General features: G+C 45.7%; 39 protein-coding genes, 13 pseudogenes and 1 riboswitch (1 of these 53 running past the window's edge). Of the genes and pseudogenes, 28 read left to right on the top strand and 24 right to left on the bottom strand.

Translation table 11 applies throughout. From position 1 onward, the window contains the following. From UA76_RS01785 to ribB, 10 genes and pseudogenes are all read left to right on the top strand, one after another. Positions 1-59: pseudogene (locus tag UA76_RS01785) on the top strand (chemotaxis protein CheD) (it extends 585 nt beyond the left edge of the window). Then, a pseudogene (locus UA76_RS01780) lies at positions 59-1,128 on the top strand (protein-glutamate methylesterase/protein-glutamine glutaminase). Before UA76_RS01785 ends, UA76_RS01780 begins: the two co-directional pseudogenes overlap by 1 nt. 66 nt (positions 1,129-1,194) lie before the next feature. Beyond that, the gene (locus UA76_RS01775; RefSeq protein ID WP_047042455.1) at positions 1,195-2,391 is read left to right on the top strand and encodes a methyl-accepting chemotaxis protein; all 1,197 of its coding nucleotides are present in this window, start codon (positions 1,195-1,197) and stop codon (positions 2,389-2,391) included. Positions 2,392-2,401: 10 nt separating this feature from the next. Then, complete coding sequence (locus tag UA76_RS01770) at positions 2,402-2,701, top strand: STAS domain-containing protein (protein WP_047042453.1); 300 nt, start codon at positions 2,402-2,404, stop codon at positions 2,699-2,701. 32 nt (positions 2,702-2,733) lie between these two features. Further along, positions 2,734-4,428, top strand: coding sequence for an ATP-binding SpoIIE family protein phosphatase (locus UA76_RS01765; protein WP_047042451.1), 1,695 nt, complete (start codon positions 2,734-2,736; stop codon positions 4,426-4,428). Between the two features lie 181 nt (positions 4,429-4,609). Next, complete coding sequence (locus UA76_RS01760; RefSeq protein WP_047042449.1) at positions 4,610-6,286, top strand: DUF342 domain-containing protein; 1,677 nt, start codon at positions 4,610-4,612, stop codon at positions 6,284-6,286. Between the two features lie 649 nt (positions 6,287-6,935). Beyond that, entirely contained in the window at positions 6,936-7,088 is a 153-nt protein-coding gene (locus UA76_RS23955; protein WP_202906897.1) for a hypothetical protein, read from the top strand. 546 nt (positions 7,089-7,634) lie between these two features. Next, a complete protein-coding gene (locus UA76_RS01755; protein ID WP_047042447.1) occupies positions 7,635-8,405 on the top strand; it encodes a phosphatase PAP2 family protein in 771 nt (256 codons plus the stop codon). 197 nt (positions 8,406-8,602) lie between these two features. Beyond that, the gene (locus UA76_RS01750) at positions 8,603-10,042 is read left to right on the top strand and encodes a coniferyl aldehyde dehydrogenase (RefSeq protein ID WP_047042446.1); all 1,440 of its coding nucleotides are present in this window, start codon (positions 8,603-8,605) and stop codon (positions 10,040-10,042) included. Between the two features lie 92 nt (positions 10,043-10,134). Further along, a riboswitch (FMN riboswitch) is annotated at positions 10,135-10,274 on the top strand. Positions 10,275-10,370: 96 nt separating this feature from the next. After that, a complete protein-coding gene (ribB, locus tag UA76_RS01740; protein WP_047042444.1) occupies positions 10,371-11,027 on the top strand; it encodes a 3,4-dihydroxy-2-butanone-4-phosphate synthase in 657 nt (218 codons plus the stop codon). Positions 11,028-11,126: 99 nt separating this feature from the next. Here ribB and UA76_RS01735 read toward each other — a convergent pair. The 4 genes and pseudogenes from UA76_RS01735 to UA76_RS01720 form a co-directional block, all read right to left on the bottom strand. Beyond that, positions 11,127-13,240 (bottom strand): annotated as a pseudogene (locus tag UA76_RS01735) (type I secretion system permease/ATPase). 11 nt (positions 13,241-13,251) lie between these two features. Continuing rightward, the gene (locus UA76_RS01730; RefSeq protein ID WP_047042441.1) at positions 13,252-15,162 is read right to left on the bottom strand and encodes a bifunctional diguanylate cyclase/phosphodiesterase; all 1,911 of its coding nucleotides are present in this window, start codon (positions 15,160-15,162) and stop codon (positions 13,252-13,254) included. A 5-nt stretch (positions 15,163-15,167) separates the two neighbouring features. Further along, the gene (locus UA76_RS01725; protein WP_047042440.1) at positions 15,168-15,833 is read right to left on the bottom strand and encodes a transglutaminase-like cysteine peptidase; all 666 of its coding nucleotides are present in this window, start codon (positions 15,831-15,833) and stop codon (positions 15,168-15,170) included. An 89-nt stretch (positions 15,834-15,922) separates the two neighbouring features. Then, positions 15,923-17,313 (bottom strand): annotated as a pseudogene (locus UA76_RS01720) (HlyD family type I secretion periplasmic adaptor subunit). A gap of 222 nt (positions 17,314-17,535) precedes the next feature. On the opposite strand from UA76_RS01720, the pseudogene pdxH reads away from it, so the two are divergent. Then, a pseudogene (gene pdxH / locus UA76_RS01715) lies at positions 17,536-18,170 on the top strand (pyridoxamine 5'-phosphate oxidase). Between the two features lie 94 nt (positions 18,171-18,264). Here pdxH and UA76_RS01710 read toward each other — a convergent pair. Both UA76_RS01710 and UA76_RS01705 read right to left on the bottom strand, forming a co-directional pair. Beyond that, the gene (locus UA76_RS01710; protein ID WP_047042438.1) at positions 18,265-20,088 is read right to left on the bottom strand and encodes an SUMF1/EgtB/PvdO family nonheme iron enzyme; all 1,824 of its coding nucleotides are present in this window, start codon (positions 20,086-20,088) and stop codon (positions 18,265-18,267) included. 173 nt (positions 20,089-20,261) lie between these two features. After that, complete coding sequence (locus UA76_RS01705; protein ID WP_047042436.1) at positions 20,262-21,362, bottom strand: PEGA domain-containing protein; 1,101 nt, start codon at positions 21,360-21,362, stop codon at positions 20,262-20,264. 430 nt (positions 21,363-21,792) lie between these two features. Here UA76_RS01705 and UA76_RS01700 point away from each other — a divergent pair, with 430 nt between their 5' ends. The 5 genes from UA76_RS01700 (at position 21,793) to UA76_RS01680 (ending at position 29,385) form a co-directional block, all read left to right on the top strand. After that, positions 21,793-22,620, top strand: a complete 828-nt coding sequence (locus UA76_RS01700) for an AraC family transcriptional regulator (protein WP_047042434.1) — start codon at positions 21,793-21,795, stop codon at positions 22,618-22,620. A gap of 183 nt (positions 22,621-22,803) precedes the next feature. After that, entirely contained in the window at positions 22,804-25,962 is a 3,159-nt protein-coding gene (putA, locus tag UA76_RS01695) for a bifunctional proline dehydrogenase/L-glutamate gamma-semialdehyde dehydrogenase PutA (protein WP_047042432.1), read from the top strand. Between the two features lie 21 nt (positions 25,963-25,983). Then, entirely contained in the window at positions 25,984-26,679 is a 696-nt protein-coding gene (locus tag UA76_RS01690) for a 1-pyrroline-5-carboxylate dehydrogenase (RefSeq protein WP_047042430.1), read from the top strand. Positions 26,680-26,752: 73 nt separating this feature from the next. Continuing rightward, entirely contained in the window at positions 26,753-28,243 is a 1,491-nt protein-coding gene (gene putP, locus UA76_RS01685) for a sodium/proline symporter PutP (protein ID WP_047042428.1), read from the top strand. Positions 28,244-28,917: 674 nt separating this feature from the next. Continuing rightward, complete coding sequence (locus UA76_RS01680) at positions 28,918-29,385, top strand: Lrp/AsnC family transcriptional regulator (RefSeq protein WP_047042426.1); 468 nt, start codon at positions 28,918-28,920, stop codon at positions 29,383-29,385. Positions 29,386-29,458: 73 nt separating this feature from the next. Here UA76_RS01680 and UA76_RS01675 read toward each other — a convergent pair. Continuing rightward, positions 29,459-30,162: pseudogene (locus UA76_RS01675) on the bottom strand (DUF445 domain-containing protein). Between the two features lie 192 nt (positions 30,163-30,354). Here UA76_RS01675 and UA76_RS01670 point away from each other — a divergent pair. Both UA76_RS01670 and UA76_RS01665 read left to right on the top strand, forming a co-directional pair. Continuing rightward, a pseudogene (locus tag UA76_RS01670) lies at positions 30,355-31,079 on the top strand (sulfite exporter TauE/SafE family protein). 99 nt (positions 31,080-31,178) lie between these two features. Further along, positions 31,179-31,606: pseudogene (locus UA76_RS01665) on the top strand (YccF domain-containing protein). Between the two features lie 12 nt (positions 31,607-31,618). On the opposite strand, the pseudogene UA76_RS01660 reads toward UA76_RS01665, so the two are convergent. The 3 genes and pseudogenes from UA76_RS01660 to UA76_RS01650 form a co-directional block, all read right to left on the bottom strand. Continuing rightward, a pseudogene (locus UA76_RS01660) lies at positions 31,619-32,538 on the bottom strand (LysR family transcriptional regulator). Positions 32,539-32,634: 96 nt separating this feature from the next. Beyond that, positions 32,635-33,504, bottom strand: a complete 870-nt coding sequence (locus UA76_RS01655) for a glycerol kinase (RefSeq protein ID WP_047042424.1) — start codon at positions 33,502-33,504, stop codon at positions 32,635-32,637. Between the two features lie 173 nt (positions 33,505-33,677). Then, positions 33,678-35,536 (bottom strand): annotated as a pseudogene (locus tag UA76_RS01650) (ABC transporter ATP-binding protein). 306 nt (positions 35,537-35,842) lie between these two features. On the opposite strand from UA76_RS01650, the gene UA76_RS01645 reads away from it, so the two are divergent. Then, positions 35,843-36,835 (top strand): arginine deiminase-related protein, encoded by a 993-nt coding sequence (locus tag UA76_RS01645; RefSeq protein ID WP_047042507.1) that lies wholly within the window; start codon positions 35,843-35,845, stop codon positions 36,833-36,835. A gap of 64 nt (positions 36,836-36,899) precedes the next feature. On the opposite strand, the gene UA76_RS01640 is transcribed toward UA76_RS01645, so the two are convergent. Together UA76_RS01640 and UA76_RS22185 are read right to left on the bottom strand one after the other, a co-directional pair. Next, on the bottom strand, positions 36,900-37,325 hold the full coding sequence (locus UA76_RS01640; protein ID WP_047042421.1) for a universal stress protein: 426 nt from the start codon (positions 37,323-37,325) through the stop codon (positions 36,900-36,902). Positions 37,326-37,530: 205 nt separating this feature from the next. After that, positions 37,531-38,655, bottom strand: a complete 1,125-nt coding sequence (locus UA76_RS22185) for a DUF4382 domain-containing protein (RefSeq protein ID WP_052771902.1) — start codon at positions 38,653-38,655, stop codon at positions 37,531-37,533. A gap of 172 nt (positions 38,656-38,827) precedes the next feature. Here UA76_RS22185 and UA76_RS01630 point away from each other — a divergent pair, with 172 nt between their 5' ends. Together UA76_RS01630 and UA76_RS01625 are read left to right on the top strand one after the other, a co-directional pair. After that, complete coding sequence (locus tag UA76_RS01630) at positions 38,828-39,433, top strand: hypothetical protein (RefSeq protein WP_052771901.1); 606 nt, start codon at positions 38,828-38,830, stop codon at positions 39,431-39,433. Between the two features lie 100 nt (positions 39,434-39,533). After that, positions 39,534-40,691 carry a DUF481 domain-containing protein gene (locus UA76_RS01625; protein WP_238322131.1) on the top strand — a complete coding sequence of 386 codons (1,158 nt, stop codon included), beginning with the start codon at positions 39,534-39,536 and terminating at the stop codon, positions 40,689-40,691. On the opposite strand, the gene UA76_RS01620 is transcribed toward UA76_RS01625, so the two are convergent. After that, complete coding sequence (locus tag UA76_RS01620) at positions 40,688-41,608, bottom strand: Gfo/Idh/MocA family protein (RefSeq protein ID WP_047042418.1); 921 nt, start codon at positions 41,606-41,608, stop codon at positions 40,688-40,690. The genes UA76_RS01625 and UA76_RS01620 overlap by 4 nt on opposite strands. A 289-nt stretch (positions 41,609-41,897) precedes the next feature. Between UA76_RS01620 and UA76_RS01615 the strand changes: the two are divergent. The 3 genes and pseudogenes from UA76_RS01615 (at position 41,898) to UA76_RS01605 (ending at position 44,565) form a co-directional block, all read left to right on the top strand. Beyond that, a pseudogene (locus UA76_RS01615) lies at positions 41,898-42,844 on the top strand (M23 family metallopeptidase). Beyond that, complete coding sequence (locus UA76_RS01610; RefSeq protein WP_084705446.1) at positions 42,748-43,149, top strand: bactofilin family protein; 402 nt, start codon at positions 42,748-42,750, stop codon at positions 43,147-43,149. The pseudogene UA76_RS01615 and the gene UA76_RS01610 overlap by 97 nt, the downstream one beginning before the upstream one ends. Before the next feature lie 261 nt (positions 43,150-43,410). Continuing rightward, positions 43,411-44,565, top strand: coding sequence for a tetratricopeptide repeat protein (locus tag UA76_RS01605; protein ID WP_047042417.1), 1,155 nt, complete (start codon positions 43,411-43,413; stop codon positions 44,563-44,565). A 79-nt stretch (positions 44,566-44,644) separates the two neighbouring features. On the opposite strand, the gene UA76_RS01600 is transcribed toward UA76_RS01605, so the two are convergent. The 4 genes from UA76_RS01600 to UA76_RS01585 form a co-directional block, all read right to left on the bottom strand. Continuing rightward, entirely contained in the window at positions 44,645-45,094 is a 450-nt protein-coding gene (locus tag UA76_RS01600) for a copper chaperone PCu(A)C (RefSeq protein WP_047042415.1), read from the bottom strand. A gap of 4 nt (positions 45,095-45,098) precedes the next feature. Further along, complete coding sequence (locus UA76_RS01595) at positions 45,099-45,692, bottom strand: SCO family protein (RefSeq protein ID WP_047042413.1); 594 nt, start codon at positions 45,690-45,692, stop codon at positions 45,099-45,101. Further along, positions 45,685-46,125 (bottom strand): hypothetical protein, encoded by a 441-nt coding sequence (locus UA76_RS01590; protein WP_047042411.1) that lies wholly within the window; start codon positions 46,123-46,125, stop codon positions 45,685-45,687. The genes UA76_RS01595 and UA76_RS01590 overlap by 8 nt, the downstream gene beginning before the upstream one ends. A gap of 193 nt (positions 46,126-46,318) precedes the next feature. Continuing rightward, complete coding sequence (locus tag UA76_RS01585) at positions 46,319-47,239, bottom strand: polyprenyl-phosphate transporter (RefSeq protein WP_047042410.1); 921 nt, start codon at positions 47,237-47,239, stop codon at positions 46,319-46,321. A 900-nt stretch (positions 47,240-48,139) separates the two neighbouring features. Here UA76_RS01585 and gltS point away from each other — a divergent pair. Then, positions 48,140-49,297: pseudogene (gltS, locus tag UA76_RS01580) on the top strand (sodium/glutamate symporter). Between the two features lie 180 nt (positions 49,298-49,477). Here the strand turns inward: gltS and UA76_RS01575 are convergent. After that, on the bottom strand, positions 49,478-50,215 hold the full coding sequence (locus tag UA76_RS01575; RefSeq protein ID WP_047042408.1) for a flagellar brake protein: 738 nt from the start codon (positions 50,213-50,215) through the stop codon (positions 49,478-49,480). Positions 50,216-50,390: 175 nt separating this feature from the next. Here UA76_RS01575 and UA76_RS01570 point away from each other — a divergent pair, with 175 nt between their 5' ends. After that, positions 50,391-51,374, top strand: coding sequence for a phosphotransferase (locus tag UA76_RS01570; RefSeq protein ID WP_047042407.1), 984 nt, complete (start codon positions 50,391-50,393; stop codon positions 51,372-51,374). Positions 51,375-51,415: 41 nt separating this feature from the next. Here the strand turns inward: UA76_RS01570 and UA76_RS01565 are convergent, their stop codons facing one another. From UA76_RS01565 to UA76_RS01555, 3 genes are all read right to left on the bottom strand, one after another. Next, positions 51,416-51,907, bottom strand: a complete 492-nt coding sequence (locus UA76_RS01565) for a GNAT family N-acetyltransferase (RefSeq protein WP_047042405.1) — start codon at positions 51,905-51,907, stop codon at positions 51,416-51,418. A gap of 109 nt (positions 51,908-52,016) precedes the next feature. Then, positions 52,017-52,466, bottom strand: coding sequence for an ABA4-like family protein (locus UA76_RS01560; protein ID WP_052771900.1), 450 nt, complete (start codon positions 52,464-52,466; stop codon positions 52,017-52,019). Between the two features lie 286 nt (positions 52,467-52,752). After that, a complete protein-coding gene (locus tag UA76_RS01555; RefSeq protein WP_084705445.1) occupies positions 52,753-53,739 on the bottom strand; it encodes an endonuclease/exonuclease/phosphatase family protein in 987 nt (328 codons plus the stop codon). A 303-nt stretch (positions 53,740-54,042) separates the two neighbouring features. Here UA76_RS01555 and UA76_RS01550 point away from each other — a divergent pair, with 303 nt between their 5' ends. Further along, on the top strand, positions 54,043-54,843 hold the full coding sequence (locus UA76_RS01550) for a hypothetical protein (RefSeq protein WP_202906896.1): 801 nt from the start codon (positions 54,043-54,045) through the stop codon (positions 54,841-54,843). A gap of 127 nt (positions 54,844-54,970) precedes the next feature. Here UA76_RS01550 and UA76_RS01545 read toward each other — a convergent pair whose 3' ends face one another. From UA76_RS01545 to UA76_RS23820, 3 genes are all read right to left on the bottom strand, one after another. Further along, the gene (locus tag UA76_RS01545; protein ID WP_238322130.1) at positions 54,971-55,729 is read right to left on the bottom strand and encodes a LysR substrate-binding domain-containing protein; all 759 of its coding nucleotides are present in this window, start codon (positions 55,727-55,729) and stop codon (positions 54,971-54,973) included. Continuing rightward, complete coding sequence (locus UA76_RS23950) at positions 55,695-55,874, bottom strand: LysR family transcriptional regulator (protein WP_202906894.1); 180 nt, start codon at positions 55,872-55,874, stop codon at positions 55,695-55,697. The genes UA76_RS01545 and UA76_RS23950 overlap by 35 nt, the downstream gene beginning before the upstream one ends. Positions 55,875-56,256: 382 nt before the next feature. Then, the gene (locus UA76_RS23820) at positions 56,257-56,442 is read right to left on the bottom strand and encodes a hypothetical protein (RefSeq protein ID WP_047042399.1); all 186 of its coding nucleotides are present in this window, start codon (positions 56,440-56,442) and stop codon (positions 56,257-56,259) included. Between the two features lie 6 nt (positions 56,443-56,448). Here UA76_RS23820 and UA76_RS01535 point away from each other — a divergent pair. Further along, positions 56,449-57,659, top strand: a pseudogene (locus UA76_RS01535) (MFS transporter). Positions 57,660-57,671 lie beyond the last annotated feature (12 nt).

The raw sequence follows: 57,671 nt of genomic DNA, 5'->3' as shown, positions 1-57,671 counted from the left end.
CCTCTCAGATTGGCCGTGAAAGCCACCAAAAACATGACGATGATGTGGAGTTATTCTAATGAGCAGAAAAATAAAGGTTCTCGTCGTCGACGACTCGCCTGTTTTTAGAGCGTTGTTATCGCAAATTATCAACTCTGACGACCAACTCGAAGTCGTTGCCACGGCGGAAGACCCTTACGAAGCGAGAGATCTGATAAAGAAACATAATCCTGATGTTCTCACTCTCGACATTGAGATGCCGAAAATGAATGGGGTGCAGTTTTTGAAAAATCTCATGCGCTTGAGGCCTATGCCAGTTGTGATGATTTCGACCCTAACTCAACATGGGGCTGAACCTACTTTGGCTGCCTTGGAGTTGGGAGCGATAGATTACTTCCCCAAACCAGCCGTTGAAGATACTGGCGAGCTTACTGATTATCGCCAAGAGGTAAACAGTAAAATCAAAATGGCGGCCCAGGCCAATGTGACAGGAAACGAAGGACGTAATGTTCAATCTGCGGCATCGAACTTAGTACGTTCAAAGTCTCTATCTTCAAAAAATGATGTTGAGCTCATTGCTATAGGGGCCTCTACTGGAGGAACTGAAGCGGTGAAGAAGGTTCTTTCTGGCTTACCTAATCGCTTACCACCTATCGTGATAACTCAACATATCAGCGCCATGTTTACCGCCTCATTTGCCAAGCGTTTGAACTCTGAAAGTGCTATTGAAGTGAAAGAGCTCACGGTAAGTTGCGCCCCCTGATTCATGGTTGTGCCTACCTTGCACCTGGCGACAAGCATCTCGTGATTGTGAGAAAAGGCAAACACCTCTATTGCCAGATCGATGATAGGCCGCCGGTGAATCGGCATAAGCCGTCGGTGGATGTGATGTTTGATGCCGTAGCAGAAGTGGTCGGGGCAAAAGCGGTGGGTGTCCTTCTTACTGGAATGGGACAAGATGGCGCTAAAGGTTTGCTCAATATGAAGAACCAAGGTGCGGAGACAATCGCTCAGGACCAAAAGTCTAGCGTAGTGTGGGGTATGCCGAAAGCGGCGATCGATATTGGGGGCGCTACACATGTTGCTAGCTTGTCGCATGTTCCCCAAGCATTATGTGATTTAACCAAGAGTGGCCATACTGGCGACTAAAAATTGGGTTAGCCAAATGAGTCACTCAAAACTACAGCCGTTAGTTGCAGCAAACAAGGACGTCAAATGAAGGCCAAATTGTCGACAAAGAAAGTGTTAGTCATCATTACTCAGTGTCTCTGCTTAGCTGCAGTCTTTTATTTGATGGATCAGTACTCAGCTATTGTGCTAGCGGTTTTCGCAGCAATGGTTCCATGGTTGTTGCTATCAAAACAGTCACAAACGCCTAACCAATCTAAGCCGACTGAGCATCAGTCGAATGAAAACAAATTGGCTGAAGGTAAGGGCTTCAAGAAAATACAAGACTTCGAAGATGTTTACTCAGAGGCGGACGCTCGCATCCTAACGGCAAAAGCGATGTCCAGTGTTATCCCTCAGCTGCAGGACCCTTTAGATAGGCAACATACCATTATTGATGAATCAGTCGAAACGTTGAACAACAGCTTCTTTAGTTTACAGAAGGTCGCGGAAGAGCAGAATGCGATTTCAAATGCACTGGTGGATGAACTTTTTGGCAGTACAACTAATGAAAATGACCTTGCCCAAGTTCTTCCTAAAACTGAAGCCATTATTCGTGAATTTGTACAAACCCTCGTAGATGTGTCTGAAAAGAGTATTGCCGCTGTCCACAGTATTCATGATATGTCCGATAAGCTGAAATCTGTGTTTCGATTGCTCGATCAAGTGAAGGGGTTGTCAGAGCAAACCAATTTGTTGGCACTTAATGCAGCCATTGAAGCTGCGAGAGCGGGAGAGGCCGGGAGAGGTTTTGCGGTCGTCGCCCAAGAGGTACGCAACCTTTCGGTAAAGGCTGAAGAGCTAAATGAACAGATCGCCAATGAAATCAATGTGGCTCAATCCACCGTTGAAGAAGCCAATACTATTGTCGGGGAGATGGCGTCCATTGACATGACCAACGCCATTGAGTCGAAAGAAAAGGTAGACACTATGCTGCGCGGGGTTCATGAGACAAATGTCCATATTGAGCAAGAGGTGAATAAGATCCATGAACTCGGCGCAGAGCTTCATGTACAGGTGGATAACGGCATTCGGGCGCTGCAATTTGCAGATATTGTCTCTCAACAAGGCGATTACGCAAAAGACACGCTAAAGTATATTCAAGAGATTGCGCAATCTTTGGAAGGGAAAGATTGCCAAGAAATTCAGGCTCAACTTAATGAGATTATGAATAAGGTGAAAAATCGCGGTGTGCTCGCCGCAAGGCAATCAAGCATAGAAGAAGGCGAAGTCGAACTGTTTTAAGGGATAGCTTATGAGTATTGATGTAAATATCGATTCAACGCGCAAGCACGTAACGATAGCGATTGAAGGGGCATTTGGGTTTAATTTGGTCCAAGAATTTCGTCGCAGCTACAGTGAACATAAAGGATACCAGTTCACGGTGGATTTAAGAAAAGTCGATTATATCGATAGTGCGGGTTTAGGTATGTTGCTAAACATGCAAAATTATCTCAATTTGTCTGACGGTAGCATCGTGTTGGCTAATCCACTCCCTCAAGTGAAGAAGATTCTGATTATCTCTCGGTTTGACAAAAAGTTTCAAATTGAATAGTTCTTCATGGAATAGGTGCAAAGGAGTTGGCTATGAAAGTGATGGTTGTTGACGACAATGATACCAACAGGAAAGTCTGCCGAATAATACTTTCAGAAATTACACACGATATTATTATGCTGGAGGATGGCTCCAAAGTCATACCTGCGCTTCAAGCGTGTGATGAAATGCCAGATGTCATTCTTCTTGATGTTTTAATGCCGATCAAAGATGGCTTCACCGCCGCTCAAGAGATCAGAACCACTTTTCCCGAAAACCACATTCCTATCATTTTTCTTACTGCCCTCAATGACAGAGACTCCTTTGAGCGTTGCTTAAATCTTGGCGATGACTTCATTTTAAAACCTGTAGATCGCAGCGTTTTGCTGAGTAAAGTACGAGCCCATAGTCGTATTGCTAAAATGCATGGCGAGATAACGACGCAGCGTGATGAGCTCAGACATTTCCATGAGCAAGTGAAGTATGACTACGCAATTGCCGAGTCCATCTTTGGTAACTTGATGGATGAGATGAGCGCTCAGATAGAGAGAGTCCATGGCTTAGATTATCTTTCCACTCCGATGACGGTGTTTAATGGGGATCTCATTGTGGTGGCTAGCCGGCCACATGGTGGCATATATGTGATGATTGCTGATGCAACAGGTCATGGCCTACCTGCCGCTATTTCTGCGATACCTGCGACACGAGCGTTTTTCTCAATGGCAGCTAAAGGGTTGGCTCTTGGGGAAATCGTTTCAGAGATAAACTCGGTTCTCGTTCGCTTTTTGCCTGTTGGTATGATGCTCGCCGCTAGCATATTTGAAGTGCGGGCCAATGGTTTTGAAGTATCTTGGTGGGGAGGTGGGCTTCCCACAGGGTATATTCTAGGATCCGATGGCCAAATTGTGCGGGAGTTGGTTTCTACTCATATGCCGCTTGGCGTTCTGAAAGAGAACGAATTTGAAGCATCTGTGACCCATTTTAAGTTGGCTCCAAGTGAACAGCTTATCTGTTACACAGATGGTGTAACAGAAGCAACAAATGCGAATGGTGAACAGTTTGGCTCGAATAGAATTGAACAGGCCATTGTTGGGCAAAGTAACTTGATTAACTCGCTCCACAGCGCTGTAAAGGCCTTCTCTCAAGATCAAAGCAGTGATGACCTCTCTATCCTTTCTATGCGCTTTCCTATCACCAATGGCAATCCGAGTTCAATCGTCAAAGAAGAAGGTTTTTTAAGCACGGTTCCAATCCAATCAAGCTTGAGCTTAGATGCGGATTTGATTAAGTCGAGCCATGTGATGAACCAAGTTCGTGGTTTTCTTACAGGCATGGTCAGTGGCGGGGTACATTTGGATCTTGTCTGCTCGGTTATTTCTGAGCTAGTGACCAATGCAATTGATCACGGGTTATTGGATCTAGATTCGAGGATTAAAGACGACCCTGACGGCTTTTTTACTTTCTATCAGGTTCGTGAAGACAAACTGAAAGAGTTAAAGCTCGACGCCAAAGTGACGTTAGATTTTGACTACTGTCCAAAACGCAAGTTACTGAAATTGGTAATTGAGCACAACGGCGTGGGTTTTGATTATCAAAAGATGAATGAAAGTAAGAGCTCAGACACCCACGGGCGAGGCATCATTTTAACTCGAGAGCTTTGTGAATCCTTGGAGTATTCCAACGAAGGATGCAAAGTGACTGCTACCTACTTATTAGATGGAAAACATCACTTTCCATCAAGCGCTTAACATATACTCAAGTAATGCGAGGTTACTTGGGCGTAAAATTTACTGAATGTGATTAGAGCTAATTCACACTGTAAATTATCCTAGAGTGATGTACGCCTTAGTTTCTCATAACAGAGATTCAGGTTAGAGACACTTTTTTATAAAGTGGGGAACGTGTGCGTATGCATGATACGAGTTTGGTATGTGGAAGAAGTTAGTAGGATTATCTGAAGACAAAAGCCAGGTGCTCGCGAAGTTGCCCGCTGATCTCAATGTCAGTAACGACTTTAGCAGCAAAGGGTTGGAAGAGGCGTTAAGTGAGATAAACGCCAGTCACTTCTTTGTCATGGAAGAAGAAGTTACTCGGTTTGTTAACTATGCCAAAGATAGCAAAGGCGAAGCCTATAGCGGTTTGGCCATTTGTGAAGTGCGCGATGCCAATGTAGAAGTTATACTTGCCGACCATGATATGCTAGCCAGTATGAAGGTGACAGGCGCCTATGGTGGCAATGCGCTAAAGGGCAGTGAAGTTGTTCATGCACTGGCAACAGCCCATGTGACCAAAGGCATCAATAAATTGGCGCTGAAAAAAGTGCTGCTCATGAGTACCAAACTCAAGCCCGGAGAAACATTTACTCAACCTGTCGCGAAAGGCAAGAATCCCGTTCAAGGCCAAGACGCAAAATTCATCCCACTTGTTAAAGACCCGACTAAGCAGATCCTTGCGCCTAAATCTAAGGGGGAAGATAAGGTAGACATGCTCAACCTAGGAGAAACGATTACCGTAGACGTTGATCAGCCTTTAATGAAGCGAATTCCTGCCACCAAAGGCGTCGCAGGGATTACGGTACAAGGTAAAGTGATTCCGCCTAAGCCGGGTAATGATCAAGCGCTTTCTGCTGCGAAAGGGTCGCACATTAGTCCAACCAACCCGAATTTATTGTTGGCTACCGACTCAGGAATGCCATTAATCAAAGCAAAAACCGTGGAAGTCGAGAACGCACTTTGCGTTCCCCAAATTGGTGTTGCGACTGGGCACGTAAAATTTAAAGGCAATGTGGTGGTGTTGGGGGATATTGAATCCGACATGGTAGTGCGCGCGACAGGAACCATTACTGTTGGCGGGTTCATTGAATCAGCCGATGTACAGGCCCAAGGCGATATAGAGGTCGCTAAGGGTATCATTGGGCATACATCTACTGATGGCAATAAGAAAAGCTGCTGTGTTAAGTCTGGTGGCAATATCAAAGCGAACTATGCCCAATACTCTGAGATTCAAGCAGCAGAGAACATAGAGCTTGCTGTGCACTGTATGAGCAATGACATACGCTGCGGTAACGATTTAATCGTGTGTGACCGCAGTGAACGTCAAGGCACTCTTAGTGGGGGCACAACTCGTGCGGGTGGCAAAGTGACGTGTGTCAATCTTGGGGTTGAAGGTGATACTGCAACTCATGTAGAAGGATTCGCTAGATTTGGCAAGTACAAAGAGCGCATCAATAAGCACAAAGAGCATTATAAAAAAGCGCAAGAAGCGACGATGGACATCATTCGTCAGGAGCTTGAGTTTAAAAAGAAACCAAAATCTGAACGTACCGATGAAGAAGAAGCCCAAATTGACGCCAAGAAAGTTAAAGCCAATGATTACATGGAGAAAGCGAAAAACGCTCTAGAAATGCTTGAAAGCGAGTTTGAAGCGCTACTGGAAACGAACATTGTCGATGTAAAGGGTAAGGTTTACACGCACGTGACGGTTCAATTTGGTGAAGAGAAGGTAGTGACTAAGCGAACTCATGGCCCGAGTACTTTTAGTTTCAATCAGTATGAAATTCAATACTCTTCGAAATTAGATGAAGAAGATGTGGGTGTCGATATATAGGTTGCGGGAAAAGCTATTTTTCTTTGCTCCAAAAATTACAAAAGCTGGCTTTCGAGCCAGCTTTTGTTTTTTTGACGTAATCTATATTAAGATGATTTTTCGTTCACGTTCTTGTTTGAGTCTTTCCAGTATTGGATACGAACGCGATGGAGCTGAGCTCTTCTCATTTTCTTCATATATTCCCTCACGGTTACTGTGTGCTCTTACCAGAGCTTCTGTTAAAACAGTTCCTTAAGACACTTTCAATGTAGCGGCCAACTGGCGTTTTCGCCACGATCTCGATCACAATTAAATAAGCCATTATGTCGTTTTGTCAGCCAAACTATGATCTCAGTTAGACTATTCAAAGAGTAACCAAGTGCATATGTAGCCAATCTAGCCCTCAATGATGACAGATTTATGTCGAAATTTGAGCGATTTGATGACGATTTAGACTTTGATAATTCCTTTTAAATACAAGGCTTATTGTGTTGTTGAATACGATGATGCGAGTGCTGTTAGGGATAGTTAGACGAAAGTTTATATTTTTAGGCTTTAGCTATCACATGTGAGGTTAAGCCGAATTTTTTACACTTTTACTTGCTATTTATCGTGATGTGAGCCATGTTTAATACATGGTCTTAGTTCTGATTCAAGGAAGGGGTAGAATATGGTACCGTTCGTCGTGATTGCCATTTGTGCAGTAGTATTCTTTTTTTCATGGGTTGCACAGCATGGGATTCCCTTGCTTGGTATGCAGTTAGATGCCGATGATCAACTTCTTCTGACAGAGCTCAGTGGTGAAGAAGTTTTGGAAGCTTAAAGTATAAATATAGTGCTTTAACCCAGTGGCTAAATACAGCCCGCCATTTTTAAAGATTTACTTTTAATAGCAGCCCAAGTAGCGATACTACATGGGCTGTTTTACGTTCTAAAGGGTGTCTGAGCGACTTAATTTGTGTTGAAGCACATGACAAATATCTTAGTGGCCTTTAATAACAACGCCTTACATTGCTGCTTGGTAGAATTTGTTTCATTTTGAGACAAATCAATGGCTAGGAATGGCTGAGGTACGTTGGTATCATTTTCACTGTAATTCACATCCGTTAAACACAAACTTCAGTCAATTTCGTAGTGTTCTTTTGGCGTTGGTTGAGTCAAGCTCCACAAGGCTGAAGCGCTATTTTTGTTGGCCAAGCCTTTGATAAGGCTTCAAGTGCGCCACGGCTTAAATTTAACAAAGTGGGTATGGCGATGTCATCAGGCTGCTCAGTCTAGTATTGCGTAAATTTACATGAATTTGATGATGTGGAAGATTGTTGGCAATTACACTCACTGCCATCGTTCATAGTTTCAAGAGAGCCTAAAGATGTATACAACAAAAAGGCAGAGTAAAAAGAGCGGTCTTATTATGCTTGCTGCGATGATGACCTTGTTGGTTCCTATTAGCATGATGTCATTTTCAATCGACCTTGCTGCAGGTGTGCCAGATCGCGTTGGCATGATACTGACTTGGCTGACAGACTCTGCAGGTAGCAAAGGATTTTTGATAACGCTAACGGTACTTGGTTTATTGATGTTGCGCCTAGGTATGTCCCGAGAGCAGTGCCTAGCTAAGTTGATTCAATTAGCGCTGATCTTACTTATTTGTTTTGCAAGTAAAACGGGCTTAAAGGTGATGACTGAAAGTCCTCGCCCTTATACTGAATTCATGGCCGAGCAGTTGGTTATCCCAAACGCAGACCATTTTTATAAGCTGACTCAAGAGCGACAAAATGAGCTTATTGAGGCTGTGTCAGCGAGCACCAGCGAATGGCGCACTCGTCATTGGTTAGGTGAAACGGATTATTCCTTTCCTTCTGGGCATACGATTTTTGCAGCGACATGTGTGGCTTTCTTTGCAGGGCTGTTTCTTCAATGGGGAAGGCCTAGCTGGGCTTTAGGTATTTTAGTTTGGGCACTTGTGGTGTCTTATAGCCGCTTGTGGCTTGGAATGCATCGTCCGATTGACTTGTTTGGCTCGACCGCCTTTGTTGCTGCAGTGTACGTCATCCTCCCGAGTTTTAGCCACTCAGCGAGTCGCCTGTCTCGGCTTCTGCCTGAAAACGGAGTGTTTAGATTACTCGGGCATAAAAGTTAATGAAAAGCAGCGTAAGCTGCTTTTTCTATTTTCGCGGCACGGTTGGATTGAGAGTTTGTCCACTAGTTGGAATATTTAATATTCCGTGCGCCAAAACCAACTTTAGAGCCTAAGCTCTATGTAAGGACGAATGAGTCCTTTAGTATTTGATGTTCGTATTACCGTCATAAAGTACTCAATCAGAAGTGAGGTCGTGTATGGAACCTGTAGTCGATATTCAGAATTGGAACAGTGAAAAATCACATCATGAACGTGATTTGGATGCCTTGTTTGACGCCAGCAAAGCTCGATATCGCGCAGAGCCTTACCCAGACTATGATCACCGTATTGCGATGCTCACTCAGTTAAAGCGCTCGCTCATCGAACATCAACAAGCTCTGATTTCCGCTTTGAACAGTGACTATGGTTACCGAAGTGAATTTGATAGTACGATCTGTGACTTAATGCCCTCGGTTAGCCACATCAATTATACGAAGAAGAAACTCGCTAAATGGATGAAACCTTCCAAAAGGCATGCAGGTTTAATGTTATCGCCATCTAAACTTCGTGTGGAGTATCAACCTCTCGGTGTTGTTGGCGTTATTGTGCCTTGGAACTTCCCAATCGTATTGAGCATTGCTCCTGTTGTCACGGCACTAGCGGCAGGTAACCAAGTCATGGTTAAGCTGAGTGAGTTCACCCCGCAAACCAATCGCGTGCTGACCCACGTCTTTGAAAGCTGTAATGGCGCTGTACAAGTCGTTGAAGGTGGGGCAGAGATTGCCGCACGATTTTCTAGTCTTCCATTTGATCATTTGCTCTTCACGGGCTCAACAGCAGTCGGTAAGCTGGTGGCCAAATCTGCGGCTGAGAACCTGACTCCCGTCACCCTTGAGTTAGGGGGAAAATCTCCAGTAGTCATTGATCATCAGATCCCAATGAAAAAAGCCGTCGATGCGATTTTGCTGGGCAAATCCATCAATGCAGGCCAAATTTGCGTCGCGCCAGATTACGTCTTTGTGCCCCACGATAGGGTAGATGAGTTTGTAGAGGTTTATCAGAACCGCTTCCAAAGCCTTTACAAGGTCGATAAACAAGGCCAGCGACAAATGACTCATATCATCAATGATAAACAGCATGAGCGCTTGCAGAGCTTAATTACGGATGCTCAAAGTAAAGGGGCAGAGGTCATTGCAATCATTGAAGAGCAAGGCGCGGGTAAGCAGATGTTCCCGCATCTAATCAAAAATCCAACCGATGACATGCAAGTGATGCAAGAGGAGGTATTTGGGCCTGTGCTTCCGATCAAGCCCTACGAGACGTTAAACGAGGCTATGGATTACATCACCGCACGCCCGCGACCACTCGCGCTGTACATCATGAGTGATGATGGTGACTTTCAGAAGCAAGTGCTCAAGCAAACCCATAGTGGGGGTGTTTGTATTAATGACTCGTTGCTGCATGTGGCAGCGGAAGATGCACCGTTTGGCGGCATTGGTCAATCAGGTATGGGGGCATATCACGGTGTGGAAGGCTTTATCACTTTCTCGCACAGCAAGACGGTTTTGGCGACACCAAGCTGGCTCCCGCGGAGCCGAATCATGCTATCGATGCGCAATGTAACGCGAAAAGTATTATCCAAATGGATGATTCGCTAACACACATTCCTTATTGAGCCCTTTAATTTCAATGGCTAAAACGCTAATATTGCCGCGCTCTTTCAACTAGCTGAAAGAGCGCATTTTTTAAATTTAATTCTCAGGCGGGGCGAAATTCCCCACCGGCGGTATACCTGATAAGGTGAGCCCGCGAGCGCTCGATTCGTCGAGGTCAGCAGATCTGGTGAGATGCCAGAGCCGACGGTTATAGTCCGGATGAAAGAGAATGGAGATACGCAAGTGAGCTTGTACGGCTTTCTGGCGCGTCTCGTTTTGGATTTTTATCCCTCTTAGTGCCCTGATTCTGGTGATATTTAGGAGTTTAACCATGAATCAGTCCTCTCTACTTGCCGAGTTTGGCAACCCAATTACCCGCGTTGAAAACGCATTAGCTGCGCTTAAAGAAGGACGCGGTGTTTTACTGCTTGATGATGAAGATCGTGAAAATGAAGGCGACATCATTTATTCAGTTGAACATCTTACGACCGAACAAATGGCGTTGATGATCCGCGAATGCAGCGGAATCGTGTGTCTTTGCTTAACCGATGAACAAGCAAACAAACTTGAGCTTCCACCTATGGTTCAAGACAACAACAGCGCGAACCAAACCGCATTTACAGTGTCAATTGAAGCTAAAGTGGGCGTGACAACAGGCGTATCTGCTCAAGATCGCGTGACCACGATTAAAACTGCGGCAAACCCAGCGAGTCGCCCAGAAGACCTTGCGCGACCAGGCCACGTCTTCCCACTGCGAGCACGTGCTGGTGGTGTCATGACTCGTCGTGGACACACTGAAGGAACGGTCGATCTTATGCAGATGGCTGGTCTATCGCCAGCTGGCGTGCTTTGTGAAGTGACTAACCCAGATGGTTCAATGGCAAAAGCGCCAGAGATCGTCGCATTTGGCAAACTGCACAATATGCCAGTGTTAACGATTGAAGATATGGTTCAATATCGCCAAGAGTTCGACTTGAAATTGGCTTAATTAAGCTTTGATTCGCGATCCCCGCAAACTTGATTTAATCGAACTAAAAAGCCCCAATCTTGTGATTGGGGCTTTGTGGATTCTGGTTAAGTGAGTCAATTAGTTGACCGCGCGAACTTTACCTTGTTTTAGGTCATTCAGAACTTGGCCTTTCGGACCATCGGCAATCACGCTGCCTTTTTCCATCACAATCACGCGATCAACCACATCGAGCATGGATGTTTTGTGCGTGATAAGAATCAGAGTTTCACTTGGAGCAAGCTGGCCCAGCTGATGCTTTATGTGCATCTCTGATCGGTTATCCATGGCACTGGTTGGCTCGTCCATCAACAAGACGGGAGGTCGTCCTAGAAGCGCTCGTGCAATCGCAACTGCTTGACGTTGACCGCCAGATAATAACATGCCGCCTTCACCGACTTGACGCTCCAACCCTGCTGGGTCTTGCTGGGTAAACACGGTAACACCCGAGCGGTTCGCCGCATCCATGACATCGCGGTCGTCGGCAAGTGGTCGGCCTAGGGTAATGTTATCGCGTATGGTGCCGTAGAAGAGGTTACTGTCTTGCGGTACACAGCCGATGTTGCGTCTGATATCGATGTGGTGAAGCTGAGAGATGTCAGTGTCATCAATGCGCACATGTCCTTCAGTTGGCTGGAAAAGGCCCATAATCAGACGCTCTAACGTCGTTTTACCTGAGCCGATACGACCAATGATGGCAACCTTTTCCCCAGGGTTGATGGTCAGAGACAAATCACGAATAGAAGCGATAGGCGATTCTGGGTAATGGAACGTAACTTTCTCCAGTTCAATCTTACCTTGGACAATAGGTCGGTGGATGTAGCGTTTACCTTCCTCTTGTTCGTCCGGCATTTCCATCACTTGCTCAATGATCGAAAGCGATGACTTGGCTTGGTTGTATCGTGTCGAGAGCAGAGATAACTGAACCATAGGCCAATTGCACGGCCACTCAGCATGGTCGCTGCAATCAAGCCACCCATTGTCAGTTCACCTTCCGCAATCAAGTAAACACCCAGAATGATCATACCGACGTTGGAGGCTTGCTGAACAAAACCAGCCGTGTTTTGAATGCCATCAGTAATTCGGCGGCTCTTAATGTTCCAATTCGCCATATGAGCCACGGCTTCTTCCCAGCGGAACTGGAATTGGCTCTGTGCACCAAACAGCTTAACGGTTTCTAAACCCGAAATACTTTCAATTAGGTTTGCGTACTTCTGAGAGGCCAAACGAGAGCCTTCTTCAATCGCTTTTCTTAAAGGCCCTTGAATGAGCAGTGAGTAAATAATCAGAATACACACGCCAACGATAGGAACCAGCACAAGGTTGCCAGCCATGAGCCAAATCAGCACTAAGAACAAGATGGCAAACGGAAGGTCGATAAGTGAACCAATAGTAGCTGACGTAAAGAATTCACGAATGGATTCGAACTCTTGTAAGTGGCGTGCGAATGCACCCGTCGATGGAGGTCGCGACTCCATACGAATTCCCATGACCTTACTAAATAGCTTAGATGAGATCAGGATATCTGACTTCTTGCCCGCGACATCAATGAAGTAACTTCGCAGTAGCTTCAGGGTTAAGTCGAACAGGAAGATGACAAAGATACCACTTGCGAGCACCCATAAGGTTTCAAACGCGAGATTCGGCACCACCTTGTCATACACCAAGCGGGTAAACATGGGGGCGGCGATGGCAAACAGGTTAATCAGAATCGAAGCAATCAAAACATCGCGATAGATTTTCTTCGATTGCCAAATGGTGCCCCAAAACCAGTGCCCTTCGCGTGTTTTGAGCACTTCAGGTGAGCGCTCATCATAACGAAACTGTTTTTTTACTAAGAAGTAACGACCAATGAAACGCTCTTCGAGGTCGGAGAGTGGCATAGATACAGGTACGAGACCTGATTCACCCGTTACAATCTCGGCTTCTTGCTTTTCATGATTGACGCTGTTGAGCACACAGGCTTCACCACTTTTTAGCAGCAGTACCACGGGAAGGATTAGGTCGGGGATTTCATTGAGCTTTGATCGGTTCTCTTTCGCAACCAACCCAGCACGCTCTGCCGCGCGTGGGAATAGGAAGGGTGTCAGCTTGCCATCAGAAAGTGGCAAACCATTAATCAATGCTTCCGGAGAGTTCGCTAAGCCGTAATAGCGGCTTACGTAAATCAGCGAGTTTAATAAGGGATCTTGCATCAATCTAAGCCCTATTTATCAACGATAAAGCCTTGGAAGGCTTCAATAAAGTGTTCAGAAAGGAAATCAAGCTGAGTTTGTGTCTCAACACGTGAAGCAATGGTTTTGATTCCCAAATTATGCGCCGTTCTAGAGATCGAGGTAAGCGTGAACTTCTGTTTTTCATCATCAAGATGGTGAGTGAACAAGTAGTCCAGTTTCACGTAGGCTGGACGGTATTCGTTGATGTAGTCCAACGATTGGAAATTACGGCCGTAGTTGTCGACACCAAACTCAGCGCCTGCTGCGCGCACCGCGTTACAAAATAGTGCGGTATGGTGAGGCGAATTAACGAAACAAGTCTCCGGAATCTCGAAGTGCATGAGGCTTGCCGCAGATTCATTCTTGGTGAGTGTTTGCGTGACCCAGCGAATGAAAGACGGTTGCGAAATACTGCTTTGCGAAATGTTGATCGCGACAGGCGAGTTCACCTCTCCAAGGTCAATCTTTTTCATGATTGTGGAGATAACGTATTCATCGAGAATGTGGCTCGCATTAAGCTGTTCAAGAGCAAATAGGTATTGGTTTGCTGTAAAGCGTTCACCATCTTTCTCAATCGCAGAGAACACCTCTTTGTGATAAACCTCACCATTAGAGCTGCTTGCAGACTGGAAACGGAAGGTGAACCAATCATTGTGAATCGCTTCTTCTACCAAGGCTTTCCACTGCTGCTTACCACGTAGATTTTGGCTAGACTGGCTAGAGACAAAACCGTAGTTGATATCAGGGTTCGCTTTAGCGTTTGCCAGTGCGTTATCGAGTAAGGTGAGGATGTCGCTTGATGATTTACGTTCCTCATTATGTACCACACCCAGTGAGACGTTTGCAGCGGCAGTACCCGTTGGATCTGAGTCCACATCTTGCACAAAGTGGATGATGCTGTCAGAGATGATCTTGAGTTCGCTCTCATCCATGTTCGGTAAAATAAAGCCAAACTCTTCGGTCGAGATACGTGCAATGGTGACGTTTGGTGCTGTGATAGATATTTTTAGATGGTCAGCGAGCTCGCGAACTTTACTATCACCAAACTCATAACCCTTTTCATCGTAGAGCTCTTTGATGAATTTTGCTTCTAACAGAGCGACCCCGCCAAAGCTACTTTCTGATAGCCAAGCGTTCAATTGGTTCATGTAAAATGCGCGGTTGCCTAACTGTGAAACCGGGTCGATGTAAGCACGTTCACGAAGCTGTTGCGCCTCTTTCGCTTGCGCTTTAAAAGCTTGTTCTACCTGCTTAGACATACTGTTGATGCCATCCACCACGTAGATAAGGTCTTTAGTGGCAGGGCGCGGCAGTGGGTCGCCAAAGTGGTTTCTAGCCACTTGCTCCATCTTAGTTACAATCAGTTGCAACGGACGTAAAGCACGCTTGAGGATGAAGGCAATCGCTAGTAGGCCGATGGAGAAAATAATCGAGAAAGCGATGAGAAGACGAACAAAGGCTTGCCATAACTGGGCGTAGGCATCCCCAGGGTGACTGACAATTTCCACTTCCGCCAGTTGCATCCATCCACTGGTGACAACTCGGCGATCATGAATTTGCTCAAACAGGTGTAAATCGGTAAACCACTCCGGCACGTTGTTTGGCTTGATTGGGTAAGAGCGAAGGATTTCTTCGCCGTTATCGAGGAAGATGAGTCGAACCACGGAATAGCTACTGCCATCAAACAGGGCATTGATGACCGATTCCACCGCAATGTGGTCGCTGTCTTCAAGGTACGGAGCGAGGGCGAGGCCTACCGTATTGATGGTGTTATTGACTTCAGAGCGTTGCTGCTGCTCTAAGTTATTACGCGTGGTATTAAATTCGATAATAAATACCGAGATCATCAGTAATAAAAATACTGCGATCATCCCCGCGACTAGCTGCTTATATAACGTCATATTGCCTACTCGTCATAATTTATAATTGGTTTGTTTAGGTTTAAGTTTCGTTCTCTGGCTCTCAAGTCATTCCATAGACTTAGGCGAGAGGACTTACCTGCCAACTGACCTTTTTTCGACTTCATTAGCCAAAGGTTTTTACCATTGAAACTGTATACCGGAAGTAAATCGCGCCGCTTAGAGGCGGTCAGGATTTCTGGATTGATATTGTCTAAAATTACCGGTTCTGCACTCGGAGTCGAATAGTATGCTAACACCATATGAAACTGGTTTAGCGTGATGGCTTTAACATACACGAGACGGAGCTTCTTATCAGACACACCGAGCTCTAACAGCGAGAAGTACTTCGCAATGGTGAAATCTTCACAGTCCCCCGCATTACTTCCGAGAAACTCAAGTGGAGTCGCCCAGTAATCTTTCTTTCCCCACAGATTGATGTCGTTGACAAAGTTGAGTTGATTGAAGAAACGATTCACTTCATAAAGCTGTTTTTGTTCGGAGAGCCCCTGATACTTAGACATCTCTTTACGCCAAGTTTCTACTCGTTTGCCTGCTCTATCGCCATAAGTTTCACGCACCGCATTCACCCAGCGCTGCTCTTGAGTATTAAGGGCAACTGAGGTGAATGAGGTTGAAATGGCAAGTAATGCTATGAGCCAACGTTGTTTCATGACAGCGTCTTCATGATGTTGAACTCACAGAGTAAGGCCGAGTAGGGTATTAGACATAAAGCTCCTTGCTAACAGACTAAAAATGAAGATTACTCGCGAAGCGCGTTGCTTTTCGCACTCAGTATTGGTTTTAAAAGGTAATCCATCACAGTGCGTTTACCCGTTATGATGTCTACAGATGCAGTCATACCCGGAATGATGGGCAGCTCTTCATTGTTACCGAGACTTTTTTGTGTTGTACGTACTCGGACCAAGTAGTAGCTGTTCCCTTCTTCATCTTGGGTTGTATCTGCACTGATATGTTCTAACGTGCCATCTAGGCCGCCATATTTAGTAAAGTCATAAGCACTGAACTTAACGATGGCAGGAAGGTCGGGTCTTAAAAAGGCGATGTCTTGCGGCGCTATTTGCGCTTCAACGAGCAAAGTATCTTCGGTTGGGACAATTTCAACAATGTCCATCCCTGGTTGGATAACGCCTCCGACGGTATTCACATAGAGCGTTTTGACCGTACCTGTCACCGGAGAGACAACAACAGTACGATTCACTCTGTCTTCTAGCCCAACGGCAGATTCAGTGAGCGCTGAAAGTTTGTCTTGCGCTTGGTTTAGCTTCTCTTGTTGCTCTGAACGGAACTTCTGCGCACTGTCAATGCGATTGAGCATAGCTTCACGTATTGCAGACTGAAGCACAGGGATCTTGAGTTCACTAGAAGTCAATTCACGGCGAGTATCATTTACCTGGCGTTGCAGCTTGAGAAGCTCAATACGTGGCACGACGCTTCATCAGCGAGCGGCTCAGTGATTTCAAGCTCTTTCAATGCGAAGTTATAGCTTTGGCGAAGGTTACGAACGCGAGCTTGAATCTCGACTAAGTCTTGCTGCTTCTGTTTAACCTGTTGGTCGATCAGTGAGAGTTGGTTGCGAAGTTTGTTGAGATCTTGGCGATACTCCGCTTTTTGCCTCTCGACTAAGCGAGGTTGGGATTCGCTCAAAATAGGAGGAAAGGCTAAGCGGCTGTAATCAAGCTGAACGCTTTTTTGCCAGTCTCTCTCATCAAAATCTTCATTGATAACAACGCTTGTGATGGAGGCTGAAAGCTGCAGCACACTAGCGGTCAAGTTTGCTACTTGTTGTTCACGTTCACGAAAGTCTGAGCGGAAGCGGGTGTCATCGATTAGAAGTAGTTGTTGACCTTTTTGAACCAATTGACCCTCGTAGGCCATTATTTCTTTAACTAAGCCACCTTCAAGGTTTTGCACAACCTGTATTTGAGAAGAAGGAACAACCTTGCCCTGTCCTACAGTGACTTTGTCGAGCTCTGCCCATGATGCCCAAGCGATGGCCAAGCCAAAAAATAGCACCATGACCCAAAGCATCAATCTAGCGCTGCTTGGGGTGTTGAGCAAAAGTGCGGCAGTTTTGTCGTCGACGTATTCAAGCTCGGTGTTGGATAGTTTGTCGACTTGTTTGTTACTCATCGGGCGTCCTTGAGTTGATGACTCAGTATTACTTTGATTTTATTACTAGATAGTACAAATGTTAAGAAGTTGATAATACTTATTTGTGGTTCATTTGGTTAGTTAATGTTAGCTTTCTCATTATCACCACTTAATAGTAAGTTTAGACTGATGATGTTGAATCGACCTTGTGTTATTGGTCGCATCGGCGCAAAATCAGAAAAAAATCCCATGGGAGTAGGAATGGAACTTACAGATATCAGACGCGAATACGCGAAAGGTGGATTACGACGCAAAGATTTGTGCGCGGATCCCATTGACCAGTTCAACCTTTGGTTGCAGCAAGCGATTGACTCTGGATTATCGGATCCCACGGCGATGACGGTTGCAACGGTTGATGCAACAGGTCAGCCATTTCAGCGTATTGTGCTGCTAAAAAATGTCGAAAAAGAAGGGTTTGTCTTTTACACCAACTTGGGTAGCCGTAAAGCTCAGCAAATCGAGCAAAACAATAAAGTAAGCATTCACTTACCTTGGCATCCATTGGAAAGACAAGTTCACATTACAGGCGTTGCAGAGAAGCTAACCGCGGTAGAAAACATCAAGTACTTTAGCTCACGACCAAAAGAGAGCCAGATTGCCGCGATTGCTAGTAAGCAGAGCAGTCGTATTTCGGCGCGTGGTATCTTGGAAGGTAAGTACCTTGAGCTGAAGCAGAAATTTGCCAAAGGTGAAATCCCAGTACCAAGTTTCTGGGGCGGCTATCGAGTCAAGCCAACCAGTATTGAGTTTTGGCAGGGCGGCGAGCATCGCTACATGATCGATTCTTGTTCTCTGAAAATGGCGGGCAGTGGGACATCGATCGTCTCGCGCCATAAACAGCGATAAATAACCGCGCTTGCTTATTGGGTGGGCGAAGATAGAAAAAGGGGACACTCAGTGTCCCCTTTTTAGCCTCAAATATAGGTAAAGCTAGTCGATTTTTCTGACTGCTCTAAAGCCCACATAGTTGGCCGCCGATGAAGTTGACAGGAATAGCTTTTGATGCGCTTGCGCCATCGAAGGCGAGAAGTTCCAAGCGCCGCCTTTGGCTAAGCCACGGCTATCGTTAGTCCACTGCCATACGTTACCAACCATGTCATACAGGCCGAGTGTGTTGGGGGCAAATGCACTTACTGGTGCAGTACTCTTGTTCGACCAAGGCGTTCCACCCCAGCCCGTGTTGGCTTTACCTGATTCAAATTCATTGCCCCACCAGTAAGCACTTTGAGAGCCTGCTAGTGATGCCACCTCCCACTCGTCTTCTGTTGGTAGGCGGTAGTCATAGCCTGTTTGCTTGCTTAACCAACGCAAGTAAGCATTGGCATCGTTACGGCTAATACAGACCGCTGGAGAGTTCGGGTGTTGCTTAAATCCAGGATTGCGCCAATAGCTGTTTGGAACGGGCGTTATTTCAGAATTTTCGATCGTCGTACAGGTGTTTTTAAGTTCAGCATCCGTTTGATAGTTGGTGCTGTTTACGAAAGAATCGAACTGAGACACAGTAATGGGTGTCGCACCGATCGCGAAAGCATGATCAAGGTGAATTTGTCTTGATGAGCTTTCGCCAATGAAGTATTCACCGGAAAGTAACGTAATCATTTCTGGAGCACGAGCATCACCTGCGGTTTGATCAGCAAACTTGTGGCCGGCAACTAACTCATTCTCTTTTTCCCGCAAAACAGCGCGTAGCGTTTGATCGGATTTGATTTTCAGTTCTTGGTTGAAGCTGTAGTAACCTTCTTTTTGAACCGTCACAATATGCTGGCCAATTGGCAACATCACGTCTAATGGTGTGCTACCGTAATTCACCCCATTTATAGTGACCTTGTCGTTATGCTTGTTGGAACGAACGGTCAGCGTTACCCATGCGACTTCCACTTGTTTGTTGTCAACGCCGCTGTATGAGCCCGGTGCGAAACAGTATTGTGCATCCAAATCAAGTAGGTTACAGGCGGTGGTGGCACTTGGGCGAGCTTCTAGATTGACATCCATGATGGTTCGATAGCGAACACCATCGTAGAATCCTGATTCAGAGACTTTGTGATTGAGTACATGGATATTAAGCGAGACCTTATTTAGGTTCTGCTTAACCAAGTTGGATTCTGATGTGTTATCAATGAGTGCTTTTTGGAACTGTTTGACGGCTTTTTGCAGTGCAAGCTCAGAAGTTTGGCTCGCACATTGGGCAAGGGTCATGTTCGATTGGCAAACGTTAGTGAAACTCACTTTTTCGCTGTCACGACCGGATAGTTCTTCGGTTAAGCGTTCAGCTCGTGCGCGCAGTTTACTATTGTTGAGTTCATCAATGCTTGTTTGAACGGCATCAACTTGAGCTTGCGCTGTTTGCAAAGCCAACTCAAGCTCTGAAAGCTGCTGCTCTGCTTCGAGGCGTTGGACTTGGTTCTGCTTTACTGCGCCCCAAGCTTCTTGGTAACGAGCTTGTGAAGCAGAAAGGTCGAGTTCAGGTTCATCAATCATGCGTTGATAGTCGCGTTCTAGACGAGCTTTTGCTTTCTCTAGAGCTGCATCGCCCGATTTCGCCTGTTTTGCAAAGTCATCCAGCTTTTGTTGCTGGCTGTCTAACTCTTGCTGTTTCGCATCCCTATTTTGCTTAGCTTCTTTTAGCTCACTGTGTTTACCAAAAAGCGCATCGTCGATTTCAATCACAGAAGAAGGGGCTTCTTGTGCAATCGCAGACGGTGCTATTAGGCAAGGTGATAGAGCTAAGAGAAGTGCGGGTAGACTTTGTCGCATTCTTTCTACTTCACTAATAAATACACTAATGGGTTTATTCTAAACGAAAACGCCATTTTGACAGAAGCTATCTTGCGATAACTTGATGACAAAATGGCGCTTTATCTACATCTTTGTGAAATCAGACCAAATTTTTGGCCAAGATTTCATCATCAAAATGTTAATTAGGACAATTAACCGTCTTTGTTTGGACGAAGTTGAACCCAAACTGTGTCGGTTCCATTTAGAGAAACGACGCGGTTATAAGTTTCGAAACCGTCTTTTGAGACTGTGATTTGATGGCGGCCGTTTGGAAGCACAAGTTCTACAGGCGTGCTGCCATAATCGATACCATTGATGGTTACAGAATCATCATATTGGTTTGAACGTACTGTGATGTTTGCCCACTCTTTTTCGCTCTTGGTATTTTTTGCTGCATGGCCTTTCAGACAGTAGCGAGATGAAACGTTAAGTAGTTTACACGCCGCTGTTGCTTCTGGTTTGGCTTGCAGTTGAGCTTGTAGTTGGGTGAAGTAAGCGTTGTTACCTTCAAAACCAGCACGGATGATTTGGCTCTCTTGAACATGAATGTTCAACTGAACCCCTTTTATATTCTGCTTAGCGATGACGGATTCTGTTAGGTTATCCATAAGCTTGGAGCGGAATGTCTTCACTGCTTTTTGCTTAGTTAGATGTTGACCTTGGCTTGTACATTCGCCTAGCGTCATTGTTGAAGAACAGGTTGTTTTATAAGACGTTTCTAGAACAGCGCTTTCACGAAGTTCTGCCGCTAGACGCTTAACTCGGGCTTCAACACGTTGCTCTTGCAGGTTGGTGTACTCAGTATCCAAACGCGCTTGCTTTTGTTTAGTTTGAGACAGGCGCATTTCACTTTCTACGATGCTCTGTTCAACTTCTAAAGAAGCAGACTGGTTGTCTTTCACTTCTGCCCAAGCTTCTTGATAACGTTTTTGGAAAGTCACCAAGTCTGTATCTGGGTCTTCCAAAAGGCGGCTGTACTGCTTATCTAAAGCAGATTTCGCGCGGTTACGTTTAGCATTTAGCTCGTTAGACGCACGCTCTAGTTTAGCCTGGTCGTTCTTTAACTGCTGTAGATCGTCGCTTTGAGCATCAAACTCAGAGGCGATAGCATCTATTTCAGTCTGCTTTTGGCTAAGTTTACTATCGATAGCAATAACAGGATCGACTTGAGTCGTTTCTTCTGCTTGAATCGATGCCGATACCCATACTGGGCTGAGCGCTACTAGAAGCGCTGGGATGCGACGTTTGATCATAGGTCCCTGCAAACAAATTAACGTGTTAACCCACATTTTGTGGAAAAGACAAACTTTTGACAGCTTTCAATGAAGCTATCTCATAATGCAAATTCTATTCCTATCTATACCAAAAATTGGACAAATAACAACCATATAGTGGTGGTCGCTTGTTTGTTTTTTCGGCTTGCAATAATCATTTTGAGCGCAAAGGGAAAATATGCAAGGGCAGATTTTAGATCTGCTCCACTGATTGGTCATTGAACACGCATTAGCCGTAATTAATGTGCACTTGATCATTGTTCCGGAGTACAATTAATGAGCAGTTTCACTGTGAGATCTAGGCATATAAGTGCTTGGTTGAGTATAAAAAGCAAAGAAATGACAACCATTTTCGCAAAGGGCTTTTTACTATATGATGCGCGCAACTTGCCCATAAAGGTCATGCAAAATGAAACAGAAAAATGATTCATCTGAATTCGATTTGAGCAAAAATGCCAAACTTTTGTCGCCTCGTCCTGCGGAACTGGTGACTTTGCCAACGACGATGGATTGCCATGACCATAGCTACACCCAAGTTGTGATTGGTTTAAAAGGACACGCTGAATTTGAAGTGGGTGGGCTTGGTAATTTGGTGGGCCCCGGGCAAGGCTGTGTTGTGACGTCTGGTTCGGATCATGCCTTTGGTGGCGTGGTCGGGCAATCGGACATACTTGTTCTAAATATGCCGCAACCCAGAGATGATGACCCTCTCTTATTGCAGAAGCTAAACGATCTTGCTCAGTCCGACACCTATTTTCAATTGGATACTCAGATCCAGCGTTTAATTCAAATGCTGGTGGCTGAAATGCAGTCTCACCCCGATGATCTTTTGTTGAGCCGTGCTTGTAACGATACGGTGATCGCGCTTCTGCAGCGTCATATTTCAAGTTTTGAAACTTATCGAAAAGAATCTCGATTTGATCTCGACATGATCGATCGTTATATCGATCAGCATTTAGGCCGTAAGATCACTGTGGCTCAGCTGGCGGGTAGCGTATTCCTCGGTGAGAGCCAATTCCATATGCTGTTTAAGGAGCAAATGGGAATCACACCTCATCAATATGTATTGGGTAAACGCGTTGATATGGCCAAAAGTCTGATAGAAAGAGGCAATCTCACCATTGGTCAGATTGCAGAACTGTCCGGTTTTTCCTCACAAAGTGCTTTTACTCATGCCTTTGCACGCCTGCAAGGAATGTCTCCGACCATGTATAAAAAGCACATTAGCGTTAAATAAGCTAACCATTACCAGATAATATATTGCCAAATTACATGTGATTCTGTTTTTGTTTTGTTAATTTCCAGAGTTTTTAGCAAAAAGCTCGGAGTTTTTGACAAGTAATCCACTCAAGCTCAAAATACACTGCGAGCCATTGTAGTAAATCCAGACTTTTTCTGGATTTGAGATTGAGGAAATTACATGTTTACTGCCACAGACGTGTTAACGAGCGAGTTTGTTGACCAGCCGCTTGAGACCCTTTGGTCGAAAATCTCTCCACTTTACATGGTGGATGAATCTCAATGGCTCAAGCAGCTATTGCCTTTAGCAACGCCAAGCGATGCTGAAAAAGCGTTGATCACCGAGAAAACGTCGGATCTGATCAAGGCGATCCGTGCGGATAAGAAATCCATTCAAATGATCGATGCCCTTTTACTTGAGTACAGTTTGGATACTCAAGAAGGGATCTTGCTGATGTGTTTAGCGGAAGCCTTGATGCGAATTCCTGACTCAGCTACAGCGGATGCGCTGATCAAAGATAAGCTCAGTGTGGCAGATTGGAAATCTCACCTGAAAAACTCCGATTCTGTGTTTGTTAATGCCTCAACTTGGGGGTTGATGTTAACGGGCAAAGTAGTCGGCCTGTCAGACAAGCAGTCTGGTAGCCCAACTCAAGCGGTAAATCGACTAGTGAATAAGATGTCAGAGCCTGTGATTCGTCAAGCGATGCATCAAGCCATGAAGATCATGGGTCATCAGTTTGTATTGGGTCGTAGCATTGATGAAGCGCAGAAGAACGGTTTGCCGATGCGCGACAAAGGCTTTACCTATTCTTACGATATGCTCGGTGAAGCGGCGTTAACGTCAACGGATGCGAACAAGTATTTTAAAGACTACTTGATGGCGATTGAGGCAGTAGGCCGTAATGACTATGCGTCGAAAAATAGCCCAGCCCCTTCAGTTTCCATTAAGCTTTCTGCGCTTCACCCACGATATGAAGTGGCGAATGAAGATCGTGTTTTGACCGAGCTTTACAACACATTAATGCAGTTGCTGGCGCGCGCCATTGAATTGGATGTTGCGATTACCATTGATGCAGAAGAAGCAGATCGATTAGAGCTGTCGCTAAAACTGTTTGAAAAGGTCTACCGTAGCGACGAAGTGAAAGGCTGGGGTAAGTTTGGATTGGTGGTTCAAGCGTACTCTAAACGTGCGCTGCCAGTGTTGGTTTGGATTAACAAACTGGCAAAAGAGCAGGGCGACATGATTCCACTTCGCTTAGTAAAAGGCGCGTATTGGGACAGTGAAATCAAATGGGCACAGCAAGCGGGTTTTGCGAACTACCCTGTTTACACTCGCAAAGAAGCGACCGATGTGGCGTATATAGCCTGTGCTCGTTTCCTATTAAGTGACAATGTCCGTGGCAACATCTTCCCGCAGTTTGCTAGTCATAATGCGCATACCGTGACCGCGATTGCGGTGATGGCAGAGCATAAAGATTTTGAGTTCCAACGATTGCACGGTATGGGAGACTCTCTTTACGTTCACGCGATGGAAGCGTATCAGCAATCAGTTCGTATTTATGCACCAGTGGGCAGTCATAAAGATCTGCTGCCATATTTGGTTCGTCGCTTATTGGAAAATGGCGCCAACAGCTCATTCGTGCATCGATTGGTGGATGCACGTTGCCCAGTTGAAACCTTGACCCAACACCCAGTCGATATGCTGCTCGCATTCGATACCCTCAATAATGCCAAGATTCCATTGCCTACAAATATTTTCTCTGACCGCAAAAACTCTGCAGGCGTCAACATTGATATCGAAAGTGAGTTAGAACCTTTCGAGAAGAGCGTTGAGAGTCAGCTTGAACGTCAATGGCAAGCCGGACCGATGATCAATGGCGAGCATTTATTCGAAAGCATGATCAAGGAAGAAGGCCGCATTGAAACCGTCACTGCACCGTATGATCGTACTATCACCGTAGGTCAAACTGCAATGGCTAACCTTGATCATGTTTCCGCAGCGATAGAAGGCGCACAGCACGCATTCCCAGAGTGGCAGGCTCAGCCAGTAGAGGTGAAAGCGGCATGTTTGAATAAACTTGCGGATCTGCTGGAATCAAACTTGGCAGAGCTTGTCGCCCTTTGTCACAAAGAAGCAGGCAAAACCATTCACGACAGCATTGATGAAGTTCGTGAAGCGGTCGATTTTTGTCGTTACTACGCAAATCAAGCGAGGACTCTGCAAGCCAAGCCACTAACAGGCTTTGATGGCGTTGCGAGAACAGTATCTCGCGACGGTCGAGGTGTGTTTGTCTGTATTAGTCCATGGAACTTCCCACTTGCTATTTTCCTTGGTCAGGTAACGGCAGCACTGGTTGCTGGGAATACGGTTGTAGCTAAGCCTGCCGAGCAAACCAGTTTGATTGCTGCACGAGCGGTAGAGCTGATGAATGAAGCTGGTTTCCCAAGTGGAACGATTCAACTGCTTCCAGGTTTTGGCGCAGAAATTGGTTCGGCGCTAACGTCTCACCCAGCCATTGCGGGTGTTGCCTTTACCGGTTCTACAGCGACGGCGCAGCGCATTAACCAGTCATTGGCAGAAAGAGAAGCGGGTCCAGTACCGTTTATTGCCGAAACAGGTGGTCAGAATGCCATGATTGTCGACAGTACCGCACTGCCAGAACAGGTGGTTCGCGATGTGATTCGTTCGGCCTTTGCTTCGGCGGGTCAACGTTGTTCTGCACTTCGCGTGCTGTTTGTTCAGCAAGATATCGCTGACCGCATTGTTGCTTTGATTCAAGGCGCGATGCGTGAGTTAAAAGTGGGCAATCCATGTGATCACAGCACAGATGTTGGCCCTGTGATTGATGGCGTAGCCAAAGAGAAATTGTTCAAGCACTTGCAAACGATGACGTCGACTCAAACTCCAGTATGTCAGTTAGAGCTTTCAGACGCATGCGCGAACGGCGACTTTGTCCCACCAAGCGCGTTTGAAATTGAAGACTTGTCGTGTCTGAAAGAAGAGCAATTTGGCCCGATTTTACACATCGTCCGCTACCCAGCGAACCAACTCGCTAATGTGGTTGAGCAGATCAACAACACCGGATATGGCCTAACCATGGGTGTTCACAGCCGTAACGAAACGACTTATCGCTGGATTGAAAAACACGCTCGCGTGGGTAACTGCTACATCAACCGCGATCAAGTGGGTGCTGTGGTAGGGGTTCAGCCGTTTGGTGGCCAAGGTCTGTCTGGGACAGGTCCAAAAGCGGGCGGGCCACACTACTTGTTCCGCTTTACTAAAGCTCACTACGTGCAAAATGACACGCAAACTTCAGCATCACCTGCTGACGCTTAATCGACAAGAAGGAATTGAAACATGACTCATCAAGTAACTCGATTTTCTGATTCGTTGGTCGCGTGGGAAAGCTGGAATTTGACCGATTTTGCGTTCAAGAGTGAGTGCTTGCACTCATTCAAAGCATTGCTTCAAGGTGAATCTATTTTAACCAATGTGCTGACGTATCATTTGGAACACGCAGCAGCATTATTGGCTAACTCTCACCTAATGCCTGGCCCTACAGGTGAGACAAACGAACTATATACCGCAGGGCGTGGCGTCGCCCTGATCATTCATGATTCGCAAGAAGCTAATTCAACGGCGGCGGCTTTCGCTCAAGTTGTTGCAGCTTTAGTCGCGGGTAACACAGTTATTTTGTGTAGTGATAACGAGGCGCTCAGCGCTGCTGTGAATCACGCCGCAAAGCAATCGACCCTTCCTGAACACGTTATTCAAGTCGTGCCGTTTGATGCCTACCATCAAGTACTTGAATCGGATGTTCGAAGTGTCGGATATGTTGGTAATGCAGAAGTTGAACACTGTATTAATCGCCAACTATCAAAACGAGATGGGGCCATTGTCGGCCTTGTTTCGGAAACGGATCTTGCTGCGACTCCTGTGGCGCTTGATCCTCATCTGGTGCTCCGTTTTATTACGGAACGCACAAGAACAATAAATATAACAGCAGTGGGTGGTAACGCGACCTTGCTCGAGCTGGGTAGCGACGCTCACTAATCTTCAGAATGACGCTCTCTCAAGGATTTGAGAGAGCGCATGGAAGACGATCTTTAAATAAGAGGACAAACTGATGGAAAATAGCTTTGCTATTACTACCACGTTTTTGGCGTATCTTGCGCTAATGCTGGCGATCGGCGTGATCGCATACCAGCGTACGAAAAACTCAACTGACTACTTTTTAGGTGGTCGTGCATTGGGCCCTTGGCCTGCAGCGCTTTCGGCAGGCGCATCTGATATGAGTGGCTGGTTGCTTCTGGGTCTACCTGGTTATGCTTATGCAGCAGGTATCGAAGCATTTTGGCTTGCTGGCGGCCTGCTTGTGGGTACTTGGCTTAACTGGTTAATTAGCGCAAAGCGTCTACGTACTTACAGTATTACGACTGATGCACTTACTTTGCCTGAGTTTTTGTCTCGTCGATTCAACGATACTTCAAAGCTCATTCAAATCATCTCTGCATTCTTTATCTTGCTGTTCTTCCTTTTCTACACAAGTTCAGGCCTAGTGGCTGGCGGCAAGTTGTTTGAAACGGTATTCGGTTTGGATTACACACTTGCAGTGATTATTGGAACGGTCTGTGTTGTATCTTACACATTGTTTGGCGGCTTCTTAGCGGTATCTTGGACCGATTTAGTGCAAGGCCTACTTATGGCTGCAGCACTTATGATTGTTCCTGTTGCAGCGATGAACGGTGGCTTTGGTCAGCTAAGTGGCGACCTTGCTGCTATCAACCCAGAGCTACTAACACTTTGGAACGATACAAAGGGTGAACCGCTGTCTGCTATTGCGATTATCTCTTTGGTGGCTTGGGGTCTAGGTTACTTTGGTCAGCCGCATATCTTGGCGCGTTTCAAGGCATCTCGTTCAAACAAAGATCTGGGTACTGCACGTCGAATCGCTGTGATTTGGACTGCGCTATCTATGGTGGGCGCAATGCTGGTTGGTTTAGTTGGCTTGGTCTACGTGACTAATACACCGGGAATGGACGTGAGCGATGGCGAGAAGATCTTCATGCTACTTGTGGATGCGATGTTCCACCCTGTCATCGCGGGTATTCTTCTTGCGGCAATCCTAGCGGCAATCATGAGTACGGCTGACTCACAACTATTGGTTTCTTCATCTGCACTAGCGGAAGATTTTTACAAGCAAGTGATTAACAAAGACGCGACTTCGGAAGATATTGTTCGCATCGGTCGTATCGGAGTTGTGCTTATTTCTGTTGTTGCGCTTTATCTAGCGATGACGCCAGACAGTTCTGTACTAGGTCTTGTTTCTTACGCTTGGGCAGGTTTTGGTGCTGCGTTTGGCCCAGCTGTTGTTCTGAGCTTGTATTGGAGCAAGATGAACCGCAATGGCGCGCTAGCCGGCATTATTGTTGGTGGTGTGACTATCGTTGTTTGGAAACAGCTATCAGGTGGTTGGTTCGATGTGTACGAAATCGTACCGGGAATCATCCTATCAACACTGGCTATCGTTGTGGTTAGCCGATTGTCTGGTGAGCCAAGTGATACAGTGAAATCTCAGCACGCTAAGTTTGAGAAGCAATTGGTCGAGTTAGACTAACCGCTTATTACTTTATCCAAAGCCCTGCAGCAATGCGGGGCTTTTTTTGTGGCCGCAGTTTGGAGAAGGTGCGAATAGAGAACTCTTTCAGTATGAAAGACGGTTACAGGAGATTATTTTTGGGGTCACTTAAAAGACCAACTTAAATGCTAAGTAAAAACTTGGTCAATAATTGAACTTACCTCACGTATTTACGACTAAAGTTTGAGTCGAGGGAACCAAGTCATCCAGAATGAGTCGATTATCAATAACTCAACTGATCACGAAGGACACTCGTCATGCCAAAAGCGTATTGCCATAGCTGCCAAAAAAGCACTCACCATAAAGTTGTGATGGAGCGAAACCACTCTGAAAGTCCCTCGGTGGTTCAAAGTATTTTGGCAATGATTACGCAAGGCGGTCATTACGTAGAGATGGAAAAACAGTGCTATTGCCGCGTATGCAATACACAAAATGAACCAACGGAGATGAGCATACAAAACGCTCGTGTCGTGTAACTCAAACAGCTTTCCTTTTCAGCCGTTACTCTAGTTCGGCGCAAGGCCTTCTTCTTTGCAGCACACTGTGATCAGAGTGTGCTTTGGCTCCTTTTTCCTCCCTTCTTTTTTGTATAAACTCTGTTAACTGTTGTGGCAATTTTGTAATCGCTCATGTCTCCAAGTTATGAGGTAAATATGGAGTTAGACCGAATCGATCGTGAGATCTTGCGTCAGTTACATCTCAAAGGCCGTTTATCGATGGTGGAGCTCGCAAAGCTAGTCAATCTCACCACCTCGCCTTGCTCCGATCGTGTGAAAAGGTTGGAAAAAGAAGGCTATATTTCGGGCTATCATGCGGAACTCAATCCTGAAAAGTTAGGCTTAGATGTTCAGGTATTCATTCATATTCGACTCGATCAAACCAGTTTTTCTATATTTGATAAGTTCGCACAGGCGGCAGACAGCATGCCAGAAATCGAAGAGTGCTATTCGTTGTCGGGGGATTTCGACACCATGATTAAGGTGCGCGTAAAAGATATGAAGGCCTACCAACATTTCATGTCGACTAAGCTTGCGACTCTGCCAGGGGTGATTCAGACACGCAGTGAAGTGGTTATCGAAGAGCATAAAAGTGGGTTTGGAGTGAATCCTGATATGCTCTAATCAAAAGAGTTAAAAATAGAAAAGGGAGCCTTGTGGGTTCCCTTTTTGGTTCGGTGAGGTCGATAGATTTGGGTTACACGAATTGCGCTGAGATAATTCCAATCACACCGCCAAATACACCACCCCAAACAACGAGCCATCCAAGATGCTGACGAATCATCTGCTGAACGATGGTTTTCACTAGTTGCGGTGTGAGCTCACTTAAACGCTGGTCGATGATGTTCTCAACGTTGGTTTTGATTTCTTCCATCATAGCCGGTGATTCTAATTGCTCTTTCAGTGCTTCTTTAACGGGCTCTGATTGGCTGATCTCAACCACCGCCTCTTGCATTTTCTCGACAAAAGGTTGCTTGAGCGGTTGCAGTGCTTCAGTGCCACCAAACATGGCCAACATGCCACCGAACGACGAATTAGCAATCACATCGACCAACGAGTCGAAAGTTGGGTTGAAATCGACTTTGTCTAAGATTGGCTCTAAGTTAAGCGTTTTACCACCAGACATCTCCTTGTTAAGGAATCGGTCGATGTTTTCATTGGTAAAAAACTGTTCCATCATTAGCGTTTTGATGGCGGCTTTAAACTCTTCAAAGCGCGCAGGGATAACACCAGAACCATACAATCCCGGGACTTTTTCAAATAGCATGTGTACGGCGAGCAGTTGGTGATAGCACCTGAAAAGGCGAAAAGTCCGGCGTAGAAAACAACGGTATTGTCCAAGCTGTAGCCCGCAATCAATAGAGCGAGTGCGATAAAGTTAGTGGTGAAACTTTTGTTCATAGTTAAGCACTGTTGGTGACAAGAAGGAGCACGATTTTAAGTCATATGGTTGGGGATGAAAAGTCGCGCAATATCGAAGCCGTGAGCCGCGGATACCGGATAGCTTGTAATAACGGTAACAGCTTGGTTTCAAAATCGATTATCATGGAATTCTTCTGGCTTCTACCATCATCCTTTTAATGAGATATCGTCATGTCTGAATGGTTTACCACGCCTGCTTTAACGGCCATGCTACTGATCTTTATTGGCTCTTTTGTCCAAACCGCCATTGGATTTGGACTCGCGATTGTTGCTGCGCCACTACTCTTTATGATTTCTCCGGATTACGTCCCCGCGCCGATTTGTTTGGTCGCGCTGTTTATTTCAGTATTGAATGCGATGAAACACAGAGCGAATGTGTCTATTGGCGGACTTAAGATGGCATTGATAGGTCGCATTCCTGGCTCTATTGCTGGTGGTGTGTTGTTGGTGATGGTGTCAACCGATGTACTTGCGCTATGGCTGGGTATTTTGGTGTTGTTTGCTGTGGTGGTCAGTATGCTGCCTTTTCGAATTGAACCGACCCGGCGCGAATGGGTGTGGCTGGCTTTTTCTCTGGCTTTTTTGGAACCAGTTCAGCTATCGGTGGGCCGCCAATGGCGCTGCTGCTTCAGCATCAAGAGGCCAATCAGCTGCGCGGAAACCTATCGGCGTTTTTCGTGTTCAGTTCTATTATCTCGTTGATCATCCAGATGCCAGCGGGCTTCTTAACTTGGCATCATGTTTGGATCACCATACCTTTGATTCCGGCAGGTTGGCTTGGCTACTATTTGGCGAAGATGACCACGCACTCATTGCCGAAAGAGAAGATTCGAATGGGGGCGCTACTGCTTTGCTCACTCAGCGGTATGACTGCAATTTGGCAGGCGTTGAGCTAAGTATCCTGAATTTAACGTTAGATTAAGTTCATCTTCTGTTCAGATACATCGCCCATAATGTAATTTACATTGTAAACAGCCCTAAATAGGAAAAGCTTCATGAGAACACTTGGAAATATAATTTGGTTTTTGTTCGGTGGCGTCTTTATGGGATTGATGTGGTGGGCATTTGGCTTGCTAGCTTATATCAGCATTATCGGTATTCCATGGGGAAGAGCGTGCTTTGTGATGGGTAACTTCTCTTTCTTTCCTTTTGGCCAAGAGCCGATTGCTAGGGATGAGTTAACTAACGAAAAAGATATCGGCACAAGCCATTTGGACTGATAGGCAACATCATTTGGTTCGTATTGGCAGGTATCTGGTTGGCTATCGGGCACATTCTTTCTGCTGTGGCTTGCTTTGTGACCATCATTGGTATTCCGTTTGCACTTCAGCACCTGAAGCTGGCATACATCTCACTTGCACCAATAGGTAAAACCATCGTGCCAAAAGAAGAAGCGGCTCGTGCTCGCTATGGAGTTAAGTAAGACGTTTAAACCTTAAGTACGTTTGTCGATACAGCGCTTGATGTGTTCTTTTAGCCACAATACGGTTTCATTGTTGCGATGCTTGTGATGATGATAAAGGAACACTTCAGGCGTGAAAGATGTAGTATCCACTCGCACGAGTACCTTTCTTAACTTTCTCTGACTGATGTTGATGAACTTGGAAGCTGGAAACATCAGGTTCGAGTTCTCGACCACATCAAAAATCGCTGAAGGAAGCTCCGAGCGAAACTTAATCTTTGGCACCACACCATGCATCTTCATGACTTTCTCGGCAAACGAGGTATGGGTATTCCAGTCCGGTGCGATAATGGTGGCAAATTCAAATTCACCTGATGATAAAATATCGATGCTGTCTTGCTTGAAAGGGTGGTCTTTTCTGAGATAAACGCAGAAAGAGTCTTGCCCTAATCGATGTTGAAGTAGCTCTTTGGGGGCGTGGCTGATCTCGTAGTTTACGCCAACTAACAGCTCATCTTTAGTGAGATCTTGTAGAGAGTTTTCATACCAGTTACGCAGGTGAAACTGTACGTTCGGCGCTTCTGTGCTAAGGGTTTGGTAGAGCTCACTGGAGAAAGCGCTCAGCAAGAAGGGGCTTAGAGCTAGCTTGATGGTGCCAGACAGTTTTGCGAGGTCGAATTCAGATTGCGCGTTCACCGCCAGTTCTAAACTATCAAATGCCGGTTCGAGTCTTTGGATCAATGCATTGGTGTAGTGTGTGGGTTGTAACCCGTCGGCGTCTTTACAAACAGTTCATTGCCAAAGTGCTCACGCAGTCGCTGCAGTGCTTTGCTTACCGCTGGTTGAGAAACCTTAAGTCGATGCGCAGCTTTTCGCATGTTTTGTTCTTGGTAGAGAATCATAAACGTACGCAGTAAGTTTAAGTCCAGTTGCGAAAAGCGATCGTTAGGCAAATTAGCCTCCTTGTTTGGCGGCAATAATAAATGGTATCAAACACCTTGATAATATTGGCTTAAGTTTAGACAGTTGGCGAGCGAGAATGTCAAAAGTTAGTAAGACTTTATGCCGTACGGTTTAAGCTTGCTGGGTAGGTAGCTATCGAGGTGTTCGACATCATTTTGGAATACGTCGATGAGCTCTAAGTCGATGTCGAGATAGAGTTGGCGTTGCGCTTTGCTCGCCTTATCCATGGATTCAAGACCCGTAAAATCCCAGTAATGGATATAGACTTGGCCACTAGGAAGGTAAAACCCAGTTAAGAAATCTTGCTCCACGGGCAGCTCACGATGATAGGCATGCACAATACCATTGAGGTAGAGCCAGTTGTCAATCAGCAGTTCTGATTTGGTATTCACATAATGCCCATCTAGGGTTCGATGTTTTGCTTCGAACTTCTGGCGAAAACTCGAAATCGATTTGTCGGTCGCGGTGGATTCAGCATCTTCACCTCGAAACTCTCGAATCGACTGAATGAAGCGTTTGTTGCGCAGTATGGATGGGTGCCAAACAACAAAGTCATTGCCAGAGGTTTTGTCGTTGCGTTGCTGTGCGCCAATTGCCGCGCCTATGTGGGTCAGGTTCCAGCCTTGATCAACTTTCTGAATCCAACCAAGCTCAAGCAACATCTGGTTGATCTTTTTCGCACTTAGTTGAACCCGTTCACCGATTTGTGTGGCGGACAACGTCGACTTAGTGGTTTGGACCTCATCGATCACTAAGTTAGACGGCCAGACAATAAAGCGACCAAACTTCTTGTGATCAACATACTCACCACCAAACTTCTTACCGAGCTCGGTGAGGACCCATTTGTCTTGGTAGCGATTGATGTAACCGGATTGACTTAGTTTGGTGAACAACTCGCTCGGTTCGATGTCACGTGCTTTGGCAATCGCCGTTGTTGAAAGCTTATCGCTTGCCATGTTGAGATCCTTACCTAAGTCATTGGTTAGCCGCTAATCGTATCTTGTACCCTAGAGCTCAACGGGGTCAAGAGTAGCCAGTATTTTTGCGGTGAATTAGTAAAAGAAAGCTGAAACAAAAAAGCAGCGATTGAACTCGCTGCTTTTGGTTATGGGGTTTACCAGAGCCAGGTTTACTGGTTTGCCGCTTGGACTTCGTCCTCGCTCTCTTCGCCAATAAAACCACCCGTTTGGTGCGCCCAAAGTTGAGCGTATATGCCATCGCCAGCAATCAGCTCTTTGTGCGTACCTTGCTCAACGATGCTGCCTTTATCAAGCACAATCAGCCTGTCCATTTGAGCAATGGTCGATAGACGGTGCGCAATGGCGATAACCGTTTTACCTTCCATCAGCTCGTTCAAGCTTTCTTGAATCGCGGCTTCCACTTCCGAATCGAGTGCTGATGTCGCTTCATCTAGCACTAGCAGCGGGGCATCTTTCAGTAGCACACGCGAGATAGCGATACGCTGACGCTGACCACCGGAGAGTTTCACACCGCGCTCACCCACTTGAGCTTCGTAACCTAGGTTACCGAACGGGTCGGTTAGGGTTTCAATAAACTCATGCGCATGTGCCTGTGTGGTCGCTTTGATGAGCTGTTCATCAGATGCATCAGGGTTGCCATACAAGATGTTGTCTTTGATTGAACGGTGCAGCAAAGAGGTGTCTTGCGTCACCATACCAATTTTGCTGCGCAGCGAGTCTTGGGTTACATCAGAGATGGTTTGGCCGTCGATCTTGATTTTGCCGCTTTCCACATCGTGGAAACGTAGCAGCAAATTAACCAAGGTCGATTTACCTGCACCTGAGCGGCCCACCAAGCCGACTTTTTCGCCTGGCTTGATGTCGAGGTTAAGGTTGCTAATCACACCCTTGTTCTCGCCATAGTGGAAGCTAACATCTTCGAATGAAATGCCACCGTGTGGAACTTGCAGTGGTTTTGCGTTTTTCTTGTCTTCGATGTCGATTGGTTTAGACAGCGTTTTCATACCATCAACGACAGTACCCATGTTTTCAAACAGAGCACCGACTTCCCACATAATCCACATCGACATACCGTTGATACGAAGCGCCAAACTGATGGCAATCGCGATAGCACCAACGCTGACTGAGCCGTCCATCCAAAGGAAGATAGACAATGCCGCCACCGAGAACACCAACAGATAGTTAGTGACTTCAACAGCGACGTCAAAACCGGTTACCAATCGCATTTGGCGATATACCGTATCCAAGAAACCATTCATGCCTTCTTCTGCATACTCGGTTTCACGCTTGCTGTGCGAGAACAGTTTTACCGTTTGAATGTTGGTGTAGCTGTCTACGATTCGGCCTGTCATCGTAGAGCGTGCATCAGCCTGCTCGGACGCAACATTCTTCAATTTTGGTACGAAGTAGATCTGAATGGCGACGTAGCATAGTAACCAAACCAACATTGGAATCATCAAGCGCCAATCGGCAGTTGCTAACAAGAAAACGATCGCCGTGAAATAAACCGAGACGTATACAAATACGTCCATAGTTTTCATCACGGTTTCACGCACCGCCAAAGAGGTTTGCATTACTTTGGTTGCAACGCGGCCGGCGAAATCGTCTTGATAGAAGTTCACGCTCTGTTTTAGCAAGTATCGGTGTGCGAGCCAGCGGATCGACATCGGGTAGTTGCCTAGCAGAGTTTGGTGGATTAACAGTGAGTAGACGATCACCAGTATTGGCATCACGACGAGCAGCAGGGCTCCGTAGCCTATTAGAGTGCTACTGTTGTCTTGCCAAAATGTTTCTGGGTTGCTGGTGGATAACCAGTCAACCAGTTGTCCCATGAACCAAACAGGGATACTTCGACGATAGCAACCACCGTCGACATGATGGACATGATGATTAGTGGAACTTCAAAGCCACGAGTGTAGTAGCGACAAAAGGCAAAAATGCCTTTTGGCGGCTGTCTTGGCTCTTCATCCGGAAAAGGTTTCGTAAAACCTTCAAACTTCTTGAACATAATTGATCCTATTATTACGCGACTTCCTTTCTACAGTGAAAAGCTCTAATGAAAAGAAGCGGATAGCGTAGGTTATGGTATACCGAACAAGAGGCTATGTAACTAATAGGTTATAATGAATTCGTGAATGTGTTTCGAAGAAATCATTATTAACCGTCGAATTAACAGTAAAAATCACTGTCAGATCAAATGCCAGCAGTAAATTCATGACCAAATGGCCTTTATTGACCCAAAAGTCAGTAAAAACTGGCTTAACAATAATTTTACAATTGCAGTTATTCAGTGAGTGAAAGATGAGTTTCGATGATGTTAATGGAACAGCAGCTTAAAGAGCAAAGACAATTTAACCTCGCCCCGCAATCGGTACAGAACGCTAACTGTGTGGTTATGGTCCCACCGAAAGAATTTCGATTCAATGCAGAAACGGCGCAAGATAATGAGTTTCAGCATAGTGTTGCACTAACCACCGAGCAAGTTCGTGAACAAGCAATGGCAGAGTTTCACACTATGGTGGCAAGCCTTCGTAGAGAGGGTGTGCAAGTTGTTGAGTTTGACTATCCACTGTCTGAACATGAAACTCCTGATGCGGTATTCCCAAACAACTGGTTTAGCACCACAAGCAAAGGCGAGTTTTTCACTTTCCCGATGGCGTGTACCAACCGTCAACACGAAGTTCGTCCACAGGCGCTGATCGAAGCGTTGGCTCAGGCGGGTAGAAACGTCGAGTTTACTGATTCCCTCGAGTCGTACTTGCCAGAAAATGCCCATTTGGAAAGTACGGGTGTGATGGTGAAAGATCACATCAACAAAACCATCTACGCCGCGCTCTCTCAACGTTGCGATCGTGAAGTATTGGAAGACTATGCACAGCGCATTGGCTACCATCGCGTGATCTCATTCCAGACGGCGCTGCCTTCTGGTAGCCCTATCTATCACACTAATGTGATGATGGCGGTGGGTGAGAGCTTTGCGGTTATTTGCGATGAAGTTATTCCAGAGTTTGAACGTCGTTTCGTGATTAAATCTTTGGCAAAAGATAAACAAGTGATCTCGATTACGCTTGATCAGATGAACCGCTTCTGTGGCAATATTTTGCAATTGGAAACCATCAACGGCGATAAAGTGATTGCCATGTCCCTGTCGGCATACGACGCCTTTACTCCGGCTCAGCGCACTCAGTTATCCACTCACGGTAAGCTGCTGCCATTTAATGTCAAAACCATCGAAGATATTGGCGGTGGCAGTGTTCGTTGCATGTTGGGCGAAGTGTTTCTGCCTTCACGAGTAAACAGACTTTAAGTTACAGATATGTAGACAATCAAAAGGGAGCGAATGCTCCCTTTTTTGCTTTATGGTGTTGCCGCTAGCTCTCGATTGGTACCACCAGTATATCAATCGGTGACTTGTCGATGAGGTTTTTGGAGTAAGACACAATGCTGCTCCAAAAATCATGGTGATGACCTGCAATCAACAAATCAAAGCCGTTATCCGTAATTGTCGCTTGGAGCTTCTCACTGAGTGCACCAGTACCGATCAGATTATGAGTGATGGGCACTTGGGCATAGTCCACAAAAGCTTGGATCTGCTCTAACGCGTGTTTGTTGATAGGTGGATTTTCGTAGCTTTGTTGAAGGTCGATAAGCTCTGGATAGATTTCACCATGTGAACCATCGATATGGATGAATGAGACCTTTGCATTAAATTGGTCGGCGAGAAAAACGGCTCTGTCGATCAGAACTTTGCTGTCTTCACTAAGCTCAATAGCAACAAGAATATGACTATATTTCATGATGATGTCCTCTAGCTTGACTCCTAATTCTAGTCTAGCCGCTGTCCGGTTTGGATTTTGTCTAAGACATCTCAAATTGATGAAATATTAGTCTAATTTGTAAGCCATTTTTAAGAAAAGTGTTCGGTGGTTAGAGTATTGTTTAGAGGAATGTGATTGCTTCTCATTGAGAGAAGCAATCAATAGAAAACCTTGGTTAAGGTCGTTACAAGAACTGTACTTGCGTCGTTTTACCCGGTGAGACGCTAACACTTTTCTTGGCATCGTGAATGTGGAATCCAATCCCTTGAATCTCTTCACTGTCATTTTCTGCCGTGCACGAGTAACCTAGTGCGTAAATACCTGCTGGAAGGTCCATAAACGAGAAGCTTGCTTGGCCTCCTGCTTGTTCGATAGTGTTCTGGAGCAATGGCGTTCTTTTAAGTGGACGCTTCATTTCGTCACTTCCACCGTCTAGAGAGTAGAAACCGCTCATCTGTTCTCGGTAGGTGGCAAGTTTGTAGAGGTATACAGAATCCAAGCTGTCTCCGAAAGGTTCACGATCACATTGGTTGACGACATTGTCGATATCGACCAAGCCTTGAATATGACCGATATCGTTGATGGCATCATCAACTCGAATAATGTCGAATTGCTTGTCTCCTAAAAAACGCCAATCGTGGTTTGCGTTGTATTTTAGGTTCGTTTCTAAATCGAACATGACAGCCAGATTGTTTTCACCAGAGAGAATGGTGAAAGGCTTGCTGGTTAATCGACCTATGTTTCCCGCTTCTTCCGGTGGTTTCGCGCCCGCACAAGAGCCTTGTGACGGTGTTGATAGATAAGCGTAGCTGCCATCGATATCTTTCACGTAAGAGTCTTGGCTGATGTCGACTTGAGTGCCATTCTCATGTTGACCGTTCATGTATAGACACATGGAGTACTCGCCTGGCTTTACGTTCAAGCCTTGGAATAGCGAGCTTGCCGACATGCCGTTCGAGTTCTTCACATCAATCATTCTTAACGCATTTTGCTCTTTGTCAAAGTTGATGTGGTACGCCTCGCACTCACCGGTTTGGTCACATGTTTGGCCGTTCACTTTAATCGGTTTTAGAAAAACGTAGTTAAAAGCAATCACCGCTTGGTCAATGTCATCGATGTCTTTGTCGTGCGGGTTGTACGGTTCGTCCAGATTGTAAGAAGCGGTGGTGAAAGTGTTGGTTGAAATCTGGTCTATAACGCCAACGTTCAATGTTGCGGACTGGCTTGTTGCGTCATCGCTGTTGTTACAGCCGTATAAGAAGCCCAGCGTCAGTAGGCCAAGTGAAAAGGTTTTGATTGAGTGTGTCATGTCTATCTCCCCAAGTTGTAGAGAGTGTATGAACGGCGTTACCTGTTTTTGTCATCGAAGATTGAGCCTGTGTCACCTTTTCGTTAATTGGCGGCGCATTTGGAAACTAAGTCACTAGGATTGAGTATGAGGGAGTCAATTCCAAATCTATATCGCTGTACAAGGAGGAGTGATGAAGCATATGTTGAGCTGGGTGGCCTTTTGCTGGATGTTGGTAGTCGTGCCATCGTGGGCTGCGAATTCTGAGCCGAATGAGATAGAGAATGGTACAGAGTTCATCGAATTAAACGTCTCTGTCGATTTGAAAGGCATAGAGCAAGCGATCCAACGCACCAACGAAAGTTTGGACGGCTTAGCCTTGTCGCTGTCAGAAGTGGCGCAAAACTCAGACCTGACCGAAGAACAAAAACAGAACATAGATAATACCGTTACCAACATTAATCAGTTGATTGATGTCTCGACGCGTTCGGTGGAAAAGCTGCCCGATGCGATTGAGCACTCTAAGCAAGCGGTGAGCACGAAAACAGAGCAGTTTTTGGATGATCTTCAAATGAGAATTTTGATCGCCATCGGTGCCATTGTCGCTGCGCTGGTGGCATTTATTGTGGCGATTTTTAAACTGGTATTGATGCCGATGCAAGCGACTGTAGTCGGGGCGACACAAAATATTGCTGAGATGGCCAAAACGCTGCAGGTGACAGCAAAAGCCGTGGAAGCTTGTTCCGTTCGCCAAGAAAAATTGGCGCAGCAGTTAGATGAAAAACACGCTCCACAATAGATAGTGTTGCGATTGGACACGCTTTTTCATTTTGTTTTCGACTAGTTAGATCATATTTGTTAAGACTATAGGCCACACTCTCAAATTAGTGATTGTTAGATTGTCAGGGAAGAAATCAACCACACTGTCGGCATGGCATATGATGCCTGCTCTACTTGCTCCAACCTTTGCCTCGCTTACATTGGTTTGGCACGTCCCTACTTGGGCTCAGACGGAGGAGGGCACCCATACCTATACGCAAGTTATCGTGATCAACGAGAACGACGATTGGCTTAAACTTAAGTCCGGTGAAGTGCTGATCGGTGAGCTGATTGGCACCGTGAAAGAAGATCATAACTCTTACGAACAGTCTATTGAGTTTGATAGTGACGACTTAGGCGACCAAGAAGTCGATATAGAAGACATCTCGGTACTTCAGACATCCGGAACTTATGTGATCAAGCTTGCCAATGGCGATACCTTGTACGGCACTTTGCGCATCGAGAATGACAAATTATCAGTGACTAGCCCTGAAGGAACCCAACAGTTTCCGATTGAGATGATGGTGTCTGCACTCACGCGAGCAAATAAAGAGATCGACCGCTGGGAAGCGGATTTTTTCTTGGGCGCTAACTTGAGTAAAGGGAACACCAATGAAGCTTCTCTTTCGGCCGAAGTAAATGCGAAACGCCAAAGTGTCAGCTCTCGAACACTGCTCAAGTACAAAGGCAATGTGACGCAATCGGGAGGTGAAAAAACCGCTCAAAACCATACTGCCGACGCCTCTTACGATATTTACCTCAATAACCGTTTGTTCTTCCGCCCTGCGAAAATCTCGGCCAGCAGCGATAAATTTCAAAACATTGATTATCGAATTAATGCGTCAACTCAGATCGGTTACTTTGTATTAGTCACTCCGGAATTGGAGTGGGACGTGTCTGTGGGGCCGGGTTATCAGATCACCCGCTACGACACAGTATTGGAGTCTGAATCTCGCGATGAAGAGAGCCCGATATTGGTGTTCTCATCGAACTTTGAATGGGAAGTGAGTAAAGATGTCGACTTTACCCACTCCTATGATTTGAACTGGGCCAATAACATTTCTGGCGGGATACGGCACAGCAATAATATTGGCGTAGACTTCGAGATCATTAATGACCTCGACTTTAGCGTTAAGTTTACCTGGGATCACGTTGCTTCACCGAAAACGGATTCCAGTGGCGTTACCCCAGATAATAACGACTACAAACTGCATTTTGGTCTAACGTACGATTTTTAGCGCTCAATCTCATTGAGAATGGCTTCAGCCAGTTGATGGGTCGCCAGGTTACGTTGAGCGGTGTGTGTTGGCAGTTTGCCAGAACGAACTACCGCAAACCAATCTTCAAGCATAGCGTCGAAGCCTTTGCTGCTAAGCATGGGTGTCCAATCTTTTAGGGCGACTTGATGCTCTTGTCCATCAATCCACTTTTTGCCCGACACAAACGAATCGAACTCATAGCTTTGGTTGACTAACGCCACGGACATTCGCTCGCGAGTGATACCAAATTGTCGATTCATGCTCGCTTGATAAATCGTATCTTGATGCTGCCACGATACGTCGATTCGCGAGAGTTGCGACCCTTCTTTCGCGATATTGAGGTTCACTCCTTCTAAAGTCGCTTTAGCGGCAAGATTGACACTATCCAACGCGTGAATGAAGTCGTCGAAGACAAAAGTCCTCAGTTCACCTGGTAAGTTGTGTCGGTGTTTCTCCCAACGCATCACTCGTAAATCCGATTGCTGGCCTTTTTGCAATGAAGGCAACTGTTGATTGTACAAAGGGATATGGCGACGGTTGAAGCCCACATACAGGGGTTGTTGGTGCTTGTCTGCAATATCGTATAGCTCTTCACATTGGGCTGCGCTGTCGGCTAATGGTTTATCAACAAAAGTTGGGATGTTGTGAGACAAGAAAAATTGGGCTATCTCATGATGCACAGCCGTGGCAGCGTGAATCATAACGGCGTCTACACTGTGCTTGAGTAAGTCCTGATATTGAGTGCAATACTCATTGATTCGGTACTGCTGGCTCAACCTTTTTACGGTTTCGGGTTGGCGTGTGCAGAAAACAAGTTCGATCCCCGTTTTTTGGGTGATGACGGGTAGGTATGCTTTTTGGGCAATGTCGCCCAACCCAATAATGCCTATTTTCATGCTCATCCTTTTTGTCGATTGACTCTATGTTTTATCAAGTTACTTATAAAACAACGCACTATGAAGATAAAGGGTAAGTTGCACAAAATCCTGTCGTCACAGGGTATATTTCACGTGCTTGAAAAAACTATGCTTCTGATTTCTTAAGTCGCATCTCATAAGATTGACTTCAACTCACAAAGTTATTAATAGCGGTGTGAGATTGGTTGAAAGGTATACAACGGGGGATATCTAGCGTCTGCGATTGTTGCTAGAATCGCCCCGATTTGGTTGTAACAGTGAATAAGTAATGAAAGAGAGAGTAGTGGTATCCGTCTCTTCGGTGCGCGGAACTAAACACTTTCATATCGGTAAATGGGTTCGTCATTGCTTAAAAGGGATCGGCTACTTCGTTGCGCTTGGCGTAATGGTAACAGGTGGAGCCATCTACTACCTCGTTAACGAGGTGGATTTTGCCAAGCTTAAACAGCGTGAGCTTGAGACAAAATCTATGTCGTTAACGGAAGAAGTTGAATCACTTCGAGAGCTAAAAACCAGCTTAGAGAGTGACTTGATCGATCGCGAAGAGCGAATGAACCTAGTATCGGACCGTTTGGGGGATTTAGAAAAAGTCCTCGGAATGAACGACAGTGAAGGTGAGCTTGAGTCCCGTTTGGACACAGCAGCGATCACCTCTTCAGTCAGAATGGTGATGCTTACTCAAATTCCGAGTGGTGCGCCTGTTCATAACGCTCGGATATCTTCAGGCTATGGGAAGCGAAAGCACCCTGTGACTGGCTCGATACGAATGCACCGTGGCCAAGACTTTGCCGTGAATACTGGCACGCCCGTTTATGCTCCGGCAGATGGTGTGGTTGAAATTACAAGGCCGAGCAAAGAAGGCTCGGGTAACTTTTTGCGATTGCAACACAGCTACGGTTTTTCAAGCTCTTACTCGCACTTGCAAAAGTTTGCGGTTAAGAGCGGTGAGTTTGTCCAGAAGGGTGACCTAATCGCCTATTCCGGCAACAGTGGTTTATCATCGGGCCCGCATTTGCATTACGAAGTTCGCTTTGTCGGTAGGCCGTTAGATCCGAAGCCCTTTGTTGATTGGGGGTGGACAATTTTGAAACAATATTTAGTGAAGTACGAGGTATTCGATGGGAATCTTTAGTAAACAAAGTCGAGCTAAGAGTCAGCAGTCAGCTACAACTGTCATCGCAAAAGGCTGTGCTATCGAAGGACAACTCAAGCTAGAAAGTGACATTCAAGTGGATGGCCAAATCGAAGGCCAACTGCATGTAGAGAAAGCCTTGGTGATTAGCCAATCTGGTTCTGTAAAAGGCGAAGTCTTTGCAAATCACGTTATTATTAACGGTGAGTTTGAAGGTGTTTGCCATGCATCACGTATTGAAATCCTTAGCCAAGGCCGTGCGACCGGCGAGATTTACAGTGATGATCTAAGCATTGAGAAAGGTGGCAAATTCAACGGCCTGACTCATTCAGTACAAGACAAGCAAGTTGTTGACCTAAACGATGCAAAGATGATGGCTGAAGGGTAAACCTTCAGCTTTTTTCCTTTCTTTCACACCTGTGTCTATGGCGGACCTTCATTAATGTCCGTGTTACTTCACTTCCTTTCATATTCTTCGATGAGAAGTTCTCTCCGGTGAGTTATCATCGTTACCTTGTATACACAAGTATCTTGAGGTTACTTGGGTATAAAAGTCGCTGGGCGACTTTGTTTCCTACACTTTAACTATGACTCAAAGATATGCGTTGGTGGTCGATACACTAATACATGCGAATGAAAAGATGACCGAATGAGTACGATAGGCATAGCAATTGGCGCGACAGGACTGGCACTGATTTTGGTGTTTGTATGGATGTTGTCGCTCTCAATTAGAAAAAAGCGTTTAGAAGAAGAGAGAAAACAGCGAGAGATTGCTTATCGAAAAGCGCTAGAAAAAAACCGCCAAAAAGAGCGTGAAGAGCGCTTAATGAAAGCGGAAAGCGGGCATATTCCAACCATTCTCTACTTAGCCAAAGAAGCAGAACGTAAGAATGTGAAAGAAGCCTTGTATTGGTACAACAAGGCGGCGGAGCTGAATAATGTGACGGGTATGTACGGGATAGTGCGTATCAGCCAGCGCATGCGCGAAGATGTGGTGCTCAAAGAGAAAGCAAGGTTCTGGCAGTTGGCTATTAATGCCTCTGAAGGTCAAGTGTCGGCTAAATACGAAGTGGCACTGGCGTATTTCCATGGTCGTGGCATTGAGAAGAACATTGTAAAAGCATTGGAGACGATGCAAAGTGCGGCCAATGAAGGTTTCATTAACGCCATTCTTTTCCTCGGCGATTGGTGTCAATCACCCGATAACTTTGATCGCAAGCCAGAAGATGCCATCTATTGGTATCGCAAGGCGGCAGAGCTAAACAGCAGCACTGGACGAATGAAGTTAGGTTTATGCTATCTCGAAGGTAAAGGCATCGCCTCTGACCACAGCAAAGCTTGTTACTGGCTTGAAAGAGCCGCTGAACAAGGAAATAACGAAGCCATGTACCATGCGGCTCAAGCATGGATAGACAGGGGCAGCTCAGGCAATGCGGTAGCGTATATTTGGGCTTTCCTTTCGGCGCATTTCGGCTACGAACTTGCAAAAGCACTGCGCGATCAAGTCGGCTCGAATATTGGTGTTGATTCAGTGGTTGGTTTGCAGGCTTTGGCCAAGCCTATGGTTAAGAAAATTACTGCCGGCACTGTGAGCAAACATTCCATCATTAAAGCATTGAATAAGCTCTACAAGCGTGGTGTTTATATCCCAGCTAAGGGTGAAGTTGCAGAAGCAGAGTTGGAGGAGGCACCGCCAGAAGTGGCGATCGATGAGGAAGCCCCTGCTAATCCTCCTGAGCAACCAGTACAAACAGATGGGTTAGAAAAGCTCGATTTCTCCCACAGCTCATTTAACAAGTCTTAGCTTGGCTCCTACTAAAGAATGAAAAAGCCCCCGATGATTTCGTCATCGGGGGCTTTTCTGTGTTTTAGAATGATTAGGATTAATGGTGGTGCTTCATTCCGCCCATCACTTTTTTGATTGGCGCAGTGAAGGTTTGCTTGGCACCGTTGGCGAATTCCAGCTCCACTTCGATCTCATTCCCTTCTTTTAGAGGTTCGACAAGGTCAAACAACATGATGTGTAAGCTACCAGGCTTGAGCGTAACGGTTTCGTTAGCTGGGATGACGATATTTTCGACCTGACGCATCTTCATTAAGTCGCCCTCTTTGATCACATCATGCAACTCAACTTTACCTGCCGCTGGCGTTTGTGCAGCCACTATGGTGCGGTCAACCTCGCTGTGGTTCATTAACTCAACAAAGACAGCGCTGGTAGGGGCATTTGGTGGAGTGGCACGTGCGTAAGGATGGTGAGCCATCACATCCATAGCCGCTGTGGCGGTGAAAGAAGTCGCAATTAGGCTAGAGAACATCAGGGCTTTTAGTTTCATGTCATTATCCTTTTGATGAGCTTGTAATTGTTGTCATGGCCTGCACGATAGGGGCAGGTGTTAAAGTGTGGGGTACTTTTTGAATCAGGGTGCCATCAGGCTTTAAGAAGTAGAAGTAAGAACTGTGGTCGACCGTGTATTCAAGTTGAGAATTCTCAAGTTCGGTTCTTCGAAAAATCACGCCGTACTGACCCGCTAGTGCTTTGGTTTTTTCTTCGGAAGTCGAAGCCCCATCAATGGCTGGATGGAAGTATTGGGCATATTCATGGGCTTTGGCTGCGTGGTCGCGATCAGGGTCGAGTGAAATAAAGACTGGCCAGAACTGATTAGCTAAATCTTGGTCAACTTGATTTAAGGCGCCTGCAAGCATCGCAAGAGAGGTTGGGCAGACATCTGGACAATGCGTGAAGCCAAAGTAGACAATGCGAATTCGCTCATCCTGCGGATTAAACAGTGCGACGGCTTGATCGTTTTTACCTTGCAAACCGAGTTCAGCCATCACACCTGAACCTGATTCGGAAGAAGAGTTTAGGAACTGCTTAGCGCCAATGCCTAGTGCAAAGGCGGCAGCAAGTGCGAGAATCCAACGCTTATTCATGAGACATCCTTATTGCAGGGAAAACGGTATGAGCACCATCGGTCAATTTGCCGGTCCAAATCATGCTCTCTTGAGTGCAGACAGGGAGGATAATCTCACCTGAAAAGAGGTTTCCATCGGTTCGTTTGAGGATGAATCGGGGAGCGCCCATATCCATCTCGTGACCTTCTAATGACAGTTGCAGGCTGTCGCTTTCAGAGTCAGGCCATTCTACTTCTAACGTGACAGGGATAAGCGGATGAACCGTATCTCGGTCTATCGTCATGACAGCATTGTCTTGCTTACATGGCGCTGAAGTCAGCATGCAGTGATCATCAAGGGACGGTGCTAAAGAGGTAGGCTCGGATTGAGATGGCTGAAAGATAACATCGCTGGCAAAAATGCCCGCAACCAACGCTGCACCGATAAAGATAAACTTAAAACCTGAATGCATCAGTGAAAACTCATAGGAAATCAAAATGCGATAGTAGCATGAAGCTGTGATTCAGCATTGAGTGCGACGATAAAAATGTGGAAAGAATCAAATGGTAACGCTGTGGTGACGAACAAAAAAGCGGAGCTATTTGGCTCCGCTTATTGTTTGAGTGGGAAAGCTGTTTGAGGGGATAGGTGGATTGAACTGGAGCTTAACTCTCTTTACCTTCAGCAAACTTCTCAAGCCCGAGGACGAGGGCAATGGCTACCACCATCATAACTACCGCTAAGACCAGCTGTGATGGTTGGTTCGTCACTGCTTCGAACTGGAACGGTGAAAGGTTTTGCTCAATTAAAGGCACTTGCTCACCACTTGAGTTAGTGCGCCAAGTCAGAGTTTGCTTCCAAGGCCAAATTTTCGGCAAAGTACCTATCATCAACCCTGTCAGGAAGATAAGTGTAAAGTCGCGGAAACGGTTCAATAACCAAGAAAGTACGTGTGAGAACGACAGTAAACCCGCAACACAGCCAACTAAAAACAGCGCCAGAATATCAATCTGAAATCCTTTAACGGCAGCGAGAACAGGCGTGTACATACCAATAAGAAGCAGAATAAAGCTGCCAGAAATACCGGGAAGAATCATAGCGCAAATAGCGATGGCCCCTGCCAAGATGACATTGAGATAAGTCGGCTCCATCTGCAGTGGGCTCAAGACGGTAATGCTATAAGCAAAGGCGACCCCTAGCAGTAAGAACACCAAGCGCGATAGCGATCGCTGCTCAATTTGCTTGAGGATGTGGAACACAGACACAAGGATTAAGCCGAAGAAAAACGACCACAGCGGGATAGGGTGTTCGACAAGCAGGTAAGAGATCAGTTTTGCCAAAGTCAAAATGCTGGTTAATACACCGCCAAACAGTGCAACTAAGAAAAAACCGTTGATGTGATTGAAAGCGGCTTTGAACCCTTGCTCACGCCATATCGTGATTGCTCCGGGGCCTATTTTTCGAATGCTGCCCAGTAGCGTGTCGTAGATGCCAGTGATGAAAGCGATGGTTCCGCCCGATACGCCGGGGACGACATCGGCCGCGCCCATCGCCATACCTTTAAAGAAAGTCGTTAAGTAATTCATTTGTAATCACAATTAATTTGGATTGGCTGATTATATACCCAAGTGACTTCAAGAGACAGGATTCAGAGCGAGTTCACTGGTTCAAGTTCAAGGCAAATGATGCAGCGAAATAACAGGTTCTTTCCAAGTCATTTAACACAGAAATTGAATCAGTTATCCGCTCCCGAAGGGCGAGTTTGCCTAGTCCGCATACTTTGTTAACGATTCTCAATGTAGGACCACTAGATAGTCGAATCGTTGCCGTGTTTGCAAACTAGGCAATTCACGCTGAATCACGCATCTTGAGGTTACTTGGGTATACAGACAATCAAAAATAATGAGTATCTCTATCATAGAGATCTATTGTAAGTAAGGTTGATAAATCAGTTGATAAGAAAGTAGGTGAGTATTAATTTGCAATTTGAATTTGCAAAATGCAAATGCATTATGCGAAACAGCAGGGCAAAGAGTGGGTTTTCTGCGACGATGGACATATAAAATGGCTGTTTCAAAGTTGGCACGCTAACTGCATATACACAAGTGACCCTTATTAAGCCGAGGGTCACCTAGCCAACTGACGTTGTTAGTGAATACTATTGTTCACACAAAATATACGCCAATCGCGAACATTGCGGTTGGCTTTTTTTTGCCCAAAATTCACCAATTTCTTTGATCTTAGCGCCATTTTTGTGAATTTTATACCGAACTAGCTCTCGACAGAGGATGGTCTAATCTTTAATAATGCCTGCTTTCTTTTTTCTCTTATCGATAGTCAACCTGATTATCATCGTTGAGATAGACATTTCATTTGTTTGTATAGGATCTATTTATAGACAAAGATTATGACAGAATGATTTACAGGCAGTACTGCGTGTAAACAACACTCATTAAGGAAGATGAGCGGAAACTTAAAGAGGTTATATGAATCAAGTTATCTCCGTAGGGCCACTAGAATCTTTTTTAATTGCCATCAGTGTTCTTTTTCTTGGCCATTTCGTTAATTCGAAGCTCCCTATCTTAAAAAAATTCAATATTCCTGAACCCATTGTCGGCGGTTTGATTGTAGCGTTTATTATCACAGTAATGCACTTCAATCAGATAGATTTGGAGTTTTCTCTGCCGCTACAAAACACCTTTATGTTGATGTTTTTCAGCACCGTAGGCTTAGCCGCGAACTACACCCAGTTGATGAAAGGGGGGCTAAAGTTTTCCTTTTCTTAGCGGTAGCGTCGTTTTTATATCATTATCCAGAACGGCGTGGGTGTGTCGATGGCGACGGCATTAGGGCTAGACCCACTGATGGGCTTGATTGCAGGTTCCATTACTTTGTCTGGCGGTCATGGTACAGGTGCCGCGTGGTCACAAACATTCTCAGAGACTTACGGCCTGGCAAATACGCTTGAAATCGCGATGGCGTCGGCAACATTCGGTCTAATCATCGGTGGTATTATCGGCAGTCCAGTGGCTCAGAAGCTTATCAACAAACACAATATTGAATCTGAATACGGCACTGGCATTCATACCCATGAACGCTTTCCAGAGCTTGTTACTTACAACGAATACGAAGAAGACAAAGTAACTGCAAAAAAAGTGGTCGAAGTGCTGTTTATCCTTCTTATTTGTGTCACCGGTGCTAAGTATCTAGAGCAGTTCGTGAAAGGGTTGGATATTCAGTGGTTGATGATCCCCGATTTTGTTTACGCCCTGTTTATCGGTGTGTTTATCACTAACATCATGGAAGTGACTAAAGTTCATAAGGTAGATACGGAAACCGTGGATATTCTCGGTACAGTGTCGCTGTCATTGTTCTTAGCGATGGCGCTGATGAGCCTAAAACTATGGAATATCTTTGATCTTGCGATTCCATTCCTGATTATTTTGGCTGTGCAGTCTGTGATACTGGGTATCTTTGCTTACTTTGTGACATTCAAAGTGATGGGTAAGAATTACGATGCTGCCGTCATCGCGGGCGGGCATTGTGGCTTTGGGTTAGGCGCAACGCCAACAGCGGTGATGAACATGGGTACTTTGGTAAACAAGTTCGGTCCGTCTCCGCAAGCTTCATGGTCGTGCCGATAGTCGGCGCTTTCTTTATCGATATCGTTAACCTGATTATCCTCCAAGGTTACATCTCATTTTTGGGTTAAGTGATTAGCTCGCGCGCCTTGTCCTAAAATACGAAAAGTAAAAAGGCAGTCTGAAGATTCAGACTGGCTTTTTTGGTCTTGGGTTTTACTCGAGATCGTCGAAATGACTTGGTTAATTGGTCTTGTTTGAGAAGGTGAGCTTAGTTCCGTTGAATCTCAAACGCGACAGTAGTGTCTTGGCGTTCTTTCTGCCTAACTCACTAAACTCTAAACCATAGCGAGAGTGATGAGTCGAGCGTTGCAGGTTGCATACGGTACCGAAGAGTGGCGGGCATTGCGGCTGACTAGCGTTTTCGCTTATCTCAATCATGATCACGTCACCCACTTGGAAAGTTGGGCCGAGTGGGGCAGTAAAGAAACGACAACCACTTTTCGATAGATCGCGAATTTCACAATACGTTTTGTTTCCACCTTGGGTAATCGCACCTTCAAGCTGAATATCGTAGCGAGGTTCCTTACGTAGCTGAGTAATTTGCATGGTGTTTGGTATCGTCATGCTAATCATTGCTATTGGATCTCGAATGATATGTTTAATCTGAGACTTGAAATGAATTTGTGCACCTTCACCACGAGGCGATATTGCTCTTACACTCGTCCAAAAAGCGGGTTGAAAGTAAAAATCCAAATCGGATTTTGAAATCGGAGGTATTTCAATCAGGATCAAGTTGTCTGGGTGAGTACCGATAAACTGAGTCTTGCAACGAAACTTGGTTCCAACGGGCGTGGTGATACCAATGGTCATCTCACTGCTGTGTTCGATCATAGCAAGGGCGTCTGAACTGTTGATTGTACTGACATTGCTAGCTTGATTTGGTAGTTTAACGACCTTAGCGCTTGCCTGATTGTTCATGGATGTAGAGTGACTCCTGCGAGTAGTAATGTAGATTGCAGAATCATCAATACTAGGGGCGGAATGGTTTTTATTCAAACCGGAATACGGATAATTCTATGACTTCACAAGCAAATTCGACGAAAAGTTAGGTATTTTCGCCAAACGCGAGCCTAAAAATGAATAAGCAGACCTCATGAACCGTAGCCTCTACAGTGAAATCCTTCGCGATCTCGACATTAAGGACATCACCTCCATTGATACAATTCAGAGCCTATGGAGTGGTTATGGTGAGCTGGTGCGTGTCGCCGTTGAAAGTGAGGATTACTCAAGCCTTATTATTAAACACGTAAGCCTGCCGGAAGCCATCAGTCACCCCAAAGGTTGGAACAGCTCAATCTCACATCAACGTAAAATCCAATCTTACAATGTTGAGTTCAACTGGTACCGTCACTTTAGTCCTCAGCTCCAGCAAGATCTACCTCATGGAGCGTTAGGCATTTTGTGCGAGCATGAAAGCGAGGGAGAGTGGTTAATTGTCATGGAAGATCTGGCGTTGAAAGGTTTTCCAAACATCAGCAGTAAGGCCACACCGTTACAGAGAAGTGCTTGCCTGCGCTGGCTTGCGCACTTTCATGCCAAGTTCATTGGAGATCAAGGTGCAGGGCTATGGGAAAGCGGAACATATTGGCACCTAGATACCCGCCCAGATGAGTTTTCAGCGTTGGAAGACTTGCCTCTAAAGCAAGCTGCGAAAGCGATTGACTTGAAGTTAAAAGAGGCGCCGTTTCAAACTCTGGTCCATGGCGATGCCAAGTTGGCTAACTTTTGTTTTTCCGACGATGATACCCGCGCCGCCGCGGTTGATTTTCAATATGTCGGAAAGGGCTGCGCAATGAAGGATGTCGCCCTTTTTATCAGCAGTGCGGTCGAGCCCGAAGAGTGCGCTGCGCTGGAGCAGCCATTATTGGATGAGTACTTTGAGGCGCTTGAAGAAGCTTTGTCAATATATCGGCCTGATTTAGATGTCTATGAAGTCGAGAGGGCTTGGCGCCCCATGTTTGAGTTCGCTTGGGCTGACTTTCAGCGGTTTGTAAAAGGGTGGAGCCCAAGCCATTGGAAGATCAACCCTTACACTGAGTCTGTTAAAGAGAGAGCATTAAACGCACTGAAGCAATAAGGCATCAGTTTTGTGTTGATGCGTTTTTACTTAACGACAGGCTAAGGTTTTACTCGCGCCATGTAATAGGTATCGCTGTACTCACCATCGCGAAAACAGGAAAGTATGGCTTTTCCTTCGATCTCAAAGCCGAATTTCTTGTAACATGCGATGGCCGCTTCGTTATCGCAGTTTACTTCCAATTGCAGACGTTTGATTTGAAGCCAGTTATCAGCCAGATCGATGACGGTTTCAATCAAGCGACTAGCCACTCCTAAACCGTGAAAATCATCGTGCACACCCAAACCAAAACTGCCGCAGTGACTGATTCTTGGACGCTGGGCGTGTTCAAATCCAATATTTCCTACTACTCGGCCATCTATCTCGGCAACAAATGAGTATACGCCTTCAGGCATGGATTCGAGGCGTTTGACCCACATGGCTTCTGATGAGAGAGGAAGTTGCAAAGTCTCGCGTTGCGCTTTGGGTTGCGAGTAAAGTTCACTCAATGCCTTGGCGTCACTGATGTGCGTCGGTCGTACTACTATTTCCATAACCTAAATCCATTTATCCCTTTCCAATCAATAATGTACTCGCAATTGAAAAGGATTTATAGCACTGCACATTAAAATGTGCAGTGCCTATTTAAGGTTAAAGTTTTGTTTACGCGTGTGCCAATCTCGCTTTGTTTAGCAAGCTTTTCAACGCGAAGTGGAGCAGCAGGCCAACCGGACCAATCAAGAACGTGATTGGCAGCAACATTATAAGCCTCCAGTGAGCGGTGCCTGATTTTTCAACTTCATCAATCATCCAGCGTCCAACGAACAGGTCGAATGCCAAGAAGTGAATCCAGCCTGCAGTCAGATTTCCAGGTGAGGCGAACAGCGCAGCAACTTGATCGAGGTTGCCATAGCCGCCATTGGGTGTACTTCCCCAGTAGGCGATAAGCAGCCACAAATAAGCTACGGATAAGAGTATGGGGATGACTCTTCCTCCGAACCTGAGTGCGTAGCGCTGAAATGAGGGGTTAATCGGTAACGCACCGGCAATGAGGCTGAGCCAACCAATGACTGCGATTAGGTTACTTATATCAAACAACTGATGTGCAGACATTATTGGTCTCCTCTCTTAGTCGCTAAAGCGCGAGTGGAAGGGAGAACGGACGGATATATAGGCTTTTGCATACAAACTCCATATTGGGTTATGGCCATCCTCGTTATGGACTCAATAGAAGTTAAGTATGTTATTTGAAATACAGGTGGTGGGTGCTTTTACGAGGCGGGCGTCCTGTCAGCCCGGTGATAGGCTAACAGCCTTGTTATATAGTTGTAAACAACTTATTTGAAAGCGCTAGGCTACATAAACTGTTCCACACCTCAGCTAGTTAAAAGCTTATCTGCTAATCGCACTGAATGGTGATGGAGACAGAGGCGTGGTCACTACTGAATTGATCTTGCTCGAACGTGGGGCTGATCAAATGCCGGTTGTTCACATGATGGCGAACGATGGTGGCTCGGCGTGTTGCTGATTGAGCATTAAAATCCGAAGAGGTCAGTATGTAGTCCAATATGCTGCCTCTGTCGGCAACATAGTGCGTCAGAGGCCTTGGCGTGAGTACGGACAGCGCAATCTCATAGCTATCGTATAGGTGATAGAGTGTAAGTTGTTCGGCAGAGTTAGGTTGGCGGTACATACCTCTTGAAAGCAGGCTGCTGAGCTCTGGTTGACGGATATCTTGATTGAAGTCACCCATGATCAAAAACGGCCGGCCAGTCTCTGCTTTTGTTTGAGCAACATATTGATGCAGTAGCCTAGCCTCTGTACCTCTTTGAATAGATGATTGCCACTGACCAAATATCTCATCTTGCCATTGTCGTTCAATTGGCTGCTTGTCCTGTCGTTCAATGCTGGAACGCTGTGATTTTAGGTGTACGACATAGATATCGCATAACCCTAATGTCGGAATGTCTACGGTGACATGTAAGGGAGCACGACTGAACGCAAAACCCGCAGGGAAGTGATCCAGCTTATCCGTGTTGACAAGCTTAATTTGTGTAATTGGAAATCGAGAGGCCAGTGCAACCGGAGGGCTTGAATAGATGTAGTCAGATTCTACTTTTGGGCGCTCTATGCAGGCGAAGTGCCTATAGTCTATTTGACTGACCTGCACCTTTAATTCTTCAGGGCTAAACACTTCCTGAAAACCAATAATATCGCAGTTTAGCTCAGCGATGTGTTGTTTAAGCCAACGCTGCTTCTTATCCCACTCATGTTGGGAGTAGATATTATCGAGCTGATAGTACGCATTGGGCGGCGCAAGGTAGTTAAACAGATTTAAAGTGGAGACTACAAATTCTGTATTGGGCGTTGGCAATGGTGAGCTCACTTCTTAATTCTACCGTCTGTTTTATTGTATACCCAAAATTCGTTGTCTTGTTCAAGATACTCGGCTTAATGAACTATTCGTTCTTACTGCCACTTACCAAACTTCCTCACGCTACCTCTGTAGTGTTACAAACTTTTTTCTTCAACATCGGAGTTGGTAGGAGTTAGGTTGATATATCTAAATTGTGATAAACGGTATTTCGCCGAGGTCATTGGTCTGATGAGTGTTTTTCCTTAAATTTTGTAGGTACAAAACTCAGCAAAGGGATGTTGCGTTAAATATTGTTAATTCGAGTATTTCACAATGACAATCCTAAACAAAAATAAATCTCTTATCGCACTTATGTGCTCCTTTAGCGTGGTAGCTTCCGTGTCGGCAAACGACTCTGAAGTTCAAGATATGTCTGATCCTCTTGCCGTGTATACTCAAGCCGGTATGGGATATACAGATAAGGGTCTGAACCTAAAAGTGGGTCAAACGTACGATACGGGCAGTGATACTACGATGGGTATGAATATCATCGAAATCAAAGGCTTTGCTGGCGAAGCTGTAGGTTGGAACGGCCGAGGTGCGGACGACAGTATCGACTCTATTCGTTTTCGTAACTTTGGTGTGGATCTGACGAATGGCCGTGGTTCGCAAGTTGATGTTAATCTGGGCTTTAGTAAAGACGCAGGTACTCAAGGTACGGCTTCTTACAGCTTTATTCAGGCGCTACCAAAAATGGGGCCATTTAACTTTTACCCATTAGCTGGTTTGGGCGCAGCGTTTGGTGAAACACTGGATGAAGATCGCCAAGGCTCTGGCCAAGCGCAAGACCGTTGGGATATTCACGGTACTTTTTACGTTGCGGGTATGTACGGTAAGTTAGAAGTGACAGATCAAATTTGGATTAACTACAACCCAATGTACATGGGCACGTTATCAGGCTCTGATACGTTTAAGGATTTCGGTATGGAAGGTGACGATGCGGTGCTGATGCATGAAGCGGCGATCAGCTATCAAATTAACCCTCGTTCTAACGTTCGATACTTCGCTAACTGGAGCGAAAATACCAACTTCTCGAATGGTGACCACCGTATCGAGTACAACTATCAGTTCTAAGTAAACGGTACACAGCTAAGTACTTGGCAAGCCATTAAATACAGTTTGACAGCCTAGGCTGACATAAAGGTTTAAAGGTTTGCCAATACTTGATATTTAGGTACTCGCTATAGAGCAATCGAAGTCGCTAGAGTTTCAAAACTTGGCGACAAAGACGCTCAACCCAATCGTATTTTTCGGTATAGGAGTGTTTGTTGTTGTACACCAAACACAGCGGGGTGCAGTTTCGCTGTTTGTCATCTTCAACATCGACCCAAGAGTAGCGTTCATTGCAAATAGCCCCCATGATTTCTCTAGGGGCCACGAAGAACAGGTCAGATTGCTCAACAGCCTTGAGAACAGGGTTGATGGATTGAGCACGAAATTTTGGCTTAAATCCCCTTTGGGCTTCTTCAAATTCGGCAAGTCGCATATTTTTGCTGTTGTATTCAGGAATGATAAGGCCTGATATATCGTACTTTAGAGCCTCTGCTACCGATGTAGTGCTATTGGCAAGCGGATGATCGCTGCGCACGACACCACCAAAATGACACTGGCCGATAGGAATCTGTCTGAGCTCTTTAGAGACTTCGATAGGGTAGTAGTTGATGGAAAAATCGACTTCTCCACTCAGCAAATCAATGGTGGTTTTGTCCGTTAGGTTAACGATTTCGACATCCAGACTTGGCGCGGCTTGAGTGATTGCTTCATAGAGCTGGTAACCGTGCGTTTCGGCGGTGAAGGCGTTAAGTGCTATTGTCATTTTACCGCGTAGATGTGCAGGGTCAAAAATCGTGTTCGCCAGCAACTCTTCTAATTCGGAGATAAGTACCGGCAAACGCTCTGCTAAGCCCTCGGCTTTGGGGAAAGCTTTAGCCTCGGGATTCACGAAAAAAAAGCGGATCATTAAGCTGTAGCCTGAGTTTTGCGAGTGTCCTACTCACCGCTGGTTGGCTCGTATTCAGTCGCTCAGCGGCTCGGCTGGTGCTCTTTTCCTTAAGCAATACCAATAGTGTTTTCAGAAGATTTAGATCCAATTGATGGATGTTCATCGCGCGCTCTCAGTGTATATAGTCAGTGTGATGCAGGTAACAATTTGTATACATTGGACGACTATTGATTGCGATTCAATCAATAGTGTGAAACACAGCGGAATATCGGTTATTCCTTTCTTTACCTATTCGTCTGTGTTTGTCGGTACTGTTTGCCGGTAGTATTTGCCAGCATTTAGAGCAAGAACTTGCTCAGTCGGGGTTGGATTGGTTGAGTAAATCGGTTGTTTTGGACCAAAATGTCATACAAAAGCGGCTATTTCCCGGTCGAATTCTTCATTTTTCTAATCTATGCGTATCATGCATGTGATGACTGAAAAAAAGTCATTGGAATCATTGTTCCCTCATCACTACACTTCGCGCTCATTTTTCACTATTTGAGTCATGGGAATGCATTCACAATCTTTGTTTGCTCAGTTGATGAGAATGGGACTGCTGCTGGGTTTGTCTTTGCTCGCGGTTCATCACTCACCAACATTGCTTGAGCTACTTGCTCAGCAAGCAGTAGATAGCGGCTGTCACCAAACTGGTCATCACGGCGACCACACTCACCATCATTAAGAGTCATACATTCATGAGTATCTTTCGTTTTCCCCACTGGTTTGGTTAGGGATAGGGATCTTAATAATTAGCCTTGGGATTCGGCAGTCATTTGGTATTTTCATGATGCCAGTATCCGAGCATTTTGAGGTGGGCCGTGAGTTCTTTAGCTTCGCTATTGCACTGCAAAATTTGTTGTTTGGTATGTTCCAACCGTTTGTTGGCATGGCAGCAGATAAGTGGGGGGCAAAACGCATTATTATCGCCGGTGCGATAGCGTATGCAGCGGGCCTGTTTTTAACCGCAGTCGCTGTTGAACCAAGCATGCTCTACCTTTCGTTAGGGACATTAGTCGGCTTTGGTTTGAGTGCAACGAGTTATGTAATTGTATTGGGTGCGGTAGCGAAAGTGGTGCCACCTCAACATGCGGCAAAAGCATTTGGTTTAACCACTGCGGCGGGATCATTTGGTATGTTTGCCATGATTCCAGGGGCGCAAACTTTGTTGAGCGATTTTGGTTGGCAAGGTGCGCTGCAAGGCTTTGCAATGCTATGTACGTTAATGATCGCATTTGCACTGTTCATGAAGTCGAGCCGCTCAGAGCAAGGTGAAGCAAAAACGGTTGAATCAAATCAAACGCTTAAAGAAGCGTTACGCGAGGCGTTTAATCATAAAGGTTACTGGTTGATTCATGCTGGATTCTTCGTGTGTGGCTTCCATGTTATGTTTATTGCCACGCATCTACCTAGCTATTTAGCGGATCAGAATTTACCTGCAACTAGTGCAGCGATGGCATTGGCGTATGTGGGAATTTTTAATATCTTCGGCTCGTATTTCTGGGGAGTAATGGGCGATCGCTTTAGCAAAAGACACGTGATGTCGGCACTCTATTTTGTGCGTACTATGGTGATTGCAAGCTTCGTGACCTTCCCAATTACTGAGCATACTGCGGCGCTGTTTGGCGGTGCGATTGGTTTTTGTTGGCTTGGTACCGTGCCTCTGACTTCTGGCCTAGTAAGACAGATCTTCGGCGCACGTTATCTTTCAACGCTCTACGGTTTGGTCTTTTTTACGCACCAAGTGGGTAGCTTCTTGGGCGCTTGGGTCGGCGGTAAAGTCTACGACTATTACGGGACTTACGATCCAATTTGGTGGTCGACGGTTGTGTTAGCGTTTGCTGCCGCAATCATCCATTTGCCTATCAACGACAAGCCAGTGCCGCGCTTAGCTGCAGCGACAAGCTAACAGTTTCGGTTA

It is taken from the genome of Vibrio mexicanus (assembly GCF_001012815.1).
GTDB classification, from domain to species: Bacteria; Pseudomonadota; Gammaproteobacteria; order Enterobacterales; family Vibrionaceae; genus Vibrio; species Vibrio mexicanus.
Note: the sequence above shows the minus strand (reverse complement) of the source record. Positions and strands in the feature narration are given on the sequence as shown.

Excerpts from the sequence above, each read along its gene's own strand:
- UA76_RS01570 (WP_047042407.1), top strand. The coding sequence starts at position 50,391 with ATGAACCGTAGCCTCTACAGTGAAATCCTTCGCGATCTCGACATTAAG.
- UA76_RS01585 (WP_047042410.1), bottom strand. The coding sequence starts at position 47,239 with ATGAATTACTTAACGACTTTCTTTAAAGGTATGGCGATGGGCGCGGCC.
- UA76_RS01640 (WP_047042421.1), bottom strand. The coding sequence starts at position 37,325 with ATGAAATATAGTCATATTCTTGTTGCTATTGAGCTTAGTGAAGACAGC.
- UA76_RS22185 (WP_052771902.1), bottom strand. The coding sequence starts at position 38,655 with ATGACACACTCAATCAAAACCTTTTCACTTGGCCTACTGACGCTGGGC.
- UA76_RS01595 (WP_047042413.1), bottom strand. The coding sequence starts at position 45,692 with ATGAATAAGCGTTGGATTCTCGCACTTGCTGCCGCCTTTGCACTAGGC.
- UA76_RS01560 (WP_052771900.1), bottom strand. The coding sequence starts at position 52,466 with ATGTCTGCACATCAGTTGTTTGATATAAGTAACCTAATCGCAGTCATT.
- UA76_RS01755 (WP_047042447.1), top strand. The coding sequence starts at position 7,635 with ATGTATACAACAAAAAGGCAGAGTAAAAAGAGCGGTCTTATTATGCTT.
- putP (WP_047042428.1), top strand. The coding sequence starts at position 26,753 with ATGGAAAATAGCTTTGCTATTACTACCACGTTTTTGGCGTATCTTGCG.
- UA76_RS01655 (WP_047042424.1), bottom strand. The coding sequence starts at position 33,504 with ATGGCAAGCGATAAGCTTTCAACAACGGCGATTGCCAAAGCACGTGAC.
- UA76_RS01565 (WP_047042405.1), bottom strand. The coding sequence starts at position 51,907 with ATGGAAATAGTAGTACGACCGACGCACATCAGTGACGCCAAGGCATTG.
- UA76_RS01750 (WP_047042446.1), top strand. The coding sequence starts at position 8,603 with ATGGAACCTGTAGTCGATATTCAGAATTGGAACAGTGAAAAATCACAT.
- UA76_RS01600 (WP_047042415.1), bottom strand. The coding sequence starts at position 45,094 with ATGAAACTAAAAGCCCTGATGTTCTCTAGCCTAATTGCGACTTCTTTC.
- UA76_RS01705 (WP_047042436.1), bottom strand. The coding sequence starts at position 21,362 with ATGATCAAACGTCGCATCCCAGCGCTTCTAGTAGCGCTCAGCCCAGTA.
- UA76_RS01765 (WP_047042451.1), top strand. The coding sequence starts at position 2,734 with ATGAAAGTGATGGTTGTTGACGACAATGATACCAACAGGAAAGTCTGC.
- UA76_RS01575 (WP_047042408.1), bottom strand. The coding sequence starts at position 50,215 with ATGAACAATCAGGCAAGCGCTAAGGTCGTTAAACTACCAAATCAAGCT.
- UA76_RS01690 (WP_047042430.1), top strand. The coding sequence starts at position 25,984 with ATGACTCATCAAGTAACTCGATTTTCTGATTCGTTGGTCGCGTGGGAA.
- UA76_RS23820 (WP_047042399.1), bottom strand. The coding sequence starts at position 56,442 with ATGACTCTTAATGATGGTGAGTGTGGTCGCCGTGATGACCAGTTTGGT.
- UA76_RS01645 (WP_047042507.1), top strand. The coding sequence starts at position 35,843 with ATGTTAATGGAACAGCAGCTTAAAGAGCAAAGACAATTTAACCTCGCC.
- UA76_RS01550 (WP_202906896.1), top strand. The coding sequence starts at position 54,043 with ATGACAATCCTAAACAAAAATAAATCTCTTATCGCACTTATGTGCTCC.
- UA76_RS01620 (WP_047042418.1), bottom strand. The coding sequence starts at position 41,608 with ATGAAAATAGGCATTATTGGGTTGGGCGACATTGCCCAAAAAGCATAC.
- UA76_RS01590 (WP_047042411.1), bottom strand. The coding sequence starts at position 46,125 with ATGCATTCAGGTTTTAAGTTTATCTTTATCGGTGCAGCGTTGGTTGCG.
- UA76_RS01775 (WP_047042455.1), top strand. The coding sequence starts at position 1,195 with ATGAAGGCCAAATTGTCGACAAAGAAAGTGTTAGTCATCATTACTCAG.
- ribB (WP_047042444.1), top strand. The coding sequence starts at position 10,371 with ATGAATCAGTCCTCTCTACTTGCCGAGTTTGGCAACCCAATTACCCGC.
- UA76_RS01770 (WP_047042453.1), top strand. The coding sequence starts at position 2,402 with ATGAGTATTGATGTAAATATCGATTCAACGCGCAAGCACGTAACGATA.
- putA (WP_047042432.1), top strand. The coding sequence starts at position 22,804 with ATGTTTACTGCCACAGACGTGTTAACGAGCGAGTTTGTTGACCAGCCG.
- UA76_RS01630 (WP_052771901.1), top strand. The coding sequence starts at position 38,828 with ATGAAGCATATGTTGAGCTGGGTGGCCTTTTGCTGGATGTTGGTAGTC.
- UA76_RS01545 (WP_238322130.1), bottom strand. The coding sequence starts at position 55,729 with ATGATCCGCTTTTTTTTCGTGAATCCCGAGGCTAAAGCTTTCCCCAAA.
- UA76_RS01680 (WP_047042426.1), top strand. The coding sequence starts at position 28,918 with ATGGAGTTAGACCGAATCGATCGTGAGATCTTGCGTCAGTTACATCTC.
- UA76_RS01730 (WP_047042441.1), bottom strand. The coding sequence starts at position 15,162 with ATGACGTTATATAAGCAGCTAGTCGCGGGGATGATCGCAGTATTTTTA.
- UA76_RS01700 (WP_047042434.1), top strand. The coding sequence starts at position 21,793 with ATGAAACAGAAAAATGATTCATCTGAATTCGATTTGAGCAAAAATGCC.
- UA76_RS23950 (WP_202906894.1), bottom strand. The coding sequence starts at position 55,874 with ATGAACATCCATCAATTGGATCTAAATCTTCTGAAAACACTATTGGTA.
- UA76_RS23955 (WP_202906897.1), top strand. The coding sequence starts at position 6,936 with ATGGTACCGTTCGTCGTGATTGCCATTTGTGCAGTAGTATTCTTTTTT.
- UA76_RS01725 (WP_047042440.1), bottom strand. The coding sequence starts at position 15,833 with ATGAAACAACGTTGGCTCATAGCATTACTTGCCATTTCAACCTCATTC.
- UA76_RS01710 (WP_047042438.1), bottom strand. The coding sequence starts at position 20,088 with ATGCGACAAAGTCTACCCGCACTTCTCTTAGCTCTATCACCTTGCCTA.
- UA76_RS01760 (WP_047042449.1), top strand. The coding sequence starts at position 4,610 with ATGTGGAAGAAGTTAGTAGGATTATCTGAAGACAAAAGCCAGGTGCTC.
- UA76_RS01605 (WP_047042417.1), top strand. The coding sequence starts at position 43,411 with ATGAGTACGATAGGCATAGCAATTGGCGCGACAGGACTGGCACTGATT.
- UA76_RS01610 (WP_084705446.1), top strand. The coding sequence starts at position 42,748 with ATGGGAATCTTTAGTAAACAAAGTCGAGCTAAGAGTCAGCAGTCAGCT.